At 65.1% G+C, this 57,671-nt stretch carries 50 protein-coding genes and 1 pseudogene (2 of these 51 running past the window's edge); 25 read left to right on the top strand and 26 right to left on the bottom strand.

Going from position 1 to position 57,671, the window contains the following annotated elements:
• The 4 genes in view from EXR94_06640 to EXR94_06625 are tightly spaced (at most 3 nt apart) and all read right to left on the bottom strand, a layout consistent with a single transcriptional unit that may run on beyond the window.
• Positions 1 to 1,880 carry the 5' portion of a S9 family peptidase gene (locus tag EXR94_06640; protein MSR02402.1) on the bottom strand. 151 nt of this gene lie to the left of the window's left edge, so 1,880 of the gene's 2,031 nt are visible here — the first part of the coding sequence; the start codon lies at positions 1,878 to 1,880; the stop codon falls past the left edge of the window.
• A 3-nt stretch (positions 1,881 to 1,883) separates the two neighbouring features.
• Positions 1,884 to 3,341 carry a serine hydrolase gene (locus EXR94_06635; protein ID MSR02401.1) on the bottom strand — a complete coding sequence of 486 codons (1,458 nt, stop codon included), beginning with the start codon at positions 3,339 to 3,341 and terminating at the stop codon, positions 1,884 to 1,886.
• Positions 3,338 to 5,905: a DEAD/DEAH box helicase gene (locus EXR94_06630; GenBank protein MSR02400.1), complete on the bottom strand. Its 2,568-nt coding sequence runs from the start codon at positions 5,903 to 5,905 to the stop codon at positions 3,338 to 3,340. The genes EXR94_06635 and EXR94_06630 overlap by 4 nt, the downstream gene beginning before the upstream one ends.
• A gap of 3 nt (positions 5,906 to 5,908) precedes the next feature.
• Positions 5,909 to 6,436, bottom strand: a complete 528-nt coding sequence (locus EXR94_06625; GenBank protein ID MSR02399.1) for a RidA family protein — start codon at positions 6,434 to 6,436, stop codon at positions 5,909 to 5,911.
• A 78-nt stretch (positions 6,437 to 6,514) separates the two neighbouring features.
• Here EXR94_06625 and EXR94_06620 point away from each other — a divergent pair, with 78 nt between their 5' ends.
• Together EXR94_06620 and EXR94_06615 are read left to right on the top strand one after the other, a co-directional pair.
• Complete coding sequence (locus EXR94_06620; protein ID MSR02398.1) at positions 6,515 to 7,090, top strand: DUF1211 domain-containing protein; 576 nt, start codon at positions 6,515 to 6,517, stop codon at positions 7,088 to 7,090.
• Positions 7,083 to 7,547, top strand: a complete 465-nt coding sequence (locus EXR94_06615) for a nuclear transport factor 2 family protein (protein MSR02397.1) — start codon at positions 7,083 to 7,085, stop codon at positions 7,545 to 7,547. Before EXR94_06620 ends, EXR94_06615 begins: the two co-directional genes overlap by 8 nt.
• Here EXR94_06615 and EXR94_06610 read toward each other — a convergent pair.
• Positions 7,537 to 8,142, bottom strand: a complete 606-nt coding sequence (locus EXR94_06610) for a hypothetical protein (protein MSR02396.1) — start codon at positions 8,140 to 8,142, stop codon at positions 7,537 to 7,539. The two genes, EXR94_06615 and EXR94_06610, sit on opposite strands and share 11 nt — an antisense overlap.
• A gap of 188 nt (positions 8,143 to 8,330) precedes the next feature.
• On the bottom strand, positions 8,331 to 8,693 hold the full coding sequence (locus EXR94_06605) for a hypothetical protein (GenBank protein ID MSR02395.1): 363 nt from the start codon (positions 8,691 to 8,693) through the stop codon (positions 8,331 to 8,333).
• A 219-nt stretch (positions 8,694 to 8,912) separates the two neighbouring features.
• On the opposite strand from EXR94_06605, the gene EXR94_06600 reads away from it, so the two are divergent.
• From EXR94_06600 to EXR94_06580, 5 genes are all read left to right on the top strand, one after another.
• Positions 8,913 to 10,061: an acyl-CoA dehydrogenase gene (locus EXR94_06600; GenBank protein ID MSR02394.1), complete on the top strand. Its 1,149-nt coding sequence runs from the start codon at positions 8,913 to 8,915 to the stop codon at positions 10,059 to 10,061.
• Positions 10,062 to 10,123: 62 nt separating this feature from the next.
• Complete coding sequence (locus EXR94_06595) at positions 10,124 to 11,395, top strand: MFS transporter (GenBank protein ID MSR02393.1); 1,272 nt, start codon at positions 10,124 to 10,126, stop codon at positions 11,393 to 11,395.
• Between the two features lie 10 nt (positions 11,396 to 11,405).
• The gene (locus EXR94_06590; GenBank protein MSR02392.1) at positions 11,406 to 12,959 is read left to right on the top strand and encodes an AMP-dependent synthetase; all 1,554 of its coding nucleotides are present in this window, start codon (positions 11,406 to 11,408) and stop codon (positions 12,957 to 12,959) included.
• Complete coding sequence (locus EXR94_06585) at positions 12,949 to 13,461, top strand: 6-pyruvoyl tetrahydropterin synthase family protein (GenBank protein MSR02391.1); 513 nt, start codon at positions 12,949 to 12,951, stop codon at positions 13,459 to 13,461. Before EXR94_06590 ends, EXR94_06585 begins: the two co-directional genes overlap by 11 nt.
• A gap of 12 nt (positions 13,462 to 13,473) precedes the next feature.
• Entirely contained in the window at positions 13,474 to 13,821 is a 348-nt protein-coding gene (locus tag EXR94_06580; protein MSR02390.1) for a 4a-hydroxytetrahydrobiopterin dehydratase, read from the top strand.
• Here the strand turns inward: EXR94_06580 and EXR94_06575 are convergent.
• Both EXR94_06575 and EXR94_06570 read right to left on the bottom strand, forming a co-directional pair.
• On the bottom strand, positions 13,818 to 14,966 hold the full coding sequence (locus EXR94_06575) for an ATP-dependent 6-phosphofructokinase (GenBank protein MSR02389.1): 1,149 nt from the start codon (positions 14,964 to 14,966) through the stop codon (positions 13,818 to 13,820). The two genes, EXR94_06580 and EXR94_06575, sit on opposite strands and share 4 nt — an antisense overlap.
• 12 nt (positions 14,967 to 14,978) lie before the next feature.
• Positions 14,979 to 15,215, bottom strand: a complete 237-nt coding sequence (locus EXR94_06570) for a SelT/SelW/SelH family protein (GenBank protein ID MSR02388.1) — start codon at positions 15,213 to 15,215, stop codon at positions 14,979 to 14,981.
• Positions 15,216 to 15,485: 270 nt separating this feature from the next.
• Here EXR94_06570 and EXR94_06565 point away from each other — a divergent pair, with 270 nt between their 5' ends.
• The 7 genes from EXR94_06565 (at position 15,486) to EXR94_06535 (ending at position 22,271) form a co-directional block, all read left to right on the top strand.
• On the top strand, positions 15,486 to 16,055 hold the full coding sequence (locus tag EXR94_06565) for a hypothetical protein (GenBank protein ID MSR02387.1): 570 nt from the start codon (positions 15,486 to 15,488) through the stop codon (positions 16,053 to 16,055).
• Positions 16,056 to 16,139: 84 nt separating this feature from the next.
• Positions 16,140 to 17,861 carry a PQQ-dependent dehydrogenase, methanol/ethanol family gene (locus EXR94_06560; GenBank protein MSR02386.1) on the top strand — a complete coding sequence of 574 codons (1,722 nt, stop codon included), beginning with the start codon at positions 16,140 to 16,142 and terminating at the stop codon, positions 17,859 to 17,861.
• A gap of 155 nt (positions 17,862 to 18,016) precedes the next feature.
• Positions 18,017 to 18,748, top strand: a complete 732-nt coding sequence (locus EXR94_06555; GenBank protein ID MSR02385.1) for a hypothetical protein — start codon at positions 18,017 to 18,019, stop codon at positions 18,746 to 18,748.
• A complete protein-coding gene (locus EXR94_06550; GenBank protein ID MSR02384.1) occupies positions 18,733 to 19,632 on the top strand; it encodes an alpha/beta fold hydrolase in 900 nt (299 codons plus the stop codon). Before EXR94_06555 ends, EXR94_06550 begins: the two co-directional genes overlap by 16 nt.
• Before the next feature lie 256 nt (positions 19,633 to 19,888).
• The gene (locus EXR94_06545) at positions 19,889 to 20,827 is read left to right on the top strand and encodes a hypothetical protein (GenBank protein ID MSR02383.1); all 939 of its coding nucleotides are present in this window, start codon (positions 19,889 to 19,891) and stop codon (positions 20,825 to 20,827) included.
• A 7-nt stretch (positions 20,828 to 20,834) separates the two neighbouring features.
• A complete protein-coding gene (locus EXR94_06540) occupies positions 20,835 to 21,521 on the top strand; it encodes a TrmB family transcriptional regulator (protein MSR02382.1) in 687 nt (228 codons plus the stop codon).
• Positions 21,522 to 21,911: 390 nt separating this feature from the next.
• A complete protein-coding gene (locus tag EXR94_06535; GenBank protein MSR02381.1) occupies positions 21,912 to 22,271 on the top strand; it encodes a diguanylate cyclase in 360 nt (119 codons plus the stop codon).
• Here EXR94_06535 and lon read toward each other — a convergent pair.
• A complete protein-coding gene (lon, locus tag EXR94_06530; protein ID MSR02380.1) occupies positions 22,209 to 24,746 on the bottom strand; it encodes an endopeptidase La in 2,538 nt (845 codons plus the stop codon). The genes EXR94_06535 and lon overlap by 63 nt on opposite strands.
• Positions 24,747 to 25,055: 309 nt before the next feature.
• Between lon and EXR94_06525 the strand changes: the two genes are divergently transcribed.
• Both EXR94_06525 and EXR94_06520 read left to right on the top strand, forming a co-directional pair.
• Positions 25,056 to 26,999, top strand: coding sequence for a serine/threonine protein kinase (locus tag EXR94_06525; GenBank protein ID MSR02379.1), 1,944 nt, complete (start codon positions 25,056 to 25,058; stop codon positions 26,997 to 26,999).
• A complete protein-coding gene (locus tag EXR94_06520) occupies positions 26,996 to 27,793 on the top strand; it encodes a class I SAM-dependent methyltransferase (GenBank protein MSR02378.1) in 798 nt (265 codons plus the stop codon). Before EXR94_06525 ends, EXR94_06520 begins: the two co-directional genes overlap by 4 nt.
• Before the next feature lie 16 nt (positions 27,794 to 27,809).
• Here EXR94_06520 and EXR94_06515 read toward each other — a convergent pair whose 3' ends face one another.
• The 6 genes from EXR94_06515 to EXR94_06490 all read right to left on the bottom strand — a co-directional run bounded on the left by EXR94_06515 (position 27,810) and on the right by EXR94_06490 (position 35,824).
• Entirely contained in the window at positions 27,810 to 29,315 is a 1,506-nt protein-coding gene (locus tag EXR94_06515; GenBank protein ID MSR02377.1) for a M24 family metallopeptidase, read from the bottom strand.
• A complete protein-coding gene (locus EXR94_06510; GenBank protein ID MSR02376.1) occupies positions 29,315 to 31,441 on the bottom strand; it encodes a dehydrogenase in 2,127 nt (708 codons plus the stop codon). Before EXR94_06510 ends, EXR94_06515 begins: the two co-directional genes overlap by 1 nt.
• A gap of 132 nt (positions 31,442 to 31,573) precedes the next feature.
• Positions 31,574 to 33,328: a hypothetical protein gene (locus EXR94_06505; protein ID MSR02375.1), complete on the bottom strand. Its 1,755-nt coding sequence runs from the start codon at positions 33,326 to 33,328 to the stop codon at positions 31,574 to 31,576.
• 14 nt (positions 33,329 to 33,342) lie between these two features.
• Positions 33,343 to 33,939, bottom strand: coding sequence for a hypothetical protein (locus EXR94_06500; GenBank protein ID MSR02374.1), 597 nt, complete (start codon positions 33,937 to 33,939; stop codon positions 33,343 to 33,345).
• Entirely contained in the window at positions 33,936 to 35,576 is a 1,641-nt protein-coding gene (locus EXR94_06495) for an amidohydrolase (protein MSR02373.1), read from the bottom strand. Before EXR94_06495 ends, EXR94_06500 begins: the two co-directional genes overlap by 4 nt.
• Positions 35,573 to 35,824, bottom strand: coding sequence for a hypothetical protein (locus EXR94_06490; protein MSR02372.1), 252 nt, complete (start codon positions 35,822 to 35,824; stop codon positions 35,573 to 35,575). Before EXR94_06490 ends, EXR94_06495 begins: the two co-directional genes overlap by 4 nt.
• Before the next feature lie 103 nt (positions 35,825 to 35,927).
• Between EXR94_06490 and EXR94_06485 the strand changes: the two genes are divergently transcribed.
• The 3 genes and pseudogenes from EXR94_06485 to EXR94_06475 all read left to right on the top strand — a co-directional run bounded on the left by EXR94_06485 (position 35,928) and on the right by EXR94_06475 (position 37,760).
• Positions 35,928 to 36,185: a hypothetical protein gene (locus EXR94_06485; protein MSR02371.1), complete on the top strand. Its 258-nt coding sequence runs from the start codon at positions 35,928 to 35,930 to the stop codon at positions 36,183 to 36,185.
• Positions 36,182 to 37,400: pseudogene (locus tag EXR94_06480) on the top strand (S58 family peptidase). The gene EXR94_06485 and the pseudogene EXR94_06480 overlap by 4 nt, the downstream one beginning before the upstream one ends.
• Before the next feature lie 9 nt (positions 37,401 to 37,409).
• Complete coding sequence (locus EXR94_06475) at positions 37,410 to 37,760, top strand: nucleotide pyrophosphohydrolase (protein MSR02370.1); 351 nt, start codon at positions 37,410 to 37,412, stop codon at positions 37,758 to 37,760.
• Positions 37,761 to 37,771: 11 nt separating this feature from the next.
• On the opposite strand, the gene rsgA is transcribed toward EXR94_06475, so the two are convergent.
• The 5 genes from rsgA to EXR94_06450 all read right to left on the bottom strand — a co-directional run bounded on the left by rsgA (position 37,772) and on the right by EXR94_06450 (position 43,787).
• Positions 37,772 to 38,890, bottom strand: coding sequence for a ribosome small subunit-dependent GTPase A (gene rsgA / locus EXR94_06470; GenBank protein MSR02369.1), 1,119 nt, complete (start codon positions 38,888 to 38,890; stop codon positions 37,772 to 37,774).
• Between the two features lie 140 nt (positions 38,891 to 39,030).
• Positions 39,031 to 39,339 (bottom strand): HAMP domain-containing histidine kinase, encoded by a 309-nt coding sequence (locus EXR94_06465; GenBank protein MSR02368.1) that lies wholly within the window; start codon positions 39,337 to 39,339, stop codon positions 39,031 to 39,033.
• 30 nt (positions 39,340 to 39,369) lie between these two features.
• On the bottom strand, positions 39,370 to 41,793 hold the full coding sequence (locus EXR94_06460; GenBank protein MSR02367.1) for an ABC transporter permease: 2,424 nt from the start codon (positions 41,791 to 41,793) through the stop codon (positions 39,370 to 39,372).
• 26 nt (positions 41,794 to 41,819) lie between these two features.
• Entirely contained in the window at positions 41,820 to 42,524 is a 705-nt protein-coding gene (locus EXR94_06455) for an ABC transporter ATP-binding protein (protein ID MSR02366.1), read from the bottom strand.
• 15 nt (positions 42,525 to 42,539) lie between these two features.
• On the bottom strand, positions 42,540 to 43,787 hold the full coding sequence (locus tag EXR94_06450) for an HlyD family efflux transporter periplasmic adaptor subunit (GenBank protein MSR02365.1): 1,248 nt from the start codon (positions 43,785 to 43,787) through the stop codon (positions 42,540 to 42,542).
• 46 nt (positions 43,788 to 43,833) lie between these two features.
• Here EXR94_06450 and EXR94_06445 point away from each other — a divergent pair, with 46 nt between their 5' ends.
• Entirely contained in the window at positions 43,834 to 44,055 is a 222-nt protein-coding gene (locus tag EXR94_06445; GenBank protein MSR02364.1) for a response regulator transcription factor, read from the top strand.
• On the opposite strand, the gene fadJ is transcribed toward EXR94_06445, so the two are convergent.
• Genes fadJ through EXR94_06430 form a run of 3 tightly spaced genes read right to left on the bottom strand, consistent with a single transcriptional unit; the run spans position 44,052 to position 47,957 of the window.
• The gene (gene fadJ / locus EXR94_06440; protein MSR02363.1) at positions 44,052 to 46,187 is read right to left on the bottom strand and encodes a fatty acid oxidation complex subunit alpha FadJ; all 2,136 of its coding nucleotides are present in this window, start codon (positions 46,185 to 46,187) and stop codon (positions 44,052 to 44,054) included. The two genes, EXR94_06445 and fadJ, sit on opposite strands and share 4 nt — an antisense overlap.
• On the bottom strand, positions 46,187 to 47,470 hold the full coding sequence (locus EXR94_06435; GenBank protein ID MSR02362.1) for an acetyl-CoA C-acyltransferase: 1,284 nt from the start codon (positions 47,468 to 47,470) through the stop codon (positions 46,187 to 46,189). The genes fadJ and EXR94_06435 overlap by 1 nt, the downstream gene beginning before the upstream one ends.
• A 4-nt stretch (positions 47,471 to 47,474) precedes the next feature.
• Positions 47,475 to 47,957 (bottom strand): class I SAM-dependent methyltransferase, encoded by a 483-nt coding sequence (locus EXR94_06430; protein ID MSR02361.1) that lies wholly within the window; start codon positions 47,955 to 47,957, stop codon positions 47,475 to 47,477.
• Positions 47,958 to 48,217: 260 nt separating this feature from the next.
• Here EXR94_06430 and EXR94_06425 point away from each other — a divergent pair, with 260 nt between their 5' ends.
• From EXR94_06425 to EXR94_06415, 3 genes are read left to right on the top strand one after another with little or no spacing between them, the layout of a single operon-like run.
• Positions 48,218 to 48,784: an FAD-dependent oxidoreductase gene (locus EXR94_06425; protein ID MSR02360.1), complete on the top strand. Its 567-nt coding sequence runs from the start codon at positions 48,218 to 48,220 to the stop codon at positions 48,782 to 48,784.
• Positions 48,781 to 49,224, top strand: coding sequence for a hypothetical protein (locus EXR94_06420; GenBank protein MSR02359.1), 444 nt, complete (start codon positions 48,781 to 48,783; stop codon positions 49,222 to 49,224). Before EXR94_06425 ends, EXR94_06420 begins: the two co-directional genes overlap by 4 nt.
• 58 nt (positions 49,225 to 49,282) lie before the next feature.
• Positions 49,283 to 52,873, top strand: coding sequence for a multifunctional oxoglutarate decarboxylase/oxoglutarate dehydrogenase thiamine pyrophosphate-binding subunit/dihydrolipoyllysine-residue succinyltransferase subunit (locus EXR94_06415; protein MSR02358.1), 3,591 nt, complete (start codon positions 49,283 to 49,285; stop codon positions 52,871 to 52,873).
• A gap of 3 nt (positions 52,874 to 52,876) precedes the next feature.
• Here the strand turns inward: EXR94_06415 and EXR94_06410 are convergent, their stop codons facing one another.
• Both EXR94_06410 and EXR94_06405 read right to left on the bottom strand, forming a co-directional pair.
• Positions 52,877 to 54,172: an NADH:flavin oxidoreductase/NADH oxidase gene (locus tag EXR94_06410; protein MSR02357.1), complete on the bottom strand. Its 1,296-nt coding sequence runs from the start codon at positions 54,170 to 54,172 to the stop codon at positions 52,877 to 52,879.
• Complete coding sequence (locus EXR94_06405) at positions 53,961 to 54,371, bottom strand: HNH endonuclease (protein MSR02356.1); 411 nt, start codon at positions 54,369 to 54,371, stop codon at positions 53,961 to 53,963. The genes EXR94_06410 and EXR94_06405 overlap by 212 nt, the downstream gene beginning before the upstream one ends.
• A 177-nt stretch (positions 54,372 to 54,548) precedes the next feature.
• Between EXR94_06405 and tkt the strand changes: the two genes are divergently transcribed.
• Both tkt and tal read left to right on the top strand, forming a co-directional pair.
• Positions 54,549 to 56,495, top strand: coding sequence for a transketolase (tkt, locus tag EXR94_06400; protein MSR02355.1), 1,947 nt, complete (start codon positions 54,549 to 54,551; stop codon positions 56,493 to 56,495).
• Positions 56,496 to 57,599: a transaldolase gene (gene tal / locus EXR94_06395; GenBank protein ID MSR02354.1), complete on the top strand. Its 1,104-nt coding sequence runs from the start codon at positions 56,496 to 56,498 to the stop codon at positions 57,597 to 57,599.
• On the opposite strand, the gene EXR94_06390 is transcribed toward tal, so the two are convergent.
• Positions 57,545 to 57,671, bottom strand: the end of a protein-coding gene (locus EXR94_06390) for a hypothetical protein (protein MSR02353.1). 734 nt of this gene lie beyond the right edge of the window; the window shows 127 of its 861 coding nt (coding positions 735–861); its start codon lies off the right edge, out of view; its stop codon occupies positions 57,545 to 57,547. The two genes, tal and EXR94_06390, sit on opposite strands and share 55 nt — an antisense overlap.

Below are 57,671 nucleotides of genomic sequence, written 5' to 3'. Positions count from 1 at the left end.
GGGACCCCCTGATCGAGTAACCCCTGGTTCAATTCGTAGGCATTCTGGATCGGCACCCGCCAGTCGAACTGCCCGTGCTGAATCAAGGTCGGCGTCCGGGCCTGCTTGATCGCCGTCATCGGTGAGGTCTTGAGGTAAATCGCCATGTCGTCCCACGGCGTGGCCTTGAGGTACTGGCGCGTGAACGGATAGATGTCGGTCGAGACGTAGTACGTCACCCAATTCGAAATTCCGGCCCCCACCGAAATGGCCTTGAACCGCGAGGTATTGGTCGTCAGAAACGCGGAGATGTACCCGCCCTGGCTCCAACCCATGGCCGCCATCTTGGTGCTGTCGACCATGCCATTCTTGATCAGATGGTCAACACCCGACATCACGTCCCACATATCGCCGACGCCGAGGTTCCGGACGTTGAGCGACCGGAACTTCTCGCCATAGCCAGCCGAGCCTCGGTAGTTCGGCCGGAGTACCAGGGCGCCCTTGGCCACCCACTGGGGAATCGGATAGACGTAGAACGGCGCCGGCTGGGGAACGTCGATCCCGGTCGGCCCGCCGTGAATCACCACGAACAACGGGTACTTCTTCCCCGGCTGCCAGTCCTTCGGCTTGTGGAGTACGCCTTCGATGATCGTGCCGTCCCGACTCGGCCAGCTCACCACTTCGTTTTGCCCGACGTTCCACGAGGCAATCTGGGCCGTCATGTCGGTCAGCTTTTCCGGCCCGCCCGGCCCGGTCACTTCGCCCCGGTACAACTCCGGCAACGACATCCCGTCCTTCTGCGCCGAGATCACCCACCACTTGCCGTCCCGCGTCACATCGGCCCCACCGATCGCCACGAACGGCGACCCCGTATCGCGCTCCGCTCGGCCGGTGACCGGATCGACTTGGACGAAGCCCGACGTCGTCTTGTTGAAGGCCGTGAACCAAATCCCGTCCGGCGTCCACAACAGCGAGCCGATCATCTCGTCGAAGTCGGCCGCCAACCGCGTCGGCACTCCGCCTCCCGCCGCCACTTTCATGAGCTGGCTGTTCTTGTAGAAATTGGAGACGGTATCGCCTGCGGACGTGGTGAAGGCAACCCATTGCCCGTCGGGCGACCACACCGGCGACCCGTCCGATCCAATTCGAACCACCAACGGCGTCACGGCCCGATTGGTCACCGTCACGATCGAGATATCAGTCGTTGACCCCGAGTGCAGCAGCGGATCGCGTCGGTGATCGAACGCAATCCGGCTTCCATCCGGCGACCACCCGAACGAACCCACCGTGTAGGCGCCGCCCTCGGTCAGCCGGGTCGGCTTCGGCAGCCCGGTCGAGTCGCCGAGCCACCGGGTCGGATCGGCGTCCATGACCCAAAGATGGGTCATCCGGTAGTCATTCTCTTCCATGAAGAAGTCGCCGTACAGCGCCTTCGCTTTGGTCGCGGCTTCGGTCTCGGGCTCGGTGGCCGCCAAGGCGATCTTCCCACCCACCGGCGACCACCGATAGTCGGCCACGCCATCCTTGAGGCCGGTGAGCCGAATCGCCTCTCCGCCCATGGCCCCGATCACATACAACTGCTGCCGGTCGCCCCGGTCGGCCAAGAAACCGAGCCACTTTCCATCCGGTGACCATCGTGGCGCGGTACTGCTGCCCTTGGGCGACCGGGTCAGTTGAATTGAGCCGGCCCCCTGACGCCACAACCAGATCTCCGTGTCGAACCGGTTGTCCTTCCAATCAGTCGTCCGGATCGTATAGGCCACCGCCTTCCCGTCCGGCGAAATCGCCGGCGAGCCGAGGCTCTGCAGGTTGATGACGTCCCGAAAACTCGGCCCCGGCACCTGGGCCGAGAGTGTTGCCGCACCAACCACCAACCCCAGTATCGACGCTGTCGTCCGCATTGGCTATTTGGCCTTCCGCATCAGTTTATTTCCCGAAAATTCGACTCCGAGGACCTTACCTCTCGGCCCCATCAGGAAGGTTCCCTCACTGCCCGATTGGAACCCAATCGACTTCTCCGCGGTCGTAAGACCGAACTCTTCGCGCGGAAGAAGCCCCTTCGCTTCCGCAAAGAGCTTCCCGCCCTCCCGGCTGACCACCAGCAAGACCGGAAAGGGCTTGGCGGCCTCATAGGTTCCGACGTACCGCTCCAGCTGAACCGAATCCAAGGCCACCAGGGACACCGACCGCGGTCCGTACTCAGGCCATCGATAATGAGCCGCAATCGAATAGAGAATTTCCTTCACCAGCGCGATCCCTTGCTCGCCGTTGGTCATCACGGCCGCACCCTGTCCGGTTTCCGGGAAGTAGATCACCTCGCACCGAAACCCATGATTCCCCCCGGTATGGCCGAAGTTGAAGCCGCGGCCGGCACCATCCAGGAACGGACCCAACCCAGCGGGAGCCTTCTGGACCGTGAGCATCTCAATCGCGGTCGCCGTCGAGAGCACCTTGGTAGATGTTCCTGCCCTGGCGGCCGCAATCTCCATCGCCCACTTGAGCAAGTCAGTCGGCGTCGTCCAGAGTCCGGCCGCCGCCATTTCCGGATAGGTATGGGCCCGCCCCGGCGTCATGATCCCGTCGGCCTCATGCGCCGCGGCCGACTCGGCCCAGCGTGATTCGGGCAGCGGTTGCTCGTAGGTACTGCTCGTCATCCCGATCGGATCGATCACCAACCGCTTCATCAACGCGGGAAAGGATTCGCCCGTGACATCGGTGAGCACCAACTGCATGATCGTCGTGCCCCCGCCCGCGTACCGCATGATCTTCCCCGGCTCCACGTCAACCCGGACCGGGCCGGTATTGGCCGGCTTCGTCCCATCGAGGACCTGGGGCACCGTCGGCACCGAATCGCCGGCCTTGTACCCGGGAAACCCCGAGATCGTCAGTCCAGCACTGTGCGACACGACCCGCCGGAGTGTGACCGCCTGCTTCGCCGTAAACTGGTTGCTTGGAAGTTGCCAACTGGTGAGATAGACATTGACCGCCGTATCGAGCGATAACTTCCCGGCCTCGACCAGTCGCAACATCGCCGTCGCCGCCACCGGCTTGCTGATCGACGCCGCCTGAAAGATCGTCTCAGCAGACACCGAATCCGCCGTTCCCGCCTCCTTCACCCCAAACCCCGTCGCCCACACCATCCGCCCGCTGTCCACCACCGCCACCGACACCCCCGGCACGTGATAGTGCGACATCCGGTCCGCCAACCGGTACACCACCTCCGGCGCCCCTTGAATCGCCATCGGCGGCCGAAGCCCCGCCGCCACCGCCGCTACCGCCTCCGCCGTCCGATCCACCACCGACGGCGCCCCCTTCCCGCACCCCCCCACCAATCCAACCCCCACCAAGAATCGCCAATTCATCGTCTCCTCCGAGACCGCTGATGCCGCTGCTGATTCTGCCGAGTGCCGAGTGCCGAGCGCCGAGTCGCCGAGCCATTAATCAACCCCTTCAACATCGCCAACGTTTCCGCCTCGATCGGCGGGTCCTCTCCGCGAAGCACCTGAAAACGGAGCGGCCGGTCCACCACCGGCAGATCATCCTCCGTCATCCGCCGGGCCTGACCCTCCCGAAGCCGAAGCCGGGCGACCCCAACCCCCCGATCGATATCGTACTCGATCGCCGTCGCGTCGCCAAACAACCGCACGGTGGCGGGCAATTGATCCAACGCCACCCGCTGTTCCAGTGCGATGTGATCGGCCGGATCGAGTTCCAGGCGCCGCTTCATGAAATCCGACCAGCTGGTGACGCCTTCGAGCTGAGCGGAAACCGCGCGACGAACCCCGTCGGGGCTGGCCGCTGCGAGGACGCCTCCGGACCGACGCCAATACTCCTCGAGCTCCCGCGCCGCTCGCCGAATCTTGCCTTGGTCGGGGTGGTTAATGCTGCCGTCGATGACGCCATCGATCAGCGCATTCATCGCGGTGGGACGGAGGGCCTCGGGAATCAGATCCGGCAACGGCTCCCGGATCGTCTCGAGGTCAAACCCAAAATACGACAAGGTGTGGCCCACCAGCAGTCGCTGATGTTTCCGCGAGCCGCTCACGGTGACCTCAGGTTCGCCCCGTTTCGCGTACTGACGAACCTGATCGTACGAGATCGTCGTCCCCTCGACCGACGCGCGCGGCACCCCGAACCGGTCGGCAAAGAACCGGAGCGACCCGGCCACCGCGCCCCAGTTGCCCGCGAACGACCGCTTCCCAATCCGCGCTTCTTGGCCATCCGCCGTCCGTTCGTCAATCACCAAATCGAACGGCATCACCCGGGCCACCAAGTCGGCGAACTGGCTCTTGAGTTCCTTGCTGACGTAGGGAAGCCCCCGCGGCAATTTCAATTCGAGCGAGCGGTAGACCGACGCCATCCCCATCGCGGCATCCTCGATCGCCTTGACCAAGACCCCTCGCTCCTCCGCCCACTCAGCGATCCCTTCCTCGAATCCGTGGCGCTCGAGTCCATGAACCTCGCCCACCACGCCGAACCGGTTCACCGCCTCAGCGTAGATGTTGTACGCCGTCAGGTGGTCGCTCCCCTGAATGGCGACGCCGCGGAGGTCACGTTCCTCCCGGGTCATCCGATGGGTCGAATCGACCGCCGAGGCGACCGCCAGCATCGGGGCCAAGTCCGGCTCGCTGCTGACCAGCAGCTCGCCCCAGCAGCGCTCGACCGGCATCGCCTCGACATCGCGGCCATATTTTGTGAGCCGGCCTCCGGCAATGAGGCCGCGCTCCGTCAATAGCGCTACTGACTTTCGATACGCGGTTCGATCGAGCGGCACCGGCAGTTCGAGGTCGGCGGCATCCACTCCCATGGCGGCGCACGTCAGCGCGACCCGCTCCGCATCGCCGGCCAGCTGGAATTCCGGCGGCGTCGGGCGAAGATCCTCGAACCGAAGGGGCCGGTCGGACAGAATGGTCACCTCGCCGTTGGCCACCCTGCCATGAACCCGGCCCGCCATCTGGAGGATTTCGTTGGCACCCAAATACAACCGGTGCAGCACATTCCGCCCCCGGTCGACGACGTTGCCGTACCGGGCATCGTAGATCACCACGGTGTCGAGGCCGGGCAGGTTGAGCGCCGATTGCCCGGCCGCGGTCATCGCAAGCAGGAACGGCTTGTCGACCTGGCCTTCAAGGAAGGGACGAATGACCCGAATCGGTTCGCCACCGTGATAGAAGGCCGCCGTCAGTCCGGGCCACTTGGCTCCCAACTCGGCGGCCAACCGTTCCACTTCGGCCCGGGTCGGCACGAAGACCGCGACGCCACGGCGTTCCCGGATCAATCGTTTGATGGTCCGGTCGTCGAAGAATTCGGTGGTGTCCTTCGCCATGACGTGAACCCGGGCCTTCAATGCCGGATCGAACGCCGAGGTCTCGAGGACGTGATCGCTCTTGAGGTAACTGGCGTAAAACGTCGGATCGACCGTCGCACTGAGCCAGATGAACCGGCAACCGGCCCGCTTGCCGAGGGCCAGGCACAACTCAAGCTCCGCCGACGTCTGGTGGATCTCGTCGACCACCAGCGTATCCGCGGCGGTGATCAGCTCGTCCTGAAACCACCGCCGGGCAATCCCGGTCGTCGCCACGATGACGTTCCAGAACGGCGTCTCGGGTGTGGCCTCCCGCTCACGATTGACCACTCCGTAGCGGAGCGATTCCCCGAGGATGGCCTCGGCAAAGAGCCGCACCGACAGGGTCTTCCCGGTCCCGGTGCCGGCCACGATTCCGAAGCCCTTCCGCGCCTCAGCCCAGGCCACCAATTCTTGGCCGTGCTCCCGGATCAGCAGCGTCTCGAACGTTGAGCCGAGCGCAAGTTCGATCGTCTCACAAGCCGCCCGGGTCGGGGCAATGACAATCACTCGGCCCTTGGGCCGCGCCGCCCGGTACGCCGCCGGGTCCGGCGGAAGATTGTGATCTCGGATCGGGCGCAACCGCTAGGGCTCCACTTCGACGACCATCTCGATCTCAACCGACAGATTCCGGGGCAGCGACCCCATGCCGACGGCCGAACGAGCGTGCTTCCCCTTCGGCCCGAAGACGGTCACCATCAGATCCGAGAAACCGTTCACGACCTCCGGCTGCTCGGTAAACGTATCGATTCCGTTGACCATCCCAAGAACCTTGACGATGCGCTTCACCTTCTTCAGATCCCCGATCTCGGCCTTGAGGGAGGCCAAGAGGTTGATCCCGACATTCCGGGCGGCCTCGTACCCCTCCTTGACGGTCAAATCCCGACCAAGCTTCCCGGTGGCCGTCTTCGTCCAGGGTTGGGCCGGCCCGTGCCCGGCCAAGAACACCAGATTCCCGGTCCGGACGGTCGGAACGTAGTTGGCGAGGGGTACGCCCACGGCGGGCAGGGTAATCCCGAGCTCTTTGAGTTTGGCCTCCGGGTCGGCTTGGGCCATCAGCGGGCCTGCGACCACGGCCGCAAGGAATGAGAGGCTCCCGAGGAATCGACGCATCGCAACATCCAGGTGGGGGGGGTAATGGAATCCTACTACCCTGTGCCTGCCGGGCCAAACTCCGGCTATTTTGGTTTCATGTCAAAGAACCGACTCGAAGCGTTCAGCGACGGCGTGATTGCCATCATCATCACCATCATGGTGTTGGAGTTGAAAGTCCCCCACGAGCCATCCCTGGCCGCGCTCCAGAACCTCGCCCCGGTGTTCGGCAGCTACGTGCTGAGTTTCACATTCATCGGCATTTATTGGAACAACCACCATCATTTGCTTCACGCGGTCCGGTACGTCAGCGGGGCCAGCCTCTGGGCCAATCTTCACTTGCTCTTCTGGCTTTCCCTGGTACCGTTCACCGCTGGGTGGATGGGCGAAAACCACTTCGCCGAATTGCCTGTCGCGCTCTACGGCTTGGTCGTGCTGATGGCCGGTGTTGGCTACTTTGTCCTGACCAGGACCCCGATCGCCCGCCACGGGAGCGATTCCCAACTCGCCACCGCGGTTAGCGGCGATTTCAAGGGCAAGATGTCGTTGGCTCTGTATGCCGTCGCGGTCCCGCTGGCGTTCGTCAACCGCTGGCTCGCCCTTGCTGTCTATGTGGTTGTGGCGGTAATGTGGCTGGTTCCCGACCCCAGAATCGAGCGAGTCCTCAATGACTAAGATCGCGAATAGCCGAGTCGGCCTCCTACTCCTGGCCGTGGCTTGCCAGCCCGGCGGCGGCCCCCAAGCCCTTCCCAACGATCCCGCTGAGATCACCGCGATCGAGGGGGTCTTGACGCGGTGGTACACGGCCATCAATGCCCACGATTCCGCCGGCGTTGCCGCCCCCCTGCTGCCTTCGTTCTTCATCTTCGAAGACACGACCCGAATCGACCGCGACGGGTTGGTCCAGGGAATCGTCAGTGGCTTCGAAGCCGGGAGTCAGACGGCCGCGATGTCTGGATTCGAAACCCAAGTCCGCGGCAACCTCGCCTGGACGAGCTTCCGAAACGACGAAGTCTGGACCCCGAAGACCGGGAGCCCAGACTCATTGCACTTCCTGGAAACCGTCGTCTTCGAAAAACGAAACGGCCAATGGATGATGGAGCGCTACCACGCCACCAAACTCAACAGGTAGTAGGTCCTTTGCCGGCCGCCTCGAGCAGCGAGACCATCTCTTGGACGGTTTCCCGGCCCCGGTCTTCCCGGTACCACGTCATCTTGGCCTTCTGAAAGTCGTCGTCAGACAACTTGGACTTGTTCTCGCTCACCCACACCCGAAGCTTTAGCGGCCGCTCGATGATGCACCCCCGTTCCTCCCCGGCGGCATCGAGCAAGACAATCGTCGGCGTCGCAGCCCGGCCATCCGGCGTCTGGTGCCGTTCCATCAGCCACCGGCCATCCTTCGAGTTGGCAATCCGGATGTCGAGCCCCGGCACCTGCTCCGCCAATCTCACCAAATACGGCACGGTATTGGCCGAGTCGCCACACCAATCCTCGGCCACGGCAAGGATCCTCCACTGCCCACCGACCGCCCTGGCCCGGTCCCCGATCATCGAATCCGGCGCCCCAGCCTGGTAGTTATCCGTCCACATCGGCTTCCGATCCTTGGCCGCCTCAAAGAACTCCACCCAAGTCCGCCCGCCCTCATAGAGCCGAACCAACGAATCACTCCGAACCGCCCCAGCCGGACCCACCAAACAAGCCACCACCGCCCCAATCACCAGCATCATATCTCCCCGCCAAAAGGTCCCCCAAATCTACCCCGCCGAGCGCCGAGCGCCGAAAACAAACAACCCCGCCGTCGCAGGGTTGTTTGTACCCTCGGCTGGGAGCCTCGGGTCTCCTGAGTCAGCCGGTATTTTGAGCAAGGGGGCTCAACGAGGAAGGGTTGGCTGACCCTTACTACCATGATGCTCGACTAGTGCTGGTGGTCGTGCTCCCACCGGTTCTCGTCTCCGTTACCATTGCGCTTGTAGTACCGGTCGCGGTCGCCCCGGCCCTGGTCGTTCCCACGGCGCTGATCCCGGTCGTAGCGATCGAAGTCGTCATAGCGGTAGAACCGCCGGTCATCCTGATACACTCGGACCGGACGAACCACCTCGGCATAGGCCCGGCGCGGGCGGCCGTAGATCCGATAGTCCGGGCGATCGCCGAGCCGGATCGTGGCGCCAACCGGACCGGAGCCGATATGGATGTCAGCGGAAACCCGCTGGGCGGAACCGGACTGATCGGCGCCGAGGCCGACCAATCCAACCATCAGGGCAATGCGACGAGCGAACATGGTGTCCTCCGGTTGAAGCGTCTCCGGGCTCCGGTAATAGCGAGGCTTGTGCCATCGACGTAAGTCGATAATCAACAATTACTGAAACCGATCGATCCGGGGCCGAGTGTCCCTCGATTTGGACGGATCACTTCCCCGGGATGGGACAGTTGGCCACGACTCCACGAAGTCGGTAGCTTACCGCGTCCTCGATTCTGTCCCAACCGCAGAGGGGTACCCGTGCCACGCCGTCTCTTTGAATCGGAGCATGAGTCGTTTCGCGACAGCTTCCGAGCGTTTCTCGCCAGGGAAGTCGTTCCGCATTACTCCGATTGGGAAGCAGCCCGGATGGTCTCGCGGCAAGCCTGGACGGCGGCCGGAAGCCAGGGTTTCCTTTGCTTGGACGTTCCGGAAGAATTCGGAGGAAGCGGGGTCACCGATTTTCGGTACAACGTGATCATCACCGAAGAGTTGGCGTGGGCCGGGGTCGCCGGGGTGGGCTATCCGCTGCATACCGATATCGTGGTGCCGTATCTCACCAAACTTGGCTCGCCGGAGCAGAAGCGCCGCTGGCTCCCGGGGGCTGTTTCCGGCGAGATCATTACCGCCATCGCCATGTCCGAACCAGCAGCGGGAAGTGATCTACAGGGGATTCAGACCACCGCGATCCTCCAGGGCGACCACTATCTCCTCAATGGGCAGAAGACTTTCATCAGCAACGGAATTCTCAGCGACCTGGTCATCGTCGTGGCGCGCACCAACCCGGCGGCGGGCCACAAAGGCATCAGCTTGCTGGTGGTGGAACGCGACATGGTGGGCTTCGAACGGGGCCGCAACCTCGAGAAGATCGGTCAGCACGCCCAAGACACGGCCGAGTTGTTCTTTCGAGACGTCAGGGTGCCGGTCGCCAACCTCCTGGGTGAGGAAGGCCGGGGCTTTGGGTACTTGATGCACAATCTCCCGGTCGAGCGCCTGACGATCGCCGCCGGATCGGTGGCGAGCGCGGAGTCGGCCGTTGCGCTGACCCGAGACTACTGTTGCGAACGAGAGGCCTTCGGCGGCAAACTGGCGGCCCTGCAACATGTCCGGTTCGAATTGGCCGAGATGGAAACCGAGGCCCAGATCGGGCGGAGCTTCATCGATGAATGCATCGTCGATCTCAATCAGGGCGTCCTGACCACCGAAAAGGCCTCGATGGCCAAATGGTGGTGCACCGAAATGGCCCAACGGGTGGCGGACAAAGGCCTCCAGCTGTTCGGCGGCTATGGCTACATGCAAGAATATCCGATCTCGCGGATCTACACCGACAATCGGGTAGCCATGATCTACGGGGGCTCCAACGAAATCATGAAGGAAATCATCGGCCGCAAACTCGTGGCCGGCGGCTGATCCCGGTGGCCTCCGAACCCCCCTTCCGGCCGCTCTACGCTTGGTACGTCGTGGCCGTGCTCATGGTCGCGTACGTTTGTTCCTTCATCGACCGCCAGATATTGGCCCTGATGGTGCCAGCCATCCGGCACGATCTTGGCGTCAGCGACACCCAGATGAGCCTGCTGATGGGTCTGTCGTTCGCGTTGTTCTACAGCATTCTGGGGCTCCCGATCGGCCGGCTGGCCGACCGGACGAGCCGGCGACGGATCATCGCGTGGGGAATCGCAGTCTGGAGCGTGATGACCGCGCTCTCGGGCATGGCGCGCAACTACTGGCAACTGTTCCTGGCCCGGATGGGCGTTGGCGTCGGCGAGGCCGCGCTTTCGCCCCCGGCCTACTCCCTCATCGCCGATTATTTTCCAAAGGATCGCCTAGGCACGGCCATTGGCGTTTATTCGCTCGGGATCTATCTCGGAAGCGGCTTAGCCCTGATGCTCGGCGGCTGGGTCACCGGCCGAGTGGCCACCGCCATGATGTGGACGGTGCCATTGGTCGGCGAGGTCAGGCCTTGGCAAGCGGTGTTCTTCATCGTGGGATTGCCGGGGCTCCTGCTCGCGCTCTGGGTCGGGACGCTCCGCGAACCGACCCGGGGCGCGATGAGCGGCGGCAGCTCCGCTAAGCCACTACCTCTGGAGGAGGTGATCCGGTACATCAAACGCCATCGCCGAGCGTTCCTTGGGCACAACCTGGGCTTCGCCTTCATTGCGATGGTGAACTACGGCTGGGCCTACTGGGTTCCGACGTGGCTCCAGCGGGTTCACGGGTGGACGCCTCAACACGTCGGGCTTTATTATGGACTTTGGACGGCCACCTTCGGGGTCGCCGGCGTGGTGGTTGGCGGGTGGCTTGGCGACCGGATTGCCCGGAGTGGATACGCCGACGCCAAGATCCGAATCGGTCTGATCGGGCTGACCGGAGAGCTGTTAGCCGGGTTCCTGTTCCTGCTCGCCCCGACCGGGGCGATGGAGTGGGCGTTGATCCCCTCGACCTTCTTCGCGTCGTTCGGATTCGGTGCGGCGGCGGCCGGGATTCAAGAAATTTCTCCGGTTCCGATGCGGGCGCAGACGTCGGCGCTTTATCTGTTCGTGATCAACCTGGTCGGACAAACGCTCGGACCATTCTTCGTGGCGTGGCTGACCGACTACGCCTTCAAAGACGAGATGCGGATCGGGAGCTCTCTGTTGACCGTCACGGTCGTCGGGCTGACCGCCGCCGCGATCACCTTTCTCGTCACGCTGAAGCCGTTCCGAATCGCCGCTCAGGCGAGCAAGACCTGGCAACCGGAAACCTAGAGGGAGACCCATGGTGCAGTCGTTCGACCAGCTGCCGGTGGCATCGTTATCCGACATCCTCCGCAGCAACGCGACGTTTTACCCGAAACGGGAGGCGGTCGTCTGCGGAGAGATCCGTCTCACGTGGGAGGCCTTAGACCGGCGCGTCAGTCAGGCAGCGAACGGCTTGCTCCTCGCCGGACTGGTCAAGGGCGACAAAGTGGCGATCCTGACCAGCAACAGCACCGACATGGTCGAGATCATCCTGGCCATCGGCCGGGCCGGCTGTGTGGTGGTGCCGCTGTCGCTCCTCGCACCGGGAGCGGCGCTCGGCCGGATGGTCGCGGACAGTGGCGCTCGGGCGATCTTCGTCAGTCCGAGCTTCGACCGGGTTATCGAGCCCGAGCTCGTGGCGCTACCGGATATCCAAACCCGATGGTTTTCCGTCGGGTTCGAGGCGCCAGGATGGACTGGGTATGACCGGTGGCGCGATGGCCAATCGGCCACCCCCCCATCAGTCAGGATTGGTGTCGCGGATGAATGCGTCATCATCTACAGCTCGGGGACCACGGGGACGCCGAAGGGGATCGTCCACACCCACTACAACCGGGCCAACTTCGCCCTCGGCCTCTGCGTCGAATACCGGTTCACGACCGAGTCGGTCACCCTGGTCACGACGCCGCTCTACAGCAACGGCACCTGGATCATGTTCCTGCCGACCCTGCTCGTGCACGGCCGGCTGGTCATCATGCCGAAGTTCGACCCGGGCGAGTTTCTCCGATTGATCGCGAAGGAACGCGTCACTCACACCCTGATGGTCCCGCCTCAGTATCAGGCGGTGCTGGCGCACCCGGACCTTCCTCGGACCGATTTGAGTTCGTTGCGGTTGCTCTCTTCGGTCGGCTCCACGCTTCGGACCGATCTCAAGCGCCGAGTCATGGCCGAAATGGCGCCGGTCCTTCTCGAACTGTACGGGCTGACGGAGGGGATCAATACGATCCTCCGCCCCGAGGATCTCCTCCGCAAGGCTGATTCAGTCGGCACCCCAGGCCTGGGCAGCGACATTCGGATCATCGACGAGGCCGGGAACGAGCTACCCCGGGGCCAGATCGGCGAAATCATCGGCTGGGGTGCCGGGTTGATGAAAGGCTATCACAATCGGCCTGACGCCACGGCCGAGGCGATCTGGGTGGCGAGCGACGGACGGACCTATCTCAAGACCGGCGACATCGGCAAGCTCGACGATGAGGGCTTTCTGTACATCCTCGACCGCAAGAAGGACATGATCCTGTCAGGCGCGTTCAACGTGTACCCGAGGGACATTGAAGAAGTCGCCGCGGAGCACCCCGACGTCGCGGACGTCACGGTGATCGGGATTCCCGACCCGCGATGGGACGAAGTGCCACTGGCCCTAATCATCCCGCGGCCCAGTGTCACCCCCGATCTCGAGGCAATCAAGCAGTGGATCAACGAACGGGTCGGGAAACACCAGCGGGTGGCCGGGGTCCGGCTGCGAGAGAGTTTTCCTCGCAACGCGTTGGGCAAAGTCCTCAAGAAGGAGCTTCGGGCCGAGTATGGCAACTGACACGACGAGGGGGCACTTTTCGGTCTCGGTGTCGAAGGACTATTTGACCTTCTCCGCCGCGCACTTCTTGACGATCCCCAATCACAAGTGCGAATCGCTTCACGGGCATAACTACATCGTCACGGTGCTGGTCGAGGGACCGGTTGACCGGACCACCGGCTTCGTGGTCGACTTCGCCGTGGTCAAGAAAATCTTGCGACCCGTGATCGACCGAATCGACCACAAGGTCCTGGTACCGGCCGCCAACCCGACGGTGGTGATTGGCACGGAGGGTGATGCCACCGTGGTCCAATATCGGGGCGTTCGCCGGTTCCAGTTCCCGACCGCCCATGTCGCGGTCGTCCCGGTTTCCGATACCACGGCGGAGTTACTGGCCGAGTATCTGGCCCTCGCAGTTCGAGACGGGTTGGCCCTCGAGGGGATGGCCGGCGTTAGGTCGGTGTTGGTCGACGTCGAGGAAAGTCCCGGTCAGAGCGGCCGGTTTCGACTGGACCTCCAATGACCGAGAGCCCCCATGGCTGAGCGGGCGATGTCGACCGCCGAGATTGCCGACGGGCTGGCCGCGATCCCCGGGTGGCAGCGAGCCGGCGGAGTCATTCAAAGGGTCTTTCCGACCGATGGATGGCGTGGGTCGATGTTAGTGGCCAACGCGATCGGATTTATTTGCGAAGCAGCCGACCATCACGCCGAGGTGTTGATTACCTGGCCCCGGGTGACGGTTTCGTTATCGACCCACAGTGCCGGGGGTATAACGGCCAAGGACTTTGAAGTCGCGTCCCTGATCGAGCGACACGTCGGGTGGAAGCCGGGTCCCGGGTCCGCGCTGGCCGGTCCGGCCACTCCGTTCGTCAAACCGAACTAGTCTCCGAAGGAAATCCCGAGGCTCCGGGCCGTTAGAATGACGCCGCTGTCGAGGGGCACCAGTTTTTGCTTGCCCATTATCTCGTTGATCCGGCGCCGGCTGATGGTCGGTGGCGTGTAGACCACCACCGATCCGAAGTCGCCGTCGGCGATGGCCCGCACCGCCGCCGAGCCAAACCGAAGCGCCAGCAAGCGATCGAAGGTCGTAGGTGAACCGCCGCGCTGGAGGTGCCCAAGCACCAGACTTCTGGTTTCCTTGCCGGTCCGCTCGGCAATGGTGGCAGCGAGCTGAGCCGCAATCCCGCCTAACCGTTCCACCATGCCGGTCTTGGCCGTCTCGAGCAGAGCCACGCTGCCATTCTTTGGTCGGGCACCCTCAGCCACGACGATCATCGAGAAGTGGCGGCCATTGGCTTCGCGATCTCGGATCTTCTGGCAGACCTTCTCGATGTCGAATGGGATCTCCGGGATCAGGATAACGTCGGCACTGCCGGAAACGCCGGTGTGTAGCGAGATCCAGCCGGCGTTCCGTCCCATCAGTTCGACGACGAACACCCGATCGTGGCTTTCCGCCGTGGTGTGGAGCTTGTCGAGCGCATCAGTCGCCGTCGCGACGGCGGTGTCGAAGCCGAAGGTCGCCTCGGTCCCGACGACGTCATTGTCGATGGTCTTCGGTACGCCGACGACCGGAATGCCTCTTCTCCAGAGGTCGTGAGCGATCGTCAGACTCCCATCGCCGCCGATGGCCACCAAGGCATCGAGTCGATAGTGCTGGAACGACTCCAGGAGTTCACCGGACCGATCGATCTCCTGGATCGATCCGTCGGGCATCCGGGTCGGCCAATGAAACGGGTTCCCGCGATTGGTAGTCCCGAGAATTGTGCCTCCCAGGTGGGTAATGCCCCGAACCTGATCGGGACCGAGCGGCATCAGGCCACCCGCCGGATCGCCACGACGACGATCCGGCCCCTCATAGGCGCTCCCGTAGGAAAAGGAGCGGCCGCCGCCCCGAACGAAGAGCCCGTCATATCCGCGCCGGATCCCGAAGCACTCCCACCCGCGTTGGTGGGCGGACAGCACGACGGCTCGAATCACGGCATTGAGTCCGGGGGCATCGCCGCCCCCGGTCGAAATCGCAACCCGCATCATTGGCCCTTCCTAAACCGCCGGTTTCTTGCTTTGGATCAGCCCGACGACCTCACCCGGTTCGGCGTGCCGTCGGAGGGCCTTCTTCGAAAAGGTCACGACCTGATCCACCGTCACCTCGAAGACGCCACCGGACGAGGGCAGCATCGTGATCTCGACTGTGGGGAACGCATCCTTGAGCTCAGCCGCCAGCCTGGCGGCTCGGGGTTGGTAATTTCACTGAACGCAGTACTGGATCGAAACGTGCATTCGGAATTTCTCCGATGAGTGGGGTGGCACCGCTCCAGACTATCCTAGCCGCTTGTCAAACCCTATGTAAGTGGCCTATTTATAACGATATGCGCGCTTGGTCCAAGCTCCTAGCAGTGGGCCTCCTGGCGGTAGCGACTGGCGACGCGTCGGCCCAAACGGCCGGGACGCTCGAGATATCTGCCCTCGGTAGTCTGGCACAACAAAACAACGATCCTCGATGGCCCGAGGGGCTTTGGTGCCGGTGCCCGGTTTGGAATCTGGTTGCCGATGCACCTTGAGCTTGAGGACCAGATGGATGTCACGAGCCTGCGCCAGTCGGTCTCCGGAACGAGCCTGCGGTTGGTCCACGCAGCGGGAAGCCTGGTCTACAACATCCCGGTCGGGGCCGGGAGCATCTACCTCCGTGGTGGGTACGGCAAGCTCCGGCCGAATTGTGCGATCGGGGTAGCACCCTACTGCAATGCTCACGGCGCCATCATCGTAGCGGCCGGTTTCCGGTCTCCCGTAGCCAGGGCCCTGCAACTGCGGGCCGAGGGGATGATCCGCAACCGATCGGCATACCAATACACCTCATTCGGGACGAGCGTCGGCCTCACTTTTCTGACCTCGAGCGGAGGCCGGAGCAGCCGGGGATCAGGGCCGGATGCCGACGGCGACGGCGTCAGCAATCGCCGGGATCGGTGCGCCGATACGCCCAAGGGCGCCCTGACCGATGGACGCGGTTGCCCATCGGACTTCGACGGCGATGGGGTCTTCAACGGCATCGACCGGTGCCCCACCACCCCGAAAGGCACGTCGGTCGACCCGATCGGATGCCCCGTCCAGAAACCCGACTGACCCTGGCGACCGGCGGGACGGGACGGCTTGAGTAGACCACGCGTCCCCAGATACCCTTCCACAGTCTCCGCGAGGGTGGGCGTCATGGGTCGATCAGCAGCGCTCGGAATCTTGGTGGTCGCGGCCTGGGTGGCGCCGGCCGCGGGCCAGCGCCCGGCACCCGCCGGTGAATGGCAGCTGCCGGGCCACGACTACGCCTCGACCCGACACAGTTCGCTAGTTCAACTCACTCCCCAGAACGTGGCCGGCCTCAAGGCCGCCTGGTCGTTCAGCACCGGTCTTCTCGGAGCGCACGAGGGAAGCCCGCTGGTGGTCGGCTCGGTCATGTATCTCCATTCGCCGTTTCCGAATGCGGTGTTCGCCCTCGACCTCGGCAAACCGGGGGCTCCCGTGCTGTGGAGTTACGCGGTGCCTGCCGCCGTGGCCCGGGCCATCCCTCCCACCGGATGTTGTGACGCCGGCAGCCGGGGCCTGGCATACCACCCGAGCGGCAAGCTCTTCGTGCCGCTGCTCCACGGCGAGTTGGCGGCCCTCGACGCCAAGACGGGCAAAGAGATTTGGCGGCTCAAGAACGCCGACGGCCGGCTCGGAGCCACGATGGCGGCGGCGCCACTCGTCGTCAAGGACCTGGTCATCGTCGGAACCGGCGGGGCGGAGTTCGGGGTTCGCGGGACGCTGACGGCTTATTTGGCGGCGACCGGCAAACTGGCATGGCGCGCCTATCATACCGGACCCGATGCCGACGTGCTGATCGACGGCGAGCCTAACGTGCAGTATCCGTCCCACCGGGGTCGGGATCTCGGCGTTTCCAGTTGGCCCGGCAATGAATGGACCCGGGGCGGCGCGACGGCCTCCGGGTGGATCTCGTACGATCCCGACCTCGACCTGATTTTCTACGGCACCGACCACCCCGGGGCGTACAACGCCTCCATCCGGGCCGGTGACAACAAGTGGAGCTCCACGATCTTTGCCCGCGAAGCCACGACCGGCAAGGTCCGGTGGGCGTATCAGGTCACCCCGCACGATCAATGGGGGTACGACGCGTCGAATGAAACCATTCTCGCCGATCTGACCCTGGCGGGGAAACCGGTCAAGGCCCTAGTGCACTTCGACCGGAACGGGTTTGCCTATACCATCGATCGGGCGATCGGCCGGGTGCTGTTGGCCGAGCGGTTCGGTCCGGCCAACTGGACCTCTCGCATCGACTTGGGCACCGGGCAACCGGTGGTGGACCCACGGTATGTCCAGAAGGCTGGGATCACGGCCGGCATCTGCCCCGCGGCGGTCGGGACCAAGGGTCAGAATCCCGCGAGCTATTCTCCGGCCGCCGGGTTGTTCTTCGTTCCGGTGGGCAATCTCTGCATGGATCTCACGCCAACTCCCGTGACCTTCACGCCCGGCAAACCCTACCTCGGGGCGACCATCAAGATGGTCTCCGCCCCCGGACCGAATCGGGGCCGGGTGATTGCCTGGAACGCCGCCACGGGGTCGGTGGCCTGGCAGGCCCAGGAGACGTACCCCGTCACCGGGGGGATTCTCAGCACGGCGAGCGGTCTGGTTTTCTACGGGACGATGGACGGGTGGTTCAAAGCGGTCGACGGGAAAACCGGGGTCGAGTTGTGGCGGTTCAAGACGCCCTCGGGCATCGTGAGCGGTCCGATCAGTTACCTCGGCCCCGATGGCAAACAATATGTGGCGATCCTGGCCGGCCTCGGCGGATGGATCGGGTTGGGAGCGAACGGGGCATTTCCGAAAATGGCGAACATCAGCAACCCCGGTGGGACCCTGATCGTGTTCAGTCTGTGACAAGGTCCGGGCGAGTCGGGTTCCTCATCCTGCTGGCCGGCTGCGGCGGCAGATTACCGACGACCCAAGCGAGACAGCCGGAACACGTCCGCCAGCCCGGCGCCTTCCGGGATTGGCCGGTCGGTGAAAGTTCCGGTGTCATTGCTAGCCGGACAATGCCAGGCCGGTTCTGGACCCTGAACGATTCCGGGAACGCGCCCAGCCTGTTCTCGTTCGATTCGACCGGCGACAGGATCGGCTTTGTCGATTTGGTGGGCGGAACGAACGTCGACTGGGAGGCGATCTCGGCCGGTGCCTGCGGGGCGTCCTGGTGCCTGTATGTCGCGGACATCGGCGACAACAGCACGGTGCGGCCTTCGGTCACGATCTATCGAACCGTCGAGCCCGACCAGCGCGGCCTCGCAGCCCACCGGGCCACCGTGCTCGACTCGCTGGTGGTTCGATACCCCGACGGACCCCGCGACGCCGAGGCGCTCGTGGTCACGGATAGCGGCGATGTCGCCATCATCACCAAGGGCCGGGAGTCAGTAGTCACGGCGTTCTGGATTCCGGCGTCGGCCTGGGCGAGCAGCCAGGCGGTGGCGCAACCGATTTGGACCGTGCCAATCACCCCGAGCATTGTCGACACTCGGTTGGTGACCGACGCCGCCCTTTCCGCCGACGCCGCGACGCTGGCGGTGCGGACCTACCGGGCGATCTATCTGTTTACGCGGACCCCGCAGTCGCGTTGGCTACCCGACCGGCCGGCCGGGGTGTGCGAGATCGGCGGTTTGGAGCCCCAGGGCGAAGGGATCGCCTGGGCGTCACCCACGACACTGGTGCTGACGAGTGAGATCTTGGTTCGATCGCCGGCACCGATCACGTTCCTCGAATGCCCGTCGCGCTGAAACGTTCCCTCTGGTGGGTCCTCGTCCCGGCCATGGTCGCGCTATTCCTGATGCTCGATCGGCCGCGGACGACCAAACCGGCCCACCAAGCGGAGTGGCTCGACGCCGCCGGCGTCCCGCTCCGTACACTGCGAGCGGGCGGCGGTGACACGACCCTGTTCCTGATTCACGGGTTTGGGGAGTCCTTGTTCACCTGGAGGGCCATCGTGGACCCGCTCGCCACCCACTATCGGGTCGTGGCGATCGATCTCCCCGGCTTCGGCGGTAGCGGCAAGCCGGATGGGCCGTACGTAGTTGACTCGATGACCGCCCGGTTGAGCGGATTCCTCGACCGCTGGATCCTGGGACCGGTGATCGTCGTGGGGCACTCGATGGGGGGCCAGTTGGCCGCCTCGCTCGCCCTCAGCCGACCCGACCGGATTGCCGCGGCTGTTCTGATCGCACCAGCGGGCTTTGGGCTCGGCTTGGCCGGAATCGCGGATACAATCAGCCCCGAGAAAGCCGCCGCGATTGGGTGGTACCTCGCCAGCCGGGCCATGCTGCTGCCCGAGCATGACGCGGAATGGATCGGGGAACCCGATTCCGCCGCCGCGTACTCCCTGATGACCGATCCGAATTACCGGCGGGCGGCGACCCGAATCCTGGATGACTTCGACTTCCGGTCGCTTCGAACCAGGTTTGCGGAGATCCGGCAGCCGGTCTTGTTGATCTGGGGTACCCTCGACCCGGTGATCCCGTACCCATTGGCCGACAGCGTCCGAGCCCTCCTACCCTGCGGTCGGCTCGCCGCCCTTTCCGGGGCTCTCCATCGCCCGCAAGTTGAGATACCTGATACGGTTACGTCATTGATCCTCAATTTCTCCAGGCACCCCAGTTGCGCCTGAGCCGCACCCCGCTAGTATTTCCTGGTCGCAACTACTAATTTCGCGCCGTTTTCGCTCCACCTAGACCCATTCCGCGCGGGAGCGTCTTCTGGAACTTCCTACCCACCATCGAGTCCCTCTCGGCTGGCTGCTGCAGCACGGGAATGAGACGGTCAAACTCCTCTCGTACCAAGAGTTTGCACCTCCAGCGACGGCTACGGCCGAGGTCCTTGAGGCCCTGACACTGTCCGTCCAAAACACCAAGACCGTCCAAGCCTTGGTCAAGAAACAAAAGGACACCGGCCTCTGGGGCGCCAACCTGTTGGCCCTAGCTCCGTCGGCAAAGGACGGCATCAAGGACATCGGAACGCTGGCGCAGCACCGCCGGCTGATGCAACTCGGCTACCCCAAGACCGGTCGGCCGTTCAAACTGTCGGAACGGATCTTCTTCCGGCTGCTGTCGCGGGATGACGATCCGGCCCTGCTGTTCGAGAACTCCAAGTTCCTGAAAGAGGGCCCGGCCGCGGTCGAAGCGATCCGGGAGCAATACCGGGAAGCGGCAACCGCAGCGTTGGCCGAGGTCGGCTATCAGGAAGACCCCCGGATCCGGGGCGCGGCCCATAAGGTGGCTTCGAACGTCTCTCAGTTCCTGCGAAGCCCGTTGGCCGACAAGCCGTTTGTCAAATCAGCCGGCAAGGTCATTCTCTCGCCCGAGGCTCACCCCCCGACCTGGTATTCCGTCGCGATGATTGCCGCCCTGCCCAATCTTCAGCGGGAACGGGCCGGCTTCACGGAGCGGCTGGGACAGTATTTGGCTGAATCCGCGCCCAAAAAGGCATTTGCACTGATGGTCGGAAAGAAGACGGTCAAGTCGGACCACCTCCTCCTCGGCGACCCGATCGAGGCCGACAGCAAGGGCAACGCCAAGGACATTCCGCTCGCGCTCTACACAATTGAGTTGCTGGCCCGGCTTGGCGCGCTCCACACGGCTCCGGTCGCGACCAAGGTGCTGACCCGATTGTTGTCCGAGTGCGATCAACACGGGGTGTGGCAGCCGAAGAAGCTCAAAGCCCAACCGAAACCGACTCACAAGATCACCTATCACTGGTATCCGTTGCATCCGGAGGCCAAGGAGCCCGAATCCCGGTCGGTCGACATCACGTTCCGGATCGCCTTGATCGCCAAGCTGCTCGGTTGGCAGCTCGATACCGTCTGACGAACCAATGGCTTCGCTCGACCTCACCGGATTCGGATTTACCCCGACCGAGAGCCTGGTCTACGAGACGTTGATCCGCGGGGGGCCGGGAACGGGCTACGCCATTGCCCGATCGGCCGGCCTGGCCCGGGCCAATGCCTACAGCGCATTGGAGGGGTTAGTACAAAAGGGCGCCGCCCGAGCCGAGGAAGGGCGGCCAAAGCGATATCGGCCCGAACCGCCGGCCACCCTGGTGGCCCGAATCATCGATTCGCAGGGGCAATCGCTGGAGACGCTCTCCGCGGTGCTGGCGGGGATTTCGGTTCCGCCCAGTCCGACGTTGGTGGAACTCAACTCGGCTCGAGGGGCGCTCCAACTGCTCTCCCATGAAATTGCCCGGGCTCAACAGAGTGTTGCCCTGGTGATTCCCGCCGACGGCTACCCCGCCCTCGTGCCGGCGCTTCGGAAGGCCAGTGCCACCGGCGTCGGGATCGTGTTGTTGGCGCCGGCCCCGGTCGAGCTTCCGTTTGCCAGCGTCGAGCTGATCCGTGAAGGCACGGCCTGGCCGGGCGAGCCGATCCTGTTCGTCGTCGACGACCGGGGAGCGATCATCGCGGGCCGGACCGGCGATCAGGTCGGCGGGCACTGGGGCACCGACCCGGTGTTCATCGCCGCCGCTCGAACCATCATCCAGTCGTTTCGATCCCCGCAGTGAGCGGCGCGGCCTAGTTCTTCGGGGAACTCCGGCGCGAATATCTCGCGGAGGCGATGGATCGTCGCGAATCCTCTGCCGGATCCGGCTGGGGGGCGCCCACCTCGAGGCCGCCATCTCGGACCTGGCGGCGATTTTCGATCAGGGCGCCGCGGCGCTCGGTCTTCCGCAAATGGGGCAACCCAAGCCTCGAGCCTTTGGATGGCAAGCCCTTCTTCTCGGAGAATCGGGTGACCTCGCCGACCATGTCGAGACCACCTTGGCCGATGCCCAGTATGCGGTCCAGCGAAAGCCGCTCAGCTTGGCGCCTATGGACATCCCGGTGTCCGCCCGACCCGACGTGGCCGTGATCCTGGGTGGCACCGAAGCGGATTTCGCCTCGGTCATCAGTGCCTGGGCGTCCCCCGGACCGGCGCGGCCGCCTTCGGTGGTGTTGGTTGCCACCCCCTCGTCGGTCGATCCGGTCGCCAGGATGGGGGGGACGAAGAGTTCGGCATCTTGGTTCGCCGGTGCCAGGTGGAGGACGCCACCCGGGTGGCCGAGAAAGTCCGGGCGGCTGTCAGCGGCAATCCGTGCCCGATCGGGGGTTCGTCGGTCACGGTTTGGTTGAGTGCCGGGGTGGCCTGCTCCCCGGACCATGGCACCACTGCGGCAGAAATCTTCAGGGCGCGATCAATTCGTCGTGGCCAGCTAGTGCGGGTAGCTCACCGACAACGGCGTCACGTCCCGGGGGTTATCGTCTCCAAAGAGTAGCCGCCCCTCCTTGAACGACGCGCCCCGGAGCGTCAACGCCAACACCTCACCGAGCTCGGTGACCGGGTGGATCGTCACTTTCTTTCGGATTTCCTCGGGCAAATCCACCAAGTCGGCTTCGTTGTCCTTCGGGATGATGACGGTGAAGATACCGGCGCGGGTGGCCCCGAGAATCTTCTCCTTGAGCCCGCCGATCGGCAGCACGCGCCCCCGGAGGGTGATTTCGCCGGTCATCGCGATATCGTGTCGGGCCGGCCGCCCCGACAAGGCGGATACCAGGGCCGTGGCCATGGTGATCCCGGCGGACGGACCGTCCTTTGGAATCGCTCCCGCGGGGACGTGGATGTGGAGGTCGCGATCGAACATCTCATCGGGGATCCGAAGCCCCGCCGCATGGGACCGTGAATAGGTCCACGCCGCTCGCGCGGATTCCTTCATGATGTCGCCAAGCTGTCCGGTCAGCACCAGTTCGCCCTTGCCCCGCATCGTTGAGGCTTCCACGAACATGATGTCACCCCCGACCGGAGTGTAGTACATCCCGGTGGCGACGCCGACCTGATCTTCGCCGGCCATCTTCTCGGGGTGAACCCGGGGCCGGCCGAGGCAGTCATCGACCATTTCCTTGGTCACGACCACGGGGCCGACAATGTCACCCGCGGCGATTTTCCGGGCCACCTTGCGTGAGAACTTGCCGATCTCGCGTTCCAGTTGGCGGACACCGGACTCCCTGGTGTATTCACTAATGACGTCCTTCAGGGCTTCGTCGGCGACGGTCACGTTCTTGCCGGCCAGGCCATTCTCTTCGAGCTGCCGGGGAATCAGGTACTTCTGCGCGATGATTCGCTTCTCGCCCTCCGTGTATCCCGAGAACTCCACGCTCTCCATTCGGTCGAGCAACGGGCCCGGAATGTTCTGGACAAAATTCGCGGTGCAGATGAAGAGGACTTCGGACAAGTCGAACGGGACCCCAAGATAATGGTCGACGAAGCTGTCATTCTGCGCCGGATCGAGGACCTCGAGCAGGGCCGAGGCCGGGTCGCCTTGAAAGGAGACGCCAAGCTTGTCGACTTCATCAAGCAGGAAGACCGGATTCTTGGTTCCCGCCTGTTTGAGGCCCTGGATGATCCGGCCGGGCATCGCGCCGATGTAGGTCCGGCGGTGACCGCGAATGTCGGCTTCGTCCCGGGCGCCACCCAGCGAGATCCGGACGTATTTTCGGCCCATCGACCGGGCAATCGACTTCGCCACGGAGGTCTTGCCAACGCCGGGAGGTCCGATGAACAGCAAGATGGGCCCGCGGGCTTTGTCGTCGGTGTTGCCGGCGGCGGCGGTTTTGGGGGCTAGTTTTGCCGGCTCGAACTCACCAGTCATCGTGACACCAGTCGACTCGGCCTCGTCGAGCTTCACCTCGCGGGCGGCCGCCTCAGCGGTCGAGGCTTGCTCTTCGGCTTGTTTGAGTTGGCGAACCGCGAGAAACTCGAGGACCCGGTCTTTCACGTCGCCAAGGGCGTAGTGGTCGGCCTCGAGAATATCAGCCGCGGCCTTGAGGTCGAGGTGTTCCTCGGTCCGGTTACTCCAAGGCAACTCCGACACCGTCTCCAGGTAGTTCCGAATCACCTGGGTCTCCATTGACTCGCGGCCGATCCGTTGCAGGCGGGCGAGTTCCCGATCAACCTCCTTGCGGGCCTCCGGCGGCAACTCGAGGGCGAGCAACTTGGTCCGGAGTTCCTCGAGTTCATCGGCTTCGTCTTCTTCGCCGAGTTCCTTGCGGATCTGCTTCAGCTGTTCGCGGAGGACCATTTCCCGTTGCCGCTCGCCCAGCTCTTCCTGGACCTGCGACTTGATCTCCTCCTGGGCGTCGAGCACGGTGATCTGGCGTTGGACCTGAACCAGCACCCGGCGGAGCCGCTCTTCGACTGAGAGGGTCTCGAGGAGGGCTTGGCGCTGGGTGGTTGGGACATCGATGTAGCCGGCCACCAAGTCGGCAAACCGGCCCGGCTCGTTGGTGCTCGAAAGCACCTGCTGAACGACTTCCTCGGGGAGCCCGGACTTGTGGCCCAACTCGGCGGCCCGCTGGCGAACCTCCCGGTAGAGGCCGACGAAGGCGGGGTCTTCGGGATTGAGCGGCGCCAACTCCTCGGAATCGACGGCAATAGCCTCGAGGGCGCCATCGCGGTCGGTCAGGTGGAGGGCAATCGCCCGCCGTTCGCCTTGCAGGAGCACCTGCATGCCCGAGAGCCCGCGCTGCACTTGGACGATCCGCGCGATCGTTCCGATGGTGTACAGCCCTTCGGTGTTCACCTGCTCGGTGTTTTCGCGCTGGCACAGGGTCAGAATCAATTTGTCCGGCGTGGCCATCGCTGCTTCAATGGCCCGGACGGTGCCGGGTCGGCCGGCGCCGATCGGGGTGGTTACTCCGGGAAAGAGCACCAGTTCTCGCAGGGGGAGAACTGGAATGGTGATTCGGTCGGTCATGGGGTCCTCAGGTTCGGCACGCGGGGCTCGGCACTCGGCGCTCGGGAGGGATAGGAGCGAGCGCTGTGCCACGGCGACTGGGGCGGGTGGTATCGTGTTGGGAGGGATTGATTTAGCGCGGAATATCGGGGTCCGGGACGGGGGTTTGGCGTGGTATGAACCCTGCCTATCCGTGTCGGATCGACTCCCGGATGTGCCAGTTTGGCGGGCGGCGGCGTGGGGCAAAGGGTTGTGCCCTGGGACTCCTGTAGCGAAATTGGTAAGCTGTTGCGGCAACAACGTTTCGACGACGGGAACGCGCTCGCTGGAATGACTGAACCCAATGATCCCCACGGCCGCCCTCTTCCCCAACGGCTAAAAGAAGCCTTAGGCGAAGCCTATACGATTGAGGGAGAAATCGGACGGGGTGGAATGGGTGTGGTGTACCGAGCCCGCGACGAACGCCTTCAGCGTCGGGTCGCCATCAAGGTGCTGCCGCCTGAACTCGCCTACCAGAAAGACATCCGCGAGCGGTTTACCCGCGAGGCCCAGACTGCAGCCCGGCTCTCGCATCCCAACATCGTGCCGATTCATGACGTCGGCAACGGCGCGGGGTTGGTGTATTTCGTGATGGGCTACGTCGAGGGAGAATCGCTCGGCGGACGGATCAAGCGGCGCGGCAAGCTCCCGCCGGACGAAGCGCGCCGGATCATGAAGGAAACGGCCGACGCGTTATCCGCCGCCCACAGCCTTTCGATCATTCATCGCGACATCAAGCCGGATAACATCCTCCTCGAAGGCACTCGAGGCCGGGTGATGGTGACGGACTTCGGGATCGCGAAGGCCCTGTCCGGCACCTCGGGCGCGACGCTTACCGGCGTTGGCGTCGCGATCGGCACGCCCCAGTTCATGAGCCCCGAGCAGGCCGCGGGCGAGCGAGAGATCGACGGACGTTCCGACCTCTACAGCCTGGGGGTGGTGACGTACCTGATGTTGACCGGCGAATTGCCGTTCAACGCGCCGACGGTGGCGGGCATCCTCATGAAGCAAATTACCGAACCGGCCCCGGTACTGCACTTGACCCGCCCCGACATTCCCGAGGATTTATCGCTGGCCGTAGCCCGGTGTCTCGAGAAAGACCCTGAGAATCGGTGGCCCACGGCCGATGGCCTGCGACGAGGGCTGGAGAGCCGGACGGTTGGATCCTATCGTCCCACTGCCACCGGGGTGCGGGCGGCGCCGGCGCCCCGAAACCCGGATTCAACCGGGACCCGCCCGCGAACGTTGGCGGCCGACCGGGCGAGAGCTCGCGGGCTGGCGGCCCCGCCGGCACCTCGGGCACCCCGAGCTCCGATGGCACCCCGCCTGGGGGCGCCGTCGCGTTCGGCCTCGTTGGCCGGAGGGCAGTGGGTCCGGAACGACCGCGGTGAGTGGGTCCGAACCGACGATGAGTCGCCGCCGATGCACGATACCGGCGAGCCGAGGATTGTCCAGAAAGTCCGCGATCAGTTTGCGCGGTGGGCTGCGGTGAGTGGCGGTTGCCTGCTGCTCAATATTGCAACCGGGCTCGACGGACCGTGGTTCCTGTTCGTCGCGGGCGGGATGGGGATCCCGCTCCTCAAGAGCTACGCCCAACTCTGGCAGGCTGGATACAGCTGGCGGGATGTGTTGAACCGCCCGCCGGCGCATGACGCGATCGAGGCCGGAACGACCAAGGGCAAGGCCCGGGGGGCCCTAACCCCTCCTCGCGAAGCCGAGTACGGGACCTATTTCGAACGGATCAAGCAGGTCCACGGCGACCGGGGCGCGGTTCTCTCGATGATGCAGCGGCTCTCGCCCACCGACCGCGAACTGTTGCCGGATATCGTCCAAACGACCGAAGATCTGTATACCCGCTCGCTCGACCTGGCCAAAACCCTGAACGACTTCGAACAGGGGATGGGCTTCGAAGAGCCGGACAAGATCAAGGCGAGGATGACGGAGTTGGCCGACCAGCCGCAGTCTGAAGAGCGCGACCGGAAGTTCCGGCTCTTGGAGCAGCAGTTCCGGTCCGCCTTTGAGCTCTCGAGCCGCCGCAAAGCCATCGCGGAGCGGTTCGAGTCTACGGTCTTGGCCATTCAGAACGTGCGCTACGACCTGATGCGGGTCCGGACCTCCGGCGTCGGCGGGGTGGTCGGGAATCTGACCCAGGCCACCCAGGCCGCCCGGGCCCTTTCTCGCGACGTCGACCACCTGATCGCGGCAGCGAGCGAGATCAAAGAGGCGACAAGTTGAGCGACGGCTTTGCCGCCAAGGATTATTGGGAACGACGCCTTCGAGATCACTTTAGCCTCGAGGGCGTTGGTTATTTACGGCTGGGCCAGCGGTTCAATGAGTGGATGTACCGGGTCCGCGGTGACGTCTTCGACCGGGTCGTGGCCGATCACGGCCTCGGCACCCCCGGCCAGCAGGTATTAGACGTTGGGCCGGGAACCGGTTTCTACGTCGCTCGGTGGCAGAACCGCGGCGCGACGGTGACCGGAGTCGATTTGGCCCCGGTGGTGGCAAGCACCCTGGCTACCCGGTTTCCGACGGCCCGGTTTCTCCAGGCCGATATCGGAATGCCGCTGGCGCCGCCGCTCTCGGACGAGACCGGGCGGTTCGACGTCGTCAGCGCCTTTGACGTGCTGTTCCATATCGTCGAAGATGCCCTGTATGCCCGGGCCTTGGCCAACATCTCTAGTCTGCTGAAGCCCGGCGGAGTATTCATCTGGTCGGACAATTTCATCCATCGACCGACCACCCGGATTGCGCACCAGGTCAGCCGCTCACTCGAAGACATCACCTCGGCGGTGGACCGCGCCGGATTCACCATCGAGGCCCGGGTTCCGATGTTCATGCTGATGAATTATCCCGCTGACGCCGGGAGGCTGGCCGGATTGGCCTGGACGGCCTTGATGAGTCCCGCCATGGTGAGCAACGCGTTGGGCGGCCTCTTGGGCCGGCTGCTCTACCCAATCGAGCGGCGACTGGTCCGTTCGGCTCAAGAGAGCCCGAGCACGGAGTTGATGATCTGTCGGCGCCGGTAGGTCGCCGTTCGGCGGCTCATCGGCGCCGGGCGGGCGGGGCTTTCGAGAGAAACGGCGCCAGGTTGGAGGGTTCTTTTGCCAAGGCTTCGATTTCAGCGATTTCGATCGGAATCGAGCGCGAGACCCATTCGTGGCCGGTCGGGGTCACGATAATGTCGTCCTCGAAGGCCGCATGGGGTCCGTTAGGGGGAAAGACGCCCTGCTCGATCGTCAGGGCCATGCCCGCCTGGAGCGGTTGGGTGTAGTCGCCTTCGTCGTGGACTTCCATCCCGATGAAGTGCCCGATGCCATACCGGTAGTACCGATCGTACCCCCCGGCCTCCTTGAGCATCCGTTCCGCAAGTCGATGGAGTTCCCACCAAGTGATGCCCGGCCGAATCGAGTCGATGACCGTCTTCTGAACGTTGAGCGCGATCTCATAGATCTCGCGTTGTTTGGAGCTCAGCGTCCCGTCCACGGCCACGTTCCGCTGGATATCGGCGGAGAAAAAGTTGAACTCGGCCCCGGTGTCGGTGTGCACCATGTCTCCTGACCGGAGGGTGTCGCCGGAGGACCGGGTCTGATACATGATGAAGCCCTCGGGTACCTCGGCTCGGGGTTTCGGGCCGCCGGGGGGGTAGCGCATCACTTCGGTTGGAAACCCGAGGTCGGCCCCATGGAAGCGGTAGACGAAATCGATGATCTCCATGATCTCGGTTTCCGTCCGGCCGGCCGTGGCGGCCCGGAAGCCTTCCTTGATTCCCTCCCCGGTAATCCAGACCGCCCGCCGAATGCTGGCGAGCGCCAGGGCGTCGTGATACATCCGGATCGGATCGAGCAGATCCGCTGCGTCCCGGAGATCCATTTCCGGCGAGAACCGCCGGAACCGATCGAAGGTGCCCAGGCGTTCCGGCTCCGGCATGCCAAGGCGGAAGAACCGGGGATAGTTGAGATAGAGGGCTTTCCGGCTGTTGCCCCACCGTTGGGCGAGGGCCGCCGGGAGGGGCCAGCGGCGGATCTGGGTGATCCGCCAATCCCGGTAATCGGTCATCGCGACCGACAACTCTTGCTCGAGCTTGGCAAAGGGTCGAATGTCGGCGATCCCGGTGGAGCGACGGACTCCTGCGAGATCCTCGGCGGAGGTATAGAGCACGGCCCAGTCCTCCGCGGGAGTGGCGCCCGGAACCAGCAACAGGGCCGATTCGACACTGGCCAATCCGGCGAGGCCGGTCAGGTACGTGAAGTCGTGATTGTCGCTAGCGGCCACCTGGAATTCCAAGCGCCGAGGCTGGGTCCACTCGACCGAGTAGACCAGCATCGCCCCGTCGGGAATGGCCCGGAGAACCCGAGCCCGACGCTTGGCGAAGATCCGGTTGAGTTCTGCCGGGTCGGGCCGGCTGAAGTCGATCCGGCGGGCGATGGCATCTTCAGTCGCGAAGTCGTAGTCGGCGGGCGGAGCCGACCAGGACTTGGCGGGGCGATGGGAGGGCACGATGAACGCCAGCGCCGTCGCCAGGCCGATGAAGCGGATTCGGGTATGCATTAGAACCGCAGCAGTTCCTCCATCTCACGTTTGATCCGGTCGGCCTGTGGGAGGATCACCTCTTCAAGTTCAGGGGCATACGCCACGAACGTATCGGTGGAGGCCACCCGGCGGACCGGGGCATCGAGGTACCCGAACGTCTCATCGGCGATTCGCGCGGCGATTTCAGCCCCGTAACCCCAGGAGAGCGCATCCTCATACACCACCATGACGCGGTTCGTCTTCTTGACGGACGTATAGATGGTGTCCCAATCGACGGGCGAGAGGCTTCGGAGATCGATGACCTCGACGCTGGTCCCGTGCTCCTCCTCCATGGCCTTGGCGGCGACCAGTGACCGCTGGACCGTGGCGCCGTAGGTGACGACCGTCAGATCGGTTCCTTCCCGAACCACCTTCGCTTTGCCGAAGGGGATCATGAAGTTGGGGCCCGGGTTCGGCGCTTTGTTGTAGGCCTGGCGATAGAGATGCTTGTGCTCGAGGAAGATGACCGGATCTTCGCACCGAATGGCGGTCCGGAGCAGCCCGTTGGCATCGAGGGCCGTGGCCGGACAGATCACTCGAAGGCCAGGCACCGAGGTGAAGACCGACGCCCCGGTCTGCGAGTGGTAGGGTGCGCCGCCCTTGAGGTATCCGCCGTAGGTCACCCGAATGACGACCGGGGCGGGCCAATCATTGTTCGACCGCCATCGGAGGATCGCCAGTTCGTCGCGGATCTGCATGTAGGCGGGCCAGATGTAATCGAAGAACTGGATTTCGACGACCGGCTTCAAGCCCCGCGTGGCGAGCCCGATGGCTCGGCCCACGATGTTGGCCTCGGCGAGAGGCGAGTTGTAGACCCGGTTGCTCCCAAACTCCTTCTGGAGGCCGAAGGTGACCTTGAAGACGCCGCCTTTGCCTTTGACTTGTCCGAGATACTGATCCCGACTGACGTCGGCCACGTCCTCGCCGAACACCACGATCCGGGGATCGCGGCTCATTTCGTCCTTCATGCACCCATTGAGGAGATCGACCATGGTGGTCGGGTCGCCCTGGAACTGGGGATCGTCCTCAGTATCGAATTGCTCCGACGTCGGGTCGACGTCCGGGGAATACACGTAGCGATAGATCGTATCGGTGGCCGGTTGCGGCGAGGCGAGGGCGGTCTGGGTCGCCACCTCCACTTCTTCTTCGACCGCTTGCTTGATTTGCTCGATTTCCTGCTCGGTGGCAATGCCTTGGGCGATCAGGTATTTCGGAAAAGTGAAGACCGGATCGCGATGGGCGTCGTCATCCCGCTCGGAGGTCGGGCGATAAAACACTTCGTCATCGGACAGTGAATGGCTGTAGGGCCGGATCACGTGCGCATGCACCAGGGCCGGACCTTTGCGCTGGCGGGCGTATTCAACGGCTTTCTGCATGACATCATAGGACGCGAGCGGGTCGCAGCCGTCGACCTCTTGAATGAAGAGACCCGGGAATCCGGTCAGGAGTTTCGACACCGAGCCACCGGCGGTGTTGACCTCGACCGGCACCGAAATGGCGTACTTGTTGTCCTCGACGAGGTAGACGATCGGAAGTTTGAGGTTGCAGGCCGTGTTGAGCGATTCCCAGAATTCGCCCTGGCTCGTGGTCCCGTCGCCGGTCGTGACGAGGATGACTTCGTCGGCATTGGTGTGCTGGTCCCGATCGGCAATCGCCTCGTTTTGGCTATACCGGAGCCAGGCCTCGGCGGCCCCGACCGCCTGGAGGAACTGGGTGCCGGTCGGACTCGAGGCACTGACGATATTGAGGTCTTTGTGGCCCCAGTGCGAGGGCATCTGGCGGCCGCCCGAGTTCGGATCGTCCGCCGCGCCGACGGCCGAGAGCAACATCTCGGTCGCGGTCATGCCGAGGCCCAGACAGAGGGCCCGGTCGCGATAGTAGAGGTAGAACCAGTCGTACGAGGGCCGAAACACCTTCGCGGCCGCCGCCAATACCGCTTCATGGCCGGCGCCGGAGATCTGAAAGAAGATCTTGCTTTGGCGCTTGAGCTGAATTTCCTTGTCGTCGATGCGCCGGGAGAGGAGCATCATCTGGTACATATCGAGAAGGTCCGCTTTTTCGAGCTTGGCGGAGGTGCGGGCGCGGTGCGAAGTGCGAGTCGCCATGTCGTTCCAGATTAGGGGCTTGAGAGCCAGATTACCAGAAACCAAGCCGAGGCTCCGGCCCGGGGATTGGAGAACAATTTAGCGCCCGATGGGTGCGGAGGCGAGCGTCCTGGTGCAGGTACCTGCACCGGGTCAGTAGGCCACGGCGGCGCTGTTGCTTCGATTGTGGGAGGCGGCCCGGAGCCGGCCGGTCCGGGGGTCGCGACTGATCCCGACCCACACCCCTTCCCCACCGAATCGGGAGCGCTCCGGGTCGTACTCGCGGTACCCGGATCCGGTTTCATCGAGCACCGTTTTCGGGAACCGGCCCTTCGGAACGGCCACCAGATAGCCGCCATCCTTGAGTGACAGGGTTGGGATGAAGAAGTCCGGCGCGTCGATTGCCTGGTCGACGGTCATGCCGAACACCGCCACGTTCAGGAGGGCTTGGAAGGTACGCTGATGGAGACCCGACCCCATCGAGGCGAAGGCCAGCACCGGTTTGCCCTCCTTCACCAACAGACCGGTTTCGGTCGGATCGGGCAGCGGTTTACCGGGTCCAACCTTCGCGATCGCCGCCTGCTGGTAGGAACCCGGATCTCCGATCGAGATCCCGTCGACATTGATGGCCGTTTTCCCCCAGATCACACAATTGATACTATGGGTGATTGCCGCCATGTTGCCCTCCTCGTCGATGACCACGACATCGTCCGAGTGACTGCCGTTTTTGGCCCACTGGAGTGGTTTGACTCCGTCGGCGATTCTGGGCCAGAGCCGCCGAGCGTGCTCCGGCGTGAGTCGCGAGGCCTCGGAAAAATCGACCCCGGGGTAGAGCGAGGCGCGCATCGACTCCGGGAACAGCGACAGCATCCAGGCGTTGGTGATGTTGGAGGCGTTCCGGAGGGAGACCCCCGATGCCGACCAATGGGGCCCCGCCGCCAGGCCCGCCGCCGCGGCCAAGTGCTGCGCTTCGATGAGATTGAGGCCACCGTAATTCGGGGCCCCAACGGTGTAGATCTGATAATCTCCGACCGTCCCAATGCGGGGCGAGCTCCACGTGACTTGATAGGCCGCGAGGTCGGCCATGGTCATCTTGCCGCCGTCCGCTTGGACCGCCCTGACCAGCTTTTCCCCCCAGGGACCCCGATACAGGTAGTCGGCGCCCCGGGCGGCGACCATCCGGAGCGTCCGGGCCAACGCCGGTTGGCGGAACCGTTCTCCTTCGAGGTACCGGGTGCCGTCGGGTTTCATGAATACGGCGCGAGTAGCCGCCAGGCGTTTCAGATCCGCTTCGCGGGATATGAACTCGCCCGCAAGCTCTTTGGTAACAGGCATCCCCGCCTCGGCGACGTGAATGGCGGGATCGAACATTGAGGCAAACGGGAGTTTACCGAACTTTCGATGGGCGGCTTCCACGCCTTTCATGAAGCCCCCGACGAGCGCGGTACGGCCACTCGGAACGGTCCCCCAGAGCTTGTCTTCCGACAGGGCGAGTTCGCCGGGGATCGAGAGCGGGGCGGTCTCGTCCAGAATGGTGTTCCACCCGGCACTCATGGTACTGGTCTTGCCGGTTTGGGCGTCGTAGTAGACCAGCGACATGATGCCGAAGTAGCTGATCGGAGCCCCGGCGGTCAGCGCCACTTGGGTCAGGGCGGTGGTCAGGGCCGCATCGGCCGCATTGCCGCCGCGTTTGAGGGTCTCCAGTCCGGCCCGGGCGGCAAACCCACCGTAAGCCACCGTGACCGCCCCCCGGGTTCCGGTCGCAACATCGGCCGTCGTCCGGACGGTATTCTGGATCGAGCCCATGAATCGATCGTATTCGGCCTTCGGCCACTTTGCCGGTGACAGCGAGACCGGTTTTCCGCAGGCGATACCCCCGAGCAGAGCGAGCGGGACCAAGCGAATCATCGACCCTCCGAGGGTTACCTAACGATGTCGAGCCGTCGCCACCCCAGTCCGGCAATGGCCGCCGCCACCAGGACCCACAACACCACGGGGTTCAAGAACGGCAGACTGCCCAAAGCCCTAACGACGATGAGGACGAGCCCGACCAACGCCAACGACCCGGCGCCGGCCGCCACACTCCAGCCGATTACCGAGCGGGTTCCCCGACCGGCCTGCCGGGCGGCCAGACCCGCTCCGAGGACCATCACCGCTGGGCAGACCCCGGCCAGCATCAGAAACTCCGAGGTCAACGGAAGGGCGGAGAGGGACACGAAACCGGTGGCCCCGGCTTGGTGGAACCTGATCGTAGCCGCGACCAACGCGGCCGTCACGGCACCGATCATCGCCCCGGCCGCGCCCAGACCCCACGGTCCCCTCGGGGCGCGGACGGCGAGGTTCCGGCCGAGCGCCCCGATTCCGGCGGACAGGGGCATCGTCGCGATGGCGTACGCAATGACCACGCCGGCCCGATCGCTGGCGCCGAGAAGGAACACCGACCCGGCCGCGAAGGCGACGCCGAGGAGCGGTAGCACCACCGCCCCGATCACCATTTGGTTCCAAGTGGCCCGGGTCATGGGGCGCGGTAGACGACCGTGCCGCCGACCACCGTGACCCGAATCTTGGCTTGGTCAATCGCGGCCGCAGGGATAGTCAGGAGATCCCGGTCAATGACCACCAGATCAGCCTTGAATCCCGGCTTCAGTTGGCCGATCCGGCCCTCCCAGTACATCGCATAGGCATTGTCGACCGTATAGGCCCGGAGCGCCTCCGGCATCGAGATCCGCTCATCGGGTACGAACACCTTCCTGCCGTCGATGGTCTCCCGGGTAACAGCCGCCTTGATCCCGAGGATCGGACTGAGCGGCGCCACCGTCCAGTCGGACCCGAACACCAACCGGGCTTTGGCGTCGAGTAGGGAACGAAAGGCGTAGGTGGTCTTGATCCGGACCGGTCCGAGCCGCTTCTCGGCCCAGCGGCCGTCGTCGGCCGCGTGGTAGGGTTGCATCGACGGGATGACGCCCAATTCCGCAAACCGGGGCAGATCGCGAGGCCTCAGGTGTTGGGCATGTTCGATCCGAAACCGCCGGTCCCGGGGTCCGTTCTTGTCGGCGGCCGCTTGGAAGGCGTCGAGCAGTTCGCCGTTGGCCCGGTCGCCGATGCCGTGCACGACCACCTGCAGGCCGGCTGAGTCCGCGCCGGTTACCCACTCATTGAGGGACGGGATCGGAGTCGTAAGCATGCCGCTCGTTCCCGGTTTGTCGGTGAACGGCTCATCGAAGTAGGCGGTAGTCGAGCCAAGTGATCCATCCAGCAGGCCTTTGACACCCGCCACTCGAATCCAGCCATCGCCCGGGCCGTTGGCCCGAAGGGACTCCGCCACCGATCGCCACTCGGCGAGGTTGAGGTAGTGCGACACCCGGAACTTGAGCGTCCCGGCCTGATGGGCCCGCTTGACCGCCGCCACTTCCGGCCAGCTCGTGGAGACGCTCGACATCGCGGTTACACCCAGCGACGCGGCATGACGCCCGGCGCGGGCCAGCGCTGAATCGAGTTGCGACGGACTCGGCGCCGGCATCGCGCCCAACACCGAATTGCCGGCGTTGTCCTTGAGCACCCCGGTCAGCTCACCGTCGGGCCGCCGGACGATCTCGCCCCCAGAAATCTCTTGGATGGACCGGTCTACCTTCGCCATGACGAGCGCGGCCGTGTTGGCGAGGGACATGTGGCCGTCGAGCCGGGAGACGAACACCGGGTTGTTGGGCGTGACCGAATCGATCCAGGCCCGGTCCGGCAGTGGGGTGCCGGGCCAGAGCTCGTGGTCCCAGTCTCCGCCGGTGATCCACTCGCCGGGCTTCAGGGTGGCCGCAAAGGCCTTGATTCGGCGGGTAAACTCCGCCGGGGTCGCCGCGTCACGCAGGTCAACGCTGGCCAACTGGAACCCGCCGGCAAACAGGTGGACATGGTCGTCGATGAACCCCGGCATCACCAAGCCGGAACCGGCCTCGATCCGTTCGGTGTTCGAACCCGCCAGTGTGAGCACCGTAGCGCTGTCGCCGACGGCAACGATCGAATCGCCGGCCAGCGCGATGGCTTGGGCCTCCGGATTCGCCGCATCGCCGGTCCACACTTTTCCCACCACGATCCGATCGACCCCGGGCCGAGGGGCGCAGCCGGCGAGGAGAAGACTGAGTCCGACGAGGGATCGGGTCATGGACGGAGTTTCGTCAGGCGGCGGAGGGCTTCCAACTTTTCGAGGGCACTTCCGCCGGACTTGTTCGCGGCGGGGGCCACCGAGAAGAGGTCTCGGATGTCGAGGAGAATCTCCAGGGTCAACTGATCGCGAACGTAGGCACAGTCGAGATCGGCCATGCGATCGTTATTATCGGTGGTCTTGGCCCGATCGAAGGACTCGCGATAGATGGATTCCAGGTTGCCAAGGATCTGGTCTCGAGGGCGCATGGGCTCGGGGATTGAGGGGGGCGATTAGGATTAGGGAAGATAGTCTCGGCACTCGGCACTCGGCACTCGGCACTCGGCGCTGAGCAATCTCGAGGAGGAAGGGATGATGACCGTGGTGGCGGGGTTGAGGGAAAAGGCGTATCAGGGGAAGCGGGGGTATCCGATCACGGTGGATACTTCGGTGGATGAGGTGCTGGCCCTGACCCGGACGAGCGTCGGGGCGATCAAGGATGACTTGGTCAACGCCGGGATGTTGTGGGAGGACAGTCCAGTGGTGGTTGACGGCAATCTGATTGCCTCACGAACGCCGGCCGACCTTCCCGTATTCTGTAAGACTCTCATCAAGGCGCTCACCATATGATCTCTCGTTTCCTGCTCCTCGCGGTGCTGGTCCCGGCCGCCGCGACGGCGCAGACCCCGCGCGGGCGAGCCTTAGGCATTCCCTTCGAGGGAAAGACCGAGCCGTCCAACGCCATCACCGACGTCCCGGGCATTGCCGTCGGTCACAGCACCATCATCAAAGGCGAAGGCAAGTTGGTGCCCGGCGAGGGGCCGATCCGAACCGGGGTGACCGCCATCTTGCCCCGTCCGAGGGGCAACTGGGATTTCGTGATGGCGGCCACGCTCAATCAGAACGGCAAGGGCGACATGACCGGCGTCAACTGGATCGAGGAATCAGGCTTTCTCGAGGGACCGATCCTGCTGACCGGTACCCATAGTGTCGGGGTGGTGCGCGACGCCGCGTTGCAGTGGCAGTTGGCCCGGGGCCGGGAGTTCGTGTTCACCTACCCGGTGGCGGTGGAGACGTTCGATTTCCTGAACGACTCGAACGGACAGCATGTGAAACCGGAGCACGCCTGGGCGGCCCTCGATGCCGCCAAGCCAGGACCGGTCGTCGAGGGTCCGGTTGAGGGCGGAACCGGGATGGGATGCAACGGCTTTAAGGGCGGGATTGGGACGTCGTCGCGGGTGGTGAGTCTATTCGGCCGCGAGTACACGGTCGGCGTCATCCTGCAATGCAACTACGGGGGCGACCTCCAGGTGCTCGGCGTACCGGTTGGGCGGGAGGTCTCCGACCTCCGGCTCTGCGCGACCCTGCCGCAGACCCGCTCGTGGATTGCCGGCGTGCCCGAGTGTGGGGCCCCGGCCCCGGTCCGGCCCGATCAGGACGCGGCGGCGGAGGCGGCCAAACTCGGGCGCGGCTCGATCGTGGTGATCGTCGCGACCGATGCGCCGCTCGTTACCCATCAACTGAAACGGATTGCTCGGCGGGTCGGCATGGGACTCGGCAAGCTCGGCAGTTGGGCTGGGAACGGCTCCGGCGACTTGTTCCTGGCGTTCTCGACCGCTAATCCGGGGGCCTCGAAGGAAGACGCTCTAGCGAAGCTTGAGATGGTCCCGAACGACGCCATCGATCCGTTCTTCCGAGCTACCATTGCCGCGACCAAGGAGGCGGTGGTCAATGCCATCCTCGCCGCCCCCCCCGATGTTCACCGGCGTCGACGGCCTCCGGATTCCGGGACTACCCGGCGACCGCGTCATGGCGGCGATGAAGAAGTACGGCCGGATCAAATAGGGAGACCCAATGTCCTTACGTGAATGCCAGCAGCGAGTCGATGGGTGGATCTCGCGGTTCGAAGAGGGTTATTTCGATCCGCTGACCAACATGGCCCGGTTGTCCGAGGAGGTCGGCGAACTGGCTCGGGAGGTCAATCATCGGTTTGGCCAAAAGACCAAGAAGAAGGACGAGGCCGCGGGTGACCTGGGCATGGAGATGGCCGACATCTTGTTCGTGCTGATCTGCATGGCCAACCGCGAGAAGATCGACCTTCAAGAGGCGTTTGACCGGATGATGGAGAAGGTCGACACCCGGGACACAACTCGGTGGACCCTTAAGGGCTCAGCACTCGGCGCTCGGGACTCGGCACTCGGCTAGTGGGGGGGGCGTTATTCCCAGTGACGGGGGGCGCCGGTGAGTTCGTCGAGCAGGCCGGCATAGCTCTCGTACCGGGTCGGGTCCACGGTGCCGGCGGCGACCGCCGCGCGAATGGCACAGCTGGGCTCGATCAGGTGGCGGCAATCCGGAAACTTGCAAAGATCGATCAAATTCCGGAACTCGGGGAAGCACCTGGCCAACTCCCGAGGCTCGATGCCGGCGAGGCCCACGTCGCTGAAGCCCGGGGTGTCGACCAAGAACCCTCCCCCGTCGAGCGGCACCATAATGGCGCTCACGGTGGTGTTCTTTCCTCGCTCGATCTTGGCGGAGATTTCCTGGGTGGGCAGGGTCAGACCGGGCTGAATTCGATTGAGGAGGCTCGATTTCCCAACCCCCGACGGGCCGGTCAGCAAGGTGACCCGGCCCCGAAGTTCCTCGGCGAGGGCATCGATCCCTTCGCCCGTCCGAATACTTGCCGGCCACACGTGATACCCGGCATTCCGAAACCGGCGACTGAGATCGGCGTGACCGGCAAGGTCAATCTTGGTAATGACCAGGCCGGTCGGAATCTCATTGGCTTCGGCAATGGCGAGTAGCCGGTCGATCAGGCTCACGATCGGCTTGGGCTGGGTCGCAGCGGTCAGGACGAGCACTCGGTCAAGGTTCGCCGCCACGGTCCGAGAAGACCGGCCGTTGACGCTTCGGCGTTCGAGCACGTTCCGCCGCGGCTCGGTCCCGGTAATCCCGCCGGCTTCGAGCAAGACTTGGTCGCCGACGACCACCCGGCGCTTGTCCTCATGCTTCAGCTTGCCCCGGAGCGCCGCGACGATCTCTCCCGCTCCGGTGGCAACCCGGTAGGTCGAGCCGGATCGTTGCAGCACCAAGCCCTTGTCGCGGGTTACCACCCCTCCGGCCGATCGAGAATGGCTTGATCGAGCGCGGCCTTGACGTCGAATAAGGACAGGGCGCCCAACCGTCTCTCGGCATCGGCGGGGTCGTGGCCCCACGCCAGGTGCTCCGATTCGACGTGTCCGACGGGATTGTGGCCGGTCGGATCCCACCGGATAAACAGCAGGGCGGCGCCGAACAGGCCTCGAGCATCGGGTTCGTCGTCGAGATAGGGGGCGCACGAATAGGCGTGGCCGTCGCGGCCTTCAAACGCCGCAGCCCGTTCGTGTTTGGCCATATAGCCGCCTAACGTAAACTCCACAGGAAACACCAGCACTCCCTCTCGAATCAAAAGCAAGGTACCCCTGCCGACCGCGTTAGGCTAGACGCCGGCCGCGAGCCGTTTGGGAATGGTCAGCAACGCCTCGCAGCCCTTGCGATCCGGCCGATTCCGGAGCACCAAGTGGCCCCCGTGCGCCTCGGCCACCTGCCGGCAGAACACGAGCCCGATGCCAGACCCGCTCGGTTTGGTGGTATAGAACGGAACGAACAGGTTGGTCGTGGAGGCCAATCCGGGCCCTTCGTCCTGGACGACGAGCTCAATCGAGTCTCCCAGGTCGGACCAGCCGACCTCGACCACGACGAACGTGAAGCCGGGCGCCTTGGCCAGGCTCCGAAGAGTGTGCCGCAGGGAGCTCCTGAGTGACCGCGACGGTGAGGGTTAGTCGGCCCGGAGGGCGGTGACCGGGTCGACCCGGGTGGCTCGACGGGCCGGGATCAGGCACGCGGCCGCCGCCACGGCGAGGAGAACGAGGGGTCCGGCCAGGAAGGCCACCGGATCGTACGGGCTCACGCCATAGAGCCATGTCGAGAGGACCCGGCTCGCCAAGGCCGCGATGGCGAGACCAACCGCGAGCCCAATCACCGCCAGTTGGAGGCCCTCGCGAAGCACCATCCCGCGAACCGCGTTGGGTTCGGCGCCGAGCGCGATCCGGATCCCGAGTTCACGAGTCCGGGCCACCACGCCTTGGGCGATGATCCCGTACAACCCGACCGCGGCAATAGCCAAGCCCGCCAGACCGAGCACGGTGAGCAACATGGCCGCGAGCCGAACCGGGAACAGCGCCGTCCCGACTTGATCCGTCAGAACCCCGGTCGACATGACCGGCATGGCGGCATCGAGTTCCTTGAGGGTGCTGCGCATCGTCACAGCCAGAGTAGCCGGACTCCCGGTGCCCCGGGCGATGACCACGGTCGGCGAGTCGAAGCTCTGATAGAGTGGGTAGAAGATCTGCGGGGTTGGTTCTTCGCCAACGGTCACGACCTTGATGTTCTTGACGACCCCGACAACTTCCCGCCACGTGGTCGATCCGCGGGTCGAAAGGCGCCGGCCAAGGGCTTCTTTGCCGGGCCAGAGCAGCGCGGCCGCCGCCTCATTCACCACCACGACGTTCGGTTGACCCCCGCGGTCCTGCTCCGAGAAATCCCGGCCGGCCACGAGCGTGGCGCCGAGAGTCTTGAAGTACTGGCTCCCGACATGGGCCCGCTGAACTTCCGGATACCGGCCGTTCGGCGGTTCGGCGCCTTCAGCCACGATCTCGTTGGAGTTGACGTTCAGGTTGAGCGGGGGACGGGTGGTCGTCGAGACCGCCGACACCCCCGGTATGCCCCGAAGCCGCTCGACGAATCGCTTGATGAACGCCTGCGACCGTTCGTTGGCGAAGCCTTGCTGCTGCGGATCGAACATCAAGGTGGCCGCGCCGGCCGGTGCGAATCCAAGGTCTACCGCCGCGGCCCCTCGAAGCCCTCGAAGCATCAGGACCGACCCGACCAGAAGAACCGCCGACACCGCCAGCTGCCCGGCCACCAAGCCCGACCGGAGCCGGGACCGGGCCGCGCTGCCGCGACTCCCCTCCCGAAGGTCAACCTGGAGATCCGGCCGGGAGGCCCGGAGCGCCGGAACCAGCCCAAACACCACGCCGGTGCCGATTGCGATCACGCCGGTGAACAAGAGAACCCGCCAGTCAATCACCACGTCGAGGCTCAAGGGAACACCAACGGGAGGCTGGAAACGAATCAGGATGCTTGCGAGCCAGGCGCACACCAAGAGACCTACCAGGCCGCCCGCGACCGACAGGACCATGCTCTCGGCCAACAGCTGCCGGATTATCTGCCCCCGACTCGCGCCTAACGCCATCCGCACCGCGATTTCCCGGCGCCGGCCGGCCGCCCGGGTCAGGAGCAGCGTGGCCAGGTTGGCGCAGGCAATTATCAGGACGAGACCCGGCACCACCAGCAGACCGAGCGACACGCCGGCCACCGCGCCGTCGATCGCGGGGTTGAGGGTCACCTTCGAGGTCGGCACCACGAGCAGGGTCCGGCCACCGTTCGTTTCGGGATACATGGTTCCGAGCGATTCGGCGAGCCCGGTCAGGTTCGATGCCGCCTGCTCCGCCGTCACGCCGGGCTTGAGGCGGGCCCGCATGAAGCTGTTGTGATTGCCTCGGGCCGTGAGGAACGTCGAACCGGGGAACAGATACGCGGTGGCGGCGGCGGGGACGAACACCTCGGCGATCAGCCCCCGCACCATGCCGCGGAACTCCGGCGGGGCGATGCCCAGGGTCTGAAAGGGCATGCCGTTGAGGCGGACCGTCGTCCCAACCACCCGGGGGTCGGCTCCGAATTCGCGGGTCCAGAACCCGTGGCTCAGCACCACCACCGCCGGTGCCCCCGTCACATCGTGCTCCGCCGGATCGAATCCCCGGCCGATGGCAATCGGGACCCGGAGCACCTCGAAATAGTTCCCGCTCACCACTTCCGTCCAGACCGACTTGGTCAGATCGCCGCGCGAAAACCCGAGCGTCTGGAGTTGGAACAGTGCCACACCCGAGAACACCGCGTTCTGGTCTCTGACGTCCTGATAGTTCGGATACGAGGTCGTCGAGTACCGGAACCCCGGGCTCGTTTCGTAGACATCGACCAGCGTCGCCGGGTCGGCATACCCCGGCGGCCGGAACAGGATCGAGTTGACGATGCTGAAGAGGGCACCGTTGACGCCGATCCCGAGGGCCAGAGTCAGCAGCGCCACCAGGCTGTACACCGGGGACGCGAGCAACTGCCGAATGGCATAGCGAATGTCGTTCATTCCGACCTCAGGGCCACCTGGGTCTACTACGCCTTCAACATCGATTCTTCTTCAACCACCTTGCCGTCGAAGAGCCGGATTTCCCGGTCGGCCCATTTGGCATAGCGGGGATCGTGGGTCACTATGACGATGGTGGCCCCGCCCTGGTGAAGCTCGCGCAGCAACTCCATGACCGCCTCGCCGTTGGACGAGTCCAAGTTGCCGGTCGGTTCGTCGGCCAGTAGGATGGCGGGGTCACCGGCGACGGCCCGGGCCACGGCCACCCGCTGTTGCTGACCGCCCGATAGCTGCGACGGGTAGTGCTTGATCCGGTGCGCCATACCAACCCGCTCGAGCGCCTGAGTCACCCGGGTGTTCCGTTCGGCCGATGGCATGCCCCGATAGGTCAGCGGCAGTTCGACATTCTCGTAGACCGTCAGGTCGCCGATCAGGTTGAAGGCTTGGAAGATGAACCCGATTTGCCGGTTCCGGACGCGGGCCCGTTCGGAGGGTGTCAATGACTCGGCCGAATGACCGGCGAGCGTGTACTTCCCGCTGCTCGGAGTATCGAGTAACCCGAGGATCGAGAGCAGTGTGGTTTTGCCGCAACCGGACGGGCCGGAGATCGAGACGAACTCACCTTTCGCCACCGTGAGGTGAATGTCGGCGAGCGCGTGGGTCTCGAGCTCGTCGGTCATGAACACCTTCTTGATGCTTTCCAGGCTGATCAGCGTTTCGCCAGGAGCGGTCATTGGGACTCCAAGAGGTTATTTGATGCGAACACGGTCAACGTTGTCCCACTGCGACATGTCCGACATGATGATGATATCGCCGGGGTTCAACCCTCCAACAATCTCGACCCGGCTCACCGAGGTCCGGCCGAATTTCACTTGAACCCGCTCGGCATGGCTCCCGCCTTCGACCAACTTGAAGACGGTGCCGGGGCTGTTCTGCTGGGCAATGGTCGGCCGGCCGACGTGGAGCACGCCCTGGAGCCGTTCGAGCTCGATCACGCCATCGACACTCAAATCAGGCCGGGAACCATTCGGGGGGGCGCCATCGAGAATGACGTCCACCGTGACCGTGCCGTTGATCGAGGCCGGATCGATCCGAATGATCCGTCCCGGTGCCAAACCGTTGCGGGTGTCGATCGTCGCCTTCTGGCCGATGGCCAGATCCTTGGCCTGGGTCTCGGGAATCCGGAGCACCGCCTTGAGGCGGATCGGGAGCGGCACCACCTTGGCCAAGGTGGCACCGGGCAGCGCATACTGGCCGGCCTGGAACGGGACTTCTTGGAGGATGCCCCGAGTGCCGGCCCGAACCACCATCGAGCCGGCGAGTCCATGCTGGAAATCGGCGATCGAGCTGAGCCGCTCGATCTGCTGCTCCTGCACCCTGATCTGGTCCCCGATCGTGTTCGAGAGGACCTCGAGCCGTCGCTCTTCGAGCTTCAACCGCTCGACCAGCGAAGCGGCCCGTTCCTCGGCCTGCTGCTGGTCGAGGGGCACGATGAGGTTCTTCTTGAGCAGCTCGGCCCCGGCCTCGGCCCGGCGCTTGGCATCGGCCGCTTCTTGCCGCAGTTGGGTCACCAGCGAGGCTTGGTTGAGTCGGTTGCTTTCCAGGCTCGTCTTGAGTTGGACCAGCGCCGCCTTGGCGTCGGTCAGCTGGCGATCGGCGTTCAACGTCTGGATCTGGACGTCCGGGTTGGTGAGTTCCATCAGGATGGTCCCGGGCTCGACCGTGACCCCCGCCAAATGGTGGATCTTCTCGATCCGGCCCGGCGTCACCGCCGTGATCCACCGGATGTCCTCCGGGACCAAGGTGCCGGGGCCCCGCACTTCCCGGAGCATCTCACCCCGCACCACCGAATCGAAATAGATGGTGCCCCGCTCCACCGTTGGCGACGCCGGCTTGAGCCGAACCAGGGCGACCGAAACGGTCACCAGCACGGCAACCCCCGCCACCCCGAGGATGATTTTCTTCTTGCTCCGTGGTTGATCGCGAACGATGTCCAATGGGTCTCCCGAATTCAATAATGCGTAGTGCCGAGACCATACTAGCGTGCCGACCACGGCGGCTGCCGGTCATCCGTCGTTGACACCCCAAGACCAACGGATCGTCTCGTTGGTGGCCGAAGGCAAGACGAACAAGGAAATTACCGTCGCAATGGGCCTCTCAGCAAAAACCGTCAAGAATTATCTCCACACCGTCTTCGACAAACTCGGGATCCAGCGACGATCGCAAGCGGCGGCCCTCCACGCCAAGAAACGGCTGACCCGCTAGCCCGTCGGGTAGAACGTCCCGCCGGTGCGGGCCATCTCGACCAGAGCCTCGCACGGCGCAAACCGGGGCCCGTGGGCCCCGGCCAACGCCTCGAGGGTGGCAACGACGACCGCCGCGCCTAACGAATCGATCAACCGAAGCGGCCCCCCGAGGAACGGGGGAAATCCGATCCCGAAGATCGCCCCGATGTCGCCGTCCCGCGGCGACCGGATGACGCCTTCCGCCGCGGCGCGGGCGGCTTCGTTCAGCAGCGGGTAAATCAACCGCTTTTCGACCTCGGCGGTATCCGTGTTGGCCAGCGGTTTAATGCCAAGCAGCTGATAGACCCGAGGGTCGGGATCGGTCTTGTGCCCGTCATGATAGAGATAAAACCCGGTGCCCACTTTCCGGCCGAGCCGGGTCACCTCGACCAACTTGGCGATGGCCGGCGCCGGCGCCAACCGGTCACCGAAGGCCTCCCGCATCACCACTCCGCCCTTGGCCGCGACATCGATCCCGACTTCATCGAGAAGCGCGATCGGGCCGACTGGCATCCCGAACTTCACCATGGTGCGGTCAATGACCTCGATCGGCACGCCTTCCACGACCAAGTGGCCGGCCTCGACGAAATACGGCGCGAGGATGCGATTGACCCAGAAACCAGGCCGGTCGGCCACCACGATCACCGTCTTGCCGAGTCTCCGCCCGAACCGAACCGCGGTCGCGATCGCGTCGGGACTGGTGTCGGAAGTGGCAATGACCTCCAGCAGCGGCATCCGGTCAACCGGCGAAAAGAAATGCATCCCGAGGACGTTCTCGGGCCGCTTGGCGCCCTCGGCGATCCGGGCAATCGGGATGGTCGACGTATTACTCGCGAACAACGCCTTGGGCCCGAGTACCGCCTCGCACTCGGCCAACACCCGGCGCTTCACGGTCAGATCCTCGAAGACGGCCTCGATGACCAAGTCGGTCCGCTCGAAGCCCGCGAAGCTGGTCCCGCCCGACACCAAGTCGGCCAGACGCTCGCCCTCGAATCGGGTGATCTTCCGGCGAGTGACCTGTCCGCGAACGAGGTCGCGAGCCGCCTTGATGCCATTGCCGACCCGGCTCAACTCGGCGTCCTTGAGACGGACCTCGCACTTGGCGGTGGTGATCGCCGTCCCCGCGATGCCCGCCCCCATGAACCCGGAACCCACCACGCCGAGCCGCTGAATCTCCCGGGGGGCGGCCGACCCGCCGGCGACCCCGTCGTCCTTCTTCATCGCGTTCGTGGCAAAGAAGATCTGCACCAGCTGCCGGGACACCGGCGTCACCGCCAACTCACCGAACCCCCGGGCCTCGGCGGTGAGGCCGGCATCTTTGCCCTGCTCCAGCCCGATCCGCACCACCTCGAGGGCGCGAAGCGGCGCCGGGTAGTGTCCCCCGGTCTTCTTCTGCACTTGGGCCCGGGCCGTCCGGTACACCAACCGTCGGCCGAGCGCGGTCCGGTCAAGCAAGGCGGCCTCAAGGCCGGCCGCGGGCTTTCGACGAGGCTTGCCGTCGCGGGCCAGCCGATCGGCCGCGGCAACGGCCGTCGCGAGCAGAATGCTCTCCGGCACCAGTTCATCGACCAGACCCAGTTTGAACGCCTTGGCCGCGCGTTCACTCTTGCCGGCCAGGATGATGTCGAGCGCGGCCCGGGCCCCGATCAGCCGGGGCAGCCGAAAGCAACCGCCGGCTCCCGGCAGCAACCCAAGTTGGACCTCCGGCAGCCCGAGCAGGGTCTTCGGATGGTCTGACGCGACCCGGTAGGCGCAACAGAGCGACAACTCGAGGCCAAGCCCGAGGCAGGCACCGTGGATCGCTACCACGATCGGTTTCGGAAACCCCTCGATCCGCTCGAGGAAGGCATGGCCCTGCCGGCTGGCCCCCTCGGCATCGGCCGCCGAGGTGAAGGCGACGAACTGGTTGATGTCGGCGCCGGCAATGAAAGTGTCGGGTTTACCCGATCGAAGCACAATCGCCCGGACCGCGGAATCAGCGGCGAGGCGATCGAGGGTGGTGGCGAGTTCGGTGCTGTGCGACAGACTGAGGCTATTGACGGGCTCGCCGGGCACATCAATCGCGATCACGGCAATGCCGGGTTCGGTGACCGTGGTGGTCAGGAGCGCCATCAGACCCGCTCCAAAACCATGGCGAACCCCATCCCACCTTGGGCGCAAATCGAGACCAGCCCGAATTGCACGTCGCGCCGCTGCATCTCGTTGGCCAGCGTCGTCACGATCCGGGCTCCGGTGGCCCCAAACGGATGCCCGATGGCGATCGACCCTCCAGAGACGTTGGTCCGGTCCCAATCGATCTCACCGACCGGACCCCGGCGGCCCATTTTCTCCGCCCAGGCCTTCGAGGCCCACGCGTCCACATTCGAGAGCACCTGCGCCGCGAAGGCCTCGTGGATTTCGACCAGGCCAACATCGGCCAGGGTGATCCCCGCCCGATCAAGGGCCTTCGGGACGGCGAACACCGGACCCATCAGGAGTTGCCATCCCGGGTCGACGGCGGCCACCGCATAGCTCCGGATCGCGGCCAGCGGCTTCATGCCAAGGGCCCGGGCCTTGTCGTTCGACATGATCAGCGTGGCCGCCGCCCCGTCGGTCAGCGGGGAGGCGTTCCCGGCGGTCACCGAGCCGTACCGACGATCGAACACCGGCCGCAACGCGGTCAGCGCCTCGAGCGTGCTGTCCGGTCGAATCCCGTTATCGCTGGAGGTCACCTCGCCCATGTCGTACCCCCCGAACCACGGCGCGATCTCGGCGGTCAGTCGCCCGTCGGCCGTGGCCGCGGCCGCGCGCTGATGGCTCTGGAGCGCAACCCGGTCCTGGGCCTCCCGAGTGATGCCGTTCTCCTTGGCCATCTTCTCGGCCGATTGCCCCATGGACTCGCCGGTCGACGGCTCGGCGATGGCGGGAGAGACCGGCACCAAGTCCCGGGGCCGGATCTTCGCGAAAATGCCGACCCGCTCTCCCAAGGACTTGGCCCGGCTGGCGGCAACCAGGAGCTGGCTCATTCGGCGCGAATGAAGGATCGGAATATCCGACAGCGATTCGACCCCGCCCGCCACGACGACGTCGGCATGACCGAGCACGATCTGATCGTGGGCCGCGGAAATGGCCTGGCCGGCGGAGGCGCAGGCCCGATTGAGCGAATAGGCCGGGATGGTGCGAGGAAACTGCGGCAGGAGGCTGACTTCCCGGGCCACGTTAGGCGTCACGACCGACGGGACGACTTGTCCGAAGATGACTTCATCGACCTCGCGCCCGTCGATCCCGCTGCGAGAGAGCAGCTCCCGCGTCGCGAAACGCGCCATGGCGACGGCATTGGTGTCCTTGAACACTGATCCGGCCCGGGCGAACGGGGTCCGCACCCCGGCCACGATGACCGCCTGCCGCTGGGTCATGGCGTTACTTTGGATTGCGGGCGAGGACGCTGGCCATCGCAGCCCACTGAGCGTTGTCGGCCGGCTCGAAGGCTTCTCGGCCATGGACCATGGCCAGCGGGGCAACCAGGCCCGAGATCTCGCCAAATTTGAGCAAGTGGGCTTCTTGCTGCGGGCCCCAGCCGAGCTGCCGCTGAATCTCGAGATACGTCTCGAAGATCAGGACGCCGCCGGGGCCGACCAATTGGGTGACCTGGGGCATCCGGGGGCGATCGAGGTAGTTGAAGAGCAGCACCACGTCGAACTGGCCGAGGTGGGGCCAGGTCCGCTCCAAGTCGGCCTCGACCCATTCGACCGAGAGCCCGAAGCCCTTGGCGGCATCCCGGCCCTCACGAATCTTGGCGGGGTCGCGGTCAACGGCCACGACCTGGGCCCCGAGTTGGGCGGCAGCCAAGGCATGCCGCCCGGCGCCGCAGGCAAGATCGAGGACCCGGTTACCCCGGCGCATCAGCGCCGAGTGCGCGGAGAACCAATAACTGGGACGTTGCTCGAATCCGAGCTCGGGTACCGTTGGACTTATAGGCAGACGATGAACCCTTCCACTCGTGCGACCATTTGGGTTCTCTCCGCCCGCCGCTGCGACCTTTTGGTAGTCGGTGGCGGGGCTACCGGAGCAGGGATTGCCCGCGAAGCCGCCTGGCGCGGCCTCGCGATGGCCCTGATTGAACGGGGCGATTCGGGTCGGGCACCAGTTCCCGATCGAGCCGGCTGATTCACGGCGGGCTCCGCTCCTTGGAGCACCGGCGCTTCGGCCTGGTTCGAGAGTCACTGGCCGAGCGGGGCGTCCTGCTTCGGACTGCCCCCCACATCGTCCGGCCCCTCGGCTTCCTGTTCCCGGTCTACCGAGGCGACCGGGTGTCCCGCTGGAAAACCGAGCTCGGCCTGACGCTCTATGCCCTCTTCGCTCACGGCGGTAATGTGCGCCGCCATCGACCCTTGGGCAAGCGAGGAGTCCTGGAACACGAGCCGCTCCTCAAGGAACCGGGGCTGTCGGGGGGCGCGCTCGACTGGGACGCCCAATGCGACGACGCCCGATCGACGCTCGCCAACGTCCGTTCGGCCGCCAGCCACGGCGCCCTGGTGGCCAACCATACCTGGGTGACCGCGTTCGAGCAGGAGAACGGCGGGATTACCGGCGCCATCCTCGAAGACCAACTGACCGGCGCCCAGGGAGCCGTCCGCGCCCGGGTTGTGATCAACGCCACCGGTCCGTGGGTCGACGTCGTCCACCGGCTCGAAGATCCTGGGGCCGGGCCGTCGATCCGGACCTCATGAAAGCCCGAAGCGCCATCGAACCGCCCCCCAGCGGAGAGGCGTACAAAATCGAGGCCTTGTTCGCCCGCGGGGTGGCCCGCGGATTGACCGAGCCGGTCGTCGCCCATTTGGTCGGTCAGCACGGGTCCGAGGTTCCGGATCTCTACGGCATCGCCGACGAATGGCCCCACCTCAAAGAACCGGTCCACCCCCATCATGGCGCGATCGGCGCCGAAGTGGTCCACTCGGTCCGAACCGAGTATGCCCGCCGACTCGATGACGTGATGTTCCGCCGATTGTCGATTGCCCACGAAACGCCCGACGCCGGCCTCGCCGCCGTGGACCCGGTGGCCCGACTGATGGGCAAAGAACTCGGCTGGGACGAAACCCGCCGACGCGAGGAGTCCAACCGCTACCGCGACCTGGCCCAGGCCATCCCAAGACGCCGCGGTTTATCTTAAGTCGCCTTACCCCAGTCCCCACAGCCGAGTACCGAGTGCCGAGAGCCGAGTGCCGAGCATGATCGATCCCAACGTCTTCGAAACCGCTAATGCCGGTTTTGCCCAAGCGATCTACGAGGAATACCTCAAGGATCCCGCGACCGTTGCCCCCGAGTGGCGCCGGCTCTTCGAATCCGGCCGCGTCGGGGAGCGGCCCGCGGTCGTCCTGGCCCCGACCAATGGCGCCAGCGCCCCAGCGGCAGCGACCAACGGCTCGGCGGCACCGCCCAATCGCCAGGCCCTGAAGGGACCGGCAGCCCGTCTGGCCGTCAACATGAGCGAGAGTCTGACGGTTCCGACGGCGACAACCTTCCGGGAGATCTCGGTCCGGACGCTGGAGTCCCGGCGGGCTGAACTCAATCGGGCCGCGAAAGCCGCGGGACGGATCGAGAAGGTCTCGTTTACCCACCTGATCGGATACGCCCTGGTCCGGGCAGCGGCCGCCCATCCGGCCATGGCCACCACGTTCATCATGACGGACGGAGTACCCCACCGGGTCGATCCCGATGGGATCAATCTCGGCATCGCGGTCGACGCCGAGCGGAAAGATGGGAGCCGGGGACTCGTGGTCCCGGTCATCAAGCACGCCGAGCGACTGGACTTCGCGGCCTTCTACGCGATCTATGAGGGGCTGATCGACAAGGCCCGGACCAACAAGTTGCTGCCCGACGATTTTGCCGGGGCCACGATGACCCTGACCAATCCGGGTGGCCTGGGCACGGTGGCCTCGGTGCCGAGGCTCATGGCCGGTCAGGGCAGTATCATCGCCGTCGGGGCAATCGGCTACCCGCCCGAATACCACGGCCTGACGCCCGAACAGATCGCCGGGCTCGGGGTCGGCAAGGTGATGATGATCACCAGCACCTACGACCACCGGGTAATCCAAGGGGCCGAATCCGGCGCGTTTCTTCGCACCATGGAAGGGCTGCTTCAAGGCGAAGACCGGTTTTACGAGCAGGCGGCCGCCGCGCTCGGACTCCCGACGGGCACCGCGCCGGCCCCGAGGCCGCCAGCCGATCCGAGCCCAGCCCGGATCGCCGCCACTAGCGACCTCGAGCAAGTCGCGGCCGCCATGGCGCTGGTCAAGGCCTATCGAACCCACGGCCACCTTGCCGCGCACCTGGACCCGCTCGGTAAGTTGCCGTCCGGTGATCCGGCTCTCGATCCCGGGCCGCTCGGACTCACTCCCGAGGTGATGGCCCACCTCCCTGCCGCAGTCCTCCGGATGGCCGTCCCGGGCGCGACACTGGCCGAGGCCCTGCCCAACCTGACCGCGACGTACTGTGGCACGATTGCCTACGAAGTCGAACACATTTCGAACCACAACGAGCGAGTCTGGCTCCGCCAGCAGATCGAATCGGGGGCCCACCGGCAGCCCCTCGACCGCAACGAGAAGCTCGAGTTGCTCGATCGCTTGATCCAAGTCGAGGCCTTCGAGCGGTTCCTCCACAAGGCGTACCTCGGCCAAAAACGATTCTCGATCGAAGGCGTCGACCTGCTGGTGCCGATGCTCGACCAAGTCATCGACATGGCCGCCGATCAGGGCGCCCGCGATGTCGTCCTCGGCATGGCCCATCGCGGCCGGCTCAACGTCCTCGTCCATACGGTGCGGCGGCCGTACGTCACGGTCTTCGGCGAGTTCGAGGGCAAGAAACCCGGCAAAGAGGGCGAGGACGAGGGCACCGGTGACGTGAAGTACCATCTCGGCGCAGAGGGCTCCGTCATCACCAAGTCGGGCCGTTCGATCACCGTGGCCCTGGCCCACAACCCGAGCCACTTGGAATTCGTCGGGGCGGTGGTCGACGGACGGGCACGCGCCCGCCAGACCCAGCGCCGCGCCGCGGAGGCGTACCACGACTCAACAGCCGCCTTGCCGGTGGTGATCCACGGCGACGCCGCCTTCGCGGGCCAGGGCGTCGTCCAGGAAATGCTCAACCTCGGCGCCCTCCGCGGGTACCGGACCGGCGGCACGATCCACATCATCACCAACAACCAGGTCGGGTTCACGACCGACGCCATCGACTCGCGGTCAACCCGGCACGCCAGCGACCTGGCCAAGGGGTTCGACATTCCGATCATTCACGTCAATGCCGACGACGCGGAGGCCTGCTTGGCCGCCGTCCGGCTGGCCATGATGTACCGGGAGCGATTCCGGGAAGATGCCTTGGTCGATTTGGTCGGCTACCGCCGCCATGGCCACAACGAGGGTGACGAACCGAGCTACACCCAGCCTCAGATGTACGAACGGATCAAGTCGCACCCGACGGTCCGCGAGGCCTACAGCCGGACCTTGGTGGCCGAGGGCGTCCTCACCGCCGAGGAGGCCGAGCACCGGTACGGGGCGGTCTACCAGCACCTCATCGATCAGCAGCAGGGGTTGAAGGCCTCGCACTCCCAGCCCACGCCGGCCGAACCGGCGCCAGCCAAGCTGGTGTTCGAGGACCCCGCCACCGCCGTCGAAGCCAAAACCCTGCTGGCGCTGAACGATCAACTGCTGACCTACCCGGACGGCTTCACGGTCCATCCGAAACTCACCCGCCAACTCGAACGGCGCCGGACCTCGATGGGCCCCGAGGGCGGCATCGATTGGGGCCACGCCGAGTCCCTGGCGTTTGCCACGCTCCTCGCGGAAGGCGTTCCGGTCCGGTTGACCGGACAGGATTCCGAACGGGGCACCTTCAGCCACCGCCACTTGGTGCTCCACGACGCCAATAGCGGCCAGACCCACTGCTCGATGCAGCGGCTGCCGGGAGCCCTGGCCTCGTTTGAAGTGCACAACAGCCCGCTGTCCGAGCTCGCGACGTTAGGCTTCGAGTACGGTTATGCCGTGGCGGCCTCCGACGCGCTGGTCCTCTGGGAGGCCCAGTTCGGCGACTTCATCAATGGGGCACAGGTCATTGTGGATCAATTCCTGGCGGCCGGCCTATCCAAATGGGGCGTGACCTCGCGGCTTACCCTACTGCTGCCCCACGGGCATGAGGGCCAAGGCCCCGAGCACTCGAGCGGCCGCCTGGAACGGTTCCTCCAACTGGCGGCCGAACAGAATATCCGGATCGCCAACTGCACGACGGCGGCCCAGTACTTCCACTTGATCCGGCGCCAAGCCCGCCGGAACCGCCAGCGGCCGCTGATCGTCTTCACGCCGAAGAGTCTGCTCCGCCTCGCCCAAGCCAACTCGAACGTCGCGGAGTTGTCGAGCGGCCAGTTCTTCCCGGTGCTCGACGATCGGGCGGCCCGGTCGCGAGCGGACCAGGTCACCCGGATCGTGATGTGTTCGGGCAAGGTGTACTACGACATCCTGGCGGAGGCCGACCGGAACCCGGCCACCCGGCCGGCGCTCGTCCGGCTCGAACAACTCTACTCGTTCCCCGAGAAGGAGCTTCGGGCCCTCTTGGCGGGATACCCCAATGTTCGGGAAGTCGTCTGGTGTCAGGAAGAGCCTAAGAACATGGGCGCGTGGACCTTCGTGGCTCCCCGTCTGAGCGGGCTGCTGGCCGGCCAGGCGTCGCTCCGGTATGCCGGCCGCCCCGATCGGGCCAGCCCGGCCGAAGGCTCCCACCACGCCCATACGGTCGAGCAGGCCCGGATCGTCAAGGAAGCGGTCGGGTGACTCCTACCGGGCCGGCGACCCGGGCGGGGCGGCACGGAGGTACTGACCCGGCCAACTTGTGGCCACGCCAAGAGCCTGGGCAGCCTTGAGTGGCCAATACGGGTCCCGGAGCAGTTGGCGAGCCAGCATGACCAGATCGGCTTGGCCGGTGCGGATGATCTCATCGGCCTGAGCCGGATCGGTGATCAACCCCACGGCCGCCGTCAGGATCCCGGCGTCGCGGCGGATTCGCTCGGCAAAGGGGACTTGATACCCCGGCCCGAGCGGAATCCGGACACCCGAGACGTTCCCCCCCGAGGAGCAGTCGAGCAGATCGACCCCCAGCCCCTTGAGGAGGCGGGCGAGTTCGATCGATTGATCGAGATCCCACCCACCCTCCGCGTAATCGGTCGCTGAAATTCGGACGAAGAGCGGGAGCCGATCCGGCCACTCCGCTCGAATCGCCATGACCACCTCGCGCAACAGCCGAGTCCGTCCTTCGAATCCGCCACCGTACTCGTCGGTCCGCCGGTTGCTCAGCGGCGAGAGAAACTCATGAAGCAAATAGCCGTGGGCGGCGTGGAGTTCGATGAGTTGGAAGCCGGCCTGGAGTGACCGGCGGGCCGCATCGGCGAAGGCCTGTACCACCGCCGGCAGCTCCGACCCCTCGAGCGCCCGAGGCATCGGATAGCCTTCCGCAAACCGGATCGCGCTCGGACCAACCGCTTCGAAGCCCCCGTCGGCCTCGGATACCATTCCGCCACCGGCCCACGGGGCCGCGGTGCTGGCTTTCCGGCCGGCGTGGGCCAACTGGATGGCCGGGACCGCGCCGTGCGCCGCGACGAACCGGGTAATCGGCGCCAACCGGTCGATGTGGTCGTCCTTCCAAAGCCCGAGATCGCTCGGGCTGATCCGGCCCTCAGGCACCACCGCGGTGGCCTCGAACACGACGGTCCCCGCCCCGCCAATGGCCCGGCTCCCGAGATGCACGAGATGCCAGTCCGTAGCAAACCCATCGTGACTCGAGTATTGGCACATCGGGGAAACCACGATCCGGTTCGGGAAGACGAGATCCCGGATCGACAGCGAATCGAAGAGTCCCACGGACTTAGAGGGGCTTTTCGACCAACCCCCGCACCGTCTGCTTGATGCCGTCGGAGAGGTGTTCGCCGTAGTGGAGCAGGAAGACCCCGCGAGCCCGGCGGGCCAACAGGAATCCGAGGAAGGGCATGTCCGCCTTGGCCGCGTTGCAGGACTTGCAGGCGAGGACCAGATTGTCCGCCCGGTCGTAGGCGACTTTGCCCTTCCGGGGCTGGACATGGTCGAGGGTGATTTCCTCGCCCGGGAACGACAGGCCACAATAGGCACAGACCGGGCCGTGAACGGCCATCAACTGGTCTCGGTGGCCTTGGTAGGACTTGCTACCGGTCCGCCGGAGGGTCTCGGAACTACGAGCCTGGGTCGGGGCGGGAGCGCGGCGAATACTTGAAGGTTTACGCACAGGGAACAAATCTAACATGGTGGCCGGTGCCTAGTGGCGGCGCGGGCACCTCCGCTAAACTTGTGGCACCCGATTTCACCACCCCACCATATTCCAATCCGGTGCCGGATTAGGGAGCGCACTCTGCCGGTCTCCGCCGTTTCAGCGAAGAATTCTCTGGCGTGGTCCGCCATCAACACGATCCGAACCCTCTCGATGGACGCGGTCGAGCAGGCTAATTCCGGTCATCCGGGCACCCCGATGGCGTTGGCTCCCGTGGCCTACGTGCTGTGGACGAAGCACCTCCGTCACGCACCCCACCGCCCCGACTGGGTCGATCGCGACCGGTTCGTGTTGTCGTGCGGCCACGCCTCGATGTTGCTCTACTCGCTCCTCCACCTGTCCGGCTACGATCTCTCGCTCGAAGAGATCAAGCACTTCCGCCAGTGGGGCTCCCACACGCCAGGCCACCCGGAACGGGGGCATACCGCCGGCATCGAAACGACCACCGGCCCCCTGGGCCAGGGGATCGGCAACGCGGTCGGCATGGCCATGGCCGAACGGTTCCTAGCGGCCCGGTTCAATCAGCCCGGGCATTCGATCATCGACCATCGGACCTGGGTCCTGGCCAGCGACGGCGATCTGATGGAGGGTGTGGCCAGCGAGGCCGCTTCCCTGGCCGGCCACCTCGGCTTGGGCAAGCTCAAGCTGATCTACGACGACAACAAGATCACCATCGACGGCAGCACCTCCCGGTCGTTTTCGGAGGACGTCGGTCGCCGGTTCGAGGCCTACGGCTGGCACGTGCTGCACGTCGCGGACGGCAACGACCTCGACGCGATCGACCAGGCCCTCACGGCCGCCGCCGCCGAGTCGGCCCGGCCATCCCTGATCGTACTCCGGACCGTCATCGGGGACCCGGCCCCGACCAAACGGAACACGTCCGAGGCCCACGGGGCTCCCTTCGGCAACGAAGAAATCGCTCGTACCAAAGCGATCCTCAATTGGCCGGCCGAGCCGTTCCATGTGCCGCCAGAGGCCGCCGCCCACATGGGTGAGTCGGTGGACCGGGGGACCTCCTGGTGTACCGAATGGGACGCCCGGCTGGCCGCGTTCAAAGCCGCCCAACCTGCCGCCGCCGCCGAACTCGACGACTGGAATCAGGGCACCCTCCGCGTGGACTGGAACGCCACGTTGCCGGCCTTCAAACCAACTGATTCGTTGGCCACCCGGGTAGCATCCGCCACTACCCTGAACGCCCTCGCCCCGGTCATCCCAAACCTGGTGGGCGGCTCAGCCGACCTGGCCGGGAGCACCGGCACCCACCTCAAGGGTGGCGTGACTTTCAGCCGCGAGCACCCCGGTCAAATCGTGGCCTGGGGGATCCGCGAGCATGCCATGGGCTCCGCGATGAACGGGATGGCGGCCCACGGCGGGATTCGGCCGTTCGGCAGCACCTTCTTGGTGTTTTCCGACTACATGAAGCCCGCGATCCGGCTAGCCGCCTTGATGCACCTGCCGACGATCTACATTTTCACCCACGATTCGATCGGGGTCGGCGAGGATGGCCCGACCCACCAGCCCATCGAGCACCTGGCCATGCTCCGGGGAATTCCGAATCTCGTTGTGCTTCGGCCCGGAAGCCCTGACGAAACGGCCCAGGCGTGGCGCACCGCCCTCGAGCGGCGCGACGGCCCGACCGCCCTGATTCTGTCCCGCCAGAAGCTCGCGCCCATCGACCATTCCAAAGCCGACGCCGAGGGCGTCCGGGCCGGCGGGTACGTGCTCTACGACCCCCCAACCCTGCCTGAGGCCATCATCCTGGCCAATGGCTCGGAACTCGGACTCGGTCTGGCCGCCGCCCAGCAACTGACCAACCAAGGGCTCCCGACTCGGCTGGTCTCACTCGCCTCCTGGGAGTTGTTCCGGGCCCAACCGGCCCAATACCGGGAACAGGTTCTGCCGGCGGCGATTCGGGCCCGCGTCTCGGTCGAAGCCGCCTCGACCTTCGGTTGGCTCAACTGGGTCACCGAGCGCGGCGAGTCGATCGGGATCGATCACTTCGGCGCCTCGGCCCCGGCCGAACGCCTGTTCCAGGAGTTCGGATTCACGGTCGATCTGATCGCCGAGGCGATCCGGCGATCCCATCAGCGGAGCACCTGAATGACCAACCCCTTGGTTCGACTCGGCGCTTTGGGCCAAAGCCCGTGGTACGACTTCATCACCCGCGATTTGATCGCCTCGGGCACGCTGGCCAGAATGATTGCCAACGACGGATTGCTCGGGATGACGTCGAACCCGACGATCTTCGAAAAGGCCATCGCCTCGAGCGCCGATTACGACGCCGATATCCGCCGCTACTCGGCCGCCGGCCTCGCGCCCGCGGCGATCTTCGAGCACCTCGCGGTCGCCGATGTCCAAGCCGCCTGCGATGCGTTTCGGCCGGTCTTTGAGGCTACCGGAGGACGGGACGGGCACGTGTCGCTCGAAGTGTCCCCAACGCTGGCCCACGACGCGGCCGCCACGGCGGCCGAAGCGAAGCGGCTCTGGACGGCGGTCAATCGGCCGAACGCCATGATCAAGATTCCCGGCACCGCAGCCGGGCTCCCGGCCATCACCGAGTCGATCGCGGCCGGGCTGAACGTGAACGTCACCCTGCTCTTCGCGGTGGCCCGCTACGGGGCTGTGATCGATGCCTATTTGACGGGATTGGAACGGCGGGTCGCCGCGGGTTTGCCGATCGCCGGGATCAGTGCGGTGGCCAGCTTCTTCGTCAGCCGAGTCGACGGACGGATCGATGGCATGCTCGACCAAGCGGGCGACCCCAAAGGCCTTCGCGGGACGATTGCCATCGCCAATGCTGCCGCCGCCTACGCCGCGTTCGAACGCTCGATCGCGAGCCCTCGGTGGAAAGCTCTTGCAGAGAAGGGTGCGACCCCCCAGCGACCGCTGTGGGCTTCAACCAGCACCAAGGACCCGAAGTACCCGGACACCTATTACGTCGAAGCCTTGGTGGCCAAGGACACCGTCAACACCCTGCCGCCGGACACCTTCCTAGCCTACCGGGATCACGGCAACCCGGCTATCCGGATCGGGGCGGCCGTCGCCTCCGCGCCAGACCGGCTCGCCCAACTCAAAGCGGCCGGCATTCACCTCGACGAGGTCACGGATTTCCTGGAGACCGACGGCGTCACCAAGTTCGCCGCCTCGTATCAGTCGTTGCTGAACGGAATCGAGTCCAAAGCGGGGGCCTTAGCCGGGCGCTGAGTTGAGTCGGCGGCCTTGGGTTTTTTCTCCCTGGGACGCCGGGGCGGTGGCGGACGGGTCCAAATGGCGATG

This window comes from Gemmatimonadota bacterium (assembly GCA_009692115.1).
Taxonomy (GTDB): domain Bacteria; phylum Gemmatimonadota; class Gemmatimonadetes; order Gemmatimonadales; family GWC2-71-9; genus SHZU01.
This window is presented reverse-complemented; position numbering and strand designations above follow the sequence as displayed.

Bases quoted from the DNA above. Each gene is read 5' to 3' on its own strand.
- EXR94_06635 (MSR02401.1), bottom strand. From the start codon at position 3,341: ATGAATTGGCGATTCTTGGTGGGGGTTGGATTGGTGGGGGGGTGCGGG.
- EXR94_06625 (MSR02399.1), bottom strand. From the start codon at position 6,436: ATGCGTCGATTCCTCGGGAGCCTCTCATTCCTTGCGGCCGTGGTCGCA.
- EXR94_06620 (MSR02398.1), top strand. From the start codon at position 6,515: ATGTCAAAGAACCGACTCGAAGCGTTCAGCGACGGCGTGATTGCCATC.
- EXR94_06615 (MSR02397.1), top strand. From the start codon at position 7,083: ATGACTAAGATCGCGAATAGCCGAGTCGGCCTCCTACTCCTGGCCGTG.
- EXR94_06610 (MSR02396.1), bottom strand. From the start codon at position 8,142: ATGATGCTGGTGATTGGGGCGGTGGTGGCTTGTTTGGTGGGTCCGGCT.
- EXR94_06605 (MSR02395.1), bottom strand. From the start codon at position 8,693: ATGTTCGCTCGTCGCATTGCCCTGATGGTTGGATTGGTCGGCCTCGGC.
- EXR94_06595 (MSR02393.1), top strand. From the start codon at position 10,124: ATGGTCGCGTACGTTTGTTCCTTCATCGACCGCCAGATATTGGCCCTG.
- EXR94_06590 (MSR02392.1), top strand. From the start codon at position 11,406: ATGGTGCAGTCGTTCGACCAGCTGCCGGTGGCATCGTTATCCGACATC.
- EXR94_06585 (MSR02391.1), top strand. From the start codon at position 12,949: ATGGCAACTGACACGACGAGGGGGCACTTTTCGGTCTCGGTGTCGAAG.
- EXR94_06580 (MSR02390.1), top strand. From the start codon at position 13,474: ATGGCTGAGCGGGCGATGTCGACCGCCGAGATTGCCGACGGGCTGGCC.
- EXR94_06575 (MSR02389.1), bottom strand. From the start codon at position 14,966: ATGCGGGTTGCGATTTCGACCGGGGGCGGCGATGCCCCCGGACTCAAT.
- EXR94_06565 (MSR02387.1), top strand. From the start codon at position 15,486: ATGCACCTTGAGCTTGAGGACCAGATGGATGTCACGAGCCTGCGCCAG.
- EXR94_06560 (MSR02386.1), top strand. From the start codon at position 16,140: ATGGGTCGATCAGCAGCGCTCGGAATCTTGGTGGTCGCGGCCTGGGTG.
- EXR94_06555 (MSR02385.1), top strand. From the start codon at position 18,017: ATGCCAGGCCGGTTCTGGACCCTGAACGATTCCGGGAACGCGCCCAGC.
- EXR94_06550 (MSR02384.1), top strand. From the start codon at position 18,733: ATGCCCGTCGCGCTGAAACGTTCCCTCTGGTGGGTCCTCGTCCCGGCC.
- EXR94_06540 (MSR02382.1), top strand. From the start codon at position 20,835: ATGGCTTCGCTCGACCTCACCGGATTCGGATTTACCCCGACCGAGAGC.
- lon (MSR02380.1), bottom strand. From the start codon at position 24,746: ATGACCGACCGAATCACCATTCCAGTTCTCCCCCTGCGAGAACTGGTG.
- EXR94_06525 (MSR02379.1), top strand. From the start codon at position 25,056: ATGACTGAACCCAATGATCCCCACGGCCGCCCTCTTCCCCAACGGCTA.
- EXR94_06515 (MSR02377.1), bottom strand. From the start codon at position 29,315: ATGCATACCCGAATCCGCTTCATCGGCCTGGCGACGGCGCTGGCGTTC.
- EXR94_06510 (MSR02376.1), bottom strand. From the start codon at position 31,441: ATGGCGACTCGCACTTCGCACCGCGCCCGCACCTCCGCCAAGCTCGAA.
- EXR94_06505 (MSR02375.1), bottom strand. From the start codon at position 33,328: ATGATTCGCTTGGTCCCGCTCGCTCTGCTCGGGGGTATCGCCTGCGGA.
- EXR94_06500 (MSR02374.1), bottom strand. From the start codon at position 33,939: ATGACCCGGGCCACTTGGAACCAAATGGTGATCGGGGCGGTGGTGCTA.
- EXR94_06495 (MSR02373.1), bottom strand. From the start codon at position 35,576: ATGACCCGATCCCTCGTCGGACTCAGTCTTCTCCTCGCCGGCTGCGCC.
- EXR94_06490 (MSR02372.1), bottom strand. From the start codon at position 35,824: ATGCGCCCTCGAGACCAGATCCTTGGCAACCTGGAATCCATCTATCGC.
- EXR94_06485 (MSR02371.1), top strand. From the start codon at position 35,928: ATGATGACCGTGGTGGCGGGGTTGAGGGAAAAGGCGTATCAGGGGAAG.
- EXR94_06475 (MSR02370.1), top strand. From the start codon at position 37,410: ATGTCCTTACGTGAATGCCAGCAGCGAGTCGATGGGTGGATCTCGCGG.
- EXR94_06460 (MSR02367.1), bottom strand. From the start codon at position 41,793: ATGAACGACATTCGCTATGCCATTCGGCAGTTGCTCGCGTCCCCGGTG.
- EXR94_06455 (MSR02366.1), bottom strand. From the start codon at position 42,524: ATGACCGCTCCTGGCGAAACGCTGATCAGCCTGGAAAGCATCAAGAAG.
- fadJ (MSR02363.1), bottom strand. From the start codon at position 46,187: ATGGCGCTCCTGACCACCACGGTCACCGAACCCGGCATTGCCGTGATC.
- EXR94_06435 (MSR02362.1), bottom strand. From the start codon at position 47,470: ATGACCCAGCGGCAGGCGGTCATCGTGGCCGGGGTGCGGACCCCGTTC.
- EXR94_06430 (MSR02361.1), bottom strand. From the start codon at position 47,957: ATGCGCCGGGGTAACCGGGTCCTCGATCTTGCCTGCGGCGCCGGGCGG.
- EXR94_06420 (MSR02359.1), top strand. From the start codon at position 48,781: ATGAAAGCCCGAAGCGCCATCGAACCGCCCCCCAGCGGAGAGGCGTAC.
- EXR94_06415 (MSR02358.1), top strand. From the start codon at position 49,283: ATGATCGATCCCAACGTCTTCGAAACCGCTAATGCCGGTTTTGCCCAA.
- EXR94_06410 (MSR02357.1), bottom strand. From the start codon at position 54,172: ATGTCCAGCCCCGGAAGGGCAAAGTCGCCTACGACCGGGCGGACAATC.
- EXR94_06405 (MSR02356.1), bottom strand. From the start codon at position 54,371: ATGTTAGATTTGTTCCCTGTGCGTAAACCTTCAAGTATTCGCCGCGCT.
- tkt (MSR02355.1), top strand. From the start codon at position 54,549: ATGGACGCGGTCGAGCAGGCTAATTCCGGTCATCCGGGCACCCCGATG.
- tal (MSR02354.1), top strand. From the start codon at position 56,496: ATGACCAACCCCTTGGTTCGACTCGGCGCTTTGGGCCAAAGCCCGTGG.